This window comes from Streptomyces sp. NPDC058469 (assembly GCF_042721125.1).
Lineage (GTDB): Bacteria > Actinomycetota > Actinomycetes > Streptomycetales > Streptomycetaceae > Streptomyces.
Genome location: NZ_JBHXME010000095.1, coordinates 1 through 42,084 on the forward strand (window position 1 = coordinate 1; position 42,084 = coordinate 42,084).

Sequence of the window (42,084 nt, forward strand, 5' to 3'; positions counted from 1 at the left end):
CCGGTCTCCAACTCCCGCAGCAGGGACGGGACATCGTGCCGCCAGGCGGGTTCCACCAACCGCAGGAGCCCGCCGGTGCGCAGCGCCACCGCGACCATGCCGGCGCGGTCACCCGTGCCGAGCTTGCGGGCGATGCGGGCGAGGTGGCTCTTGACGGTCAGTGCGGACAGGCCCATGGAGACGCCGATCGCCTTGTTCGACTGGCCCTCCGCGACCAGGCGCAGGACCTCGACCTCACGGCCGGACAGTTCGCGGTAGCCACCCGGGTGGCTCGGGGAACCCGGGGGGCGGCGGTGCATACGGGCGGCGGCGGAGCCGATGGGGGCGACGCCGGGTCGGGTGGGGAGCCCGACGTTGGTGCGGGTGCCGGTGACGACGTAGCCCTTGACGCCGCCCGCGAGGGCGTTGCGCACGGCGCCGATGTCGTCGGCGGCGGACAGGGCCAGGCCGTTGGGCCAGCCTGCGGCTCTGGTCTCGGAGAGCAGGGTGAGACCGGAGCCGTCGGGAAGGTGGACGTCTGCCACACAGATGTCGCGGGGGTTGCCGATGCGGGGACGAGCCTCCGCGACGGACGAGGCCTCGATGACGTCGCGCACACCGAGCGCCCACAGGTGGCGGGTGACGGTGGAGCGTACGCGCGGGTCGGCCACGACCACCATGGCGGTCGGCTTGTTCGGGCGGTAGGCGACCAGGCTTGCGGGCTGCTCGAGGAGAACGGACACCAGGCCTCCTGGGGTGTGGGACGACTTTCAAGGTCACAGTCGTCTTCGGCACCAAACCCGCGGTCCTTTAGAGAAAGATCACGATTTAGTGAGTAGCAATCAGTGCAATTCGGACACGCTGTCGATCGTTCGGTGAACGAAACGGTTCGTTCGAGGGGTCACTCCTGATTGAAAGTGGCCGTATCGACAAAGACACCGCAAGTGGTCGGTGAGACCTCGGTGTGACCCGGGTAAGGCTCAGCGTGACTGCGGGCCCCGGCGTTGCGGGAGCGTGACGATGGACGCGTCGCCCGGACCCGCCGGCGGCAGGCCCGCGACCTGGGCCAACAGATCGCACCAGGAGGCCAGATGCGCCGCCGTGTCCGGGACACCGCCGAGCCCCTCGCGAGGTGTCCACGAGGCACGGATCTCGATCTGGGAGGCGGACGGCCGCTCGGAGAGTCCGCCGAAGTAGTGGGAGCCGGCCCGCGTGACGGTGCCGCTCGCCTCGCCGTACGTCAGTCCGCGCGCCTGGAGCGCGCCGGTCAGCCATGACCAGCACACGTCGGGCAGCAGAGGGTCCGCCGCCATCTCCGGTTCCAACTCGGCGCGCACCAGCGTCACCAGCCGGAACGTGCCGTGCCAGGCGTCGTGCCCGTCCGGGTCGTGCAGCAGTACCAGGCGGCCGTCGGCCAGGTCCTGTTCGCCGTCGACGACCGCGGCCTCCAGGGCGTACGCGAAGGGGGCGAGCCGCTGTGGCGCGGGCGTCGGATCGATCTCGATCTGCGGCCTCAGCCGGCTGTTCCGCAGGGCCTGGACCGCTGCCTGGAAAGCCGGCGGCGCCGCACCGCCCCCATCCCGGTCCCCCTCCTTGGAGTCGTCCATCCCGTCAGCGCCATCCGACAATCGTCCCTGAGCCGCAGCCATGCGGGAAGATTAAGGGGAACGGAGGCATCGTGCGGGACTAGACACCCGCTCTTCGGCCCAGCACACCGTGTAATCGCCTTCTGGCGCCGTGCGAGACTTGCCCCGTGAGTGCCAATCAGAGCCCCGCGGGCCAGCAGCCGACCGCCACTTACGACTCCGCCTTCATGAAGGCGTGCAGGCGTGAACCCGTGCCGCACACGCCCGTGTGGTTCATGCGGCAGGCCGGGCGCTCGCTGCCGGAGTACCACAAGGCGCGCGAGGGCATCGCGATGCTCGACTCCTGCACGCGGCCCGACCTGGTCGCCGAGATCACACTCCAGCCGGTGCGCAGGCACGGCGTGGACGCGGCGGTCTACTTCAGCGACATCGTCGTCCCACTCAAGGCCATCGGCATCGACCTCGACATCAAGCCCGGCGTCGGCCCGGTCGTCGAGAAGCCGATCCGCACCCGCGCCGACCTCGACCAGCTCCGCGACCTCACCCCCGATGACGTCTCCTACGTCACGGAGGCCATCGGCCTGCTGACCGCCGAGCTCGGCCCGACCCCCCTCATCGGCTTCGCCGGCGCACCGTTCACCCTCGCGAGCTACCTCATCGAGGGCGGCCCGTCCCGCACGTACGAGAACGCCAAGGCGATCATGTACGGCGACCCCGAGCTCTGGGCCGACCTCCTCGACCGCCTCGCCGACATCACGGCCGCCTTCCTCAAGGTCCAGATCGAGGCGGGCGCCAGCGCCGTCCAGGTCTTCGACTCCTGGGCCGGCGCCCTCGCCCCGGCCGACTACCGCCGCTCGGTCCTCCCCGCCTCCGCGAAGGTCTTCCGCGCGGTCGAGGGCTACGGCGTCCCGCGCATCCACTTCGGCGTCGGCACCGGCGAGCTGCTCGGCCTGATGGGCGAGGCCGGCGCGGATGTCGTCGGCGTCGACTGGCGCGTCCCGCTAGACGAGGCCGCCCGCCGCGTCGGCCCCGGCAAGGCGCTCCAGGGCAACCTCGACCCGACCGTCCTGTTCGCCTCCACGGAGGCCGTCGAGGCCAAGACCCGTGAGGTGCTCACGTCGGCGGAGGGCCTGGAGGGGCACATCTTCAACCTCGGGCACGGCGTGATGCCGTCCACCGACCCGGACTCGCTCACCCGGCTCGTCGAGTACGTCCACACGCAGACGGTCCGATAAGCGCGCTCACCACGTGTGCCGGGGCCTCGCCCGCCTGCCGAACAGCAGGCCGCGCGGTTCCGGCGGCGGGGGTGTGCCCGCCTTGAGCGGCCAGGCGAGCAGCATGCCCACGAGGAACCCGACGACATGCGCCTCGTACGCCACGGTGCCCGCGTCGGAGACGCCCTCGCCGGACGAGTAGAACGCCTGGAGCACGAACCAGAAGCCCAGCACCAGCCAGGCCGGCAGGCGCAGCGGCAGGAAGAACAGGAACGGCACCAGGACCCACACCCTGGCCTTCGCGTACAGCACCAGATAGGCGCCCAGGACTCCGGCGATCGCCCCGGAGGCGCCGATCAGCGGGTCGGCCGAGTTGTCGTTGAGCAGCGCGAAGCCGTAGCCCGCCGCGTAGCCGCAGACGACGTAGAAGAGCGTGTAGCGGATGTGGCCCATGCGGTCCTCGACGTTGTTGCCGAAGATCATCAGGAACAGCATGTTGCCCAGCAGGTGGATCCAGCTGCCGTGCAGGAACATCGCGGTGAAGACGCTCAGCGGGGCCGACTTGTCGTAGGACGGCGGGCCGGCCGCGCAGCTCGCGCCGCCGGGGCCGGCCTGGACGGCGCCGGTCGGGACGATCTGCGGCATCTGATGGTGGATCAACTCCCGCGGTACGGCCGCGTAGTGGTCCAGGAACGCCTGCAGATGGCACAGCTGCGAGAGGTCGCTGCCGCCTGCCACGGAACCCGCCATTCCGGGTGTGGACAGGAAGACGAGCACGTTCGCGGCGATGAGCGCATACGTCACCCAAGGGGTGCGGCGCACCGGGTTCACGTCATGGACGGGGATGACCACAAGGGATTAGTGCCCCCGATACGCGCGGCGAACCGGTGAACACCGCCGTCCGCCTGTGCGTATGACTCCTCAACCGCCCGCGGTGCGGGGAAGGCGTGTCGCGGGGACGACGTGAGGAACAGGCGATGAACGACCGTATTTCCCCTCAGATGACCGCCACGCCCGACGGCGAGGCCGAGATCTCCCTGGTGGTGCGCCTCCCCTGGGAGGACGTCGCCCGGCTCGGCCAGGAGGCGGGACGGCTGGCCGCGCAGATGCAGCGGCCGGTGACCCTGGACGAGGCGGTGAGCAACCGGCTGCGGTCCAACGCGCTGGGGGCCCACGCCAAGCCGGCGGGGGCTCAGCCCGCCGCGATGGTGCCGCCGAGCGCGTCGGTCTCGTCGCTGCCGGCCAGGCCGCCGGCCGAGCAGGCACGGCAGGCCATAGACCGCATCAACGGAACGGCATAGGCACCCTCAGCGCACGCCGGCCTGGACCTTGGCGGTCGCCTTTCTGGCCGCCACCAGGACCGGGTCCCACACCGGGGAGAACGGCGGGGCGTACCCCAGGTCCAGGGCCGTCATCTGTTCCACCGTCATACGGGCCGTGAGGGCGACCGCCGCGATGTCGACACGCTTCGCGGCGCCCTCCCGGCCGACGATCTGCACGCCCAGGAGACGGCCGGTACGGCGCTCGGCGAGCATCTTCACCGTCATGAGGGAGGCCTCCGGGTAGTAGCCCGCGCGGCTGGTCGACTCGATGGTGACCGCCTCGAACTGCAGGCCCGCCCGCCGGGCGTCCTTCTCGCGCAGCCCGGTTCGCGCGATCTCCAGGTCGCACACCTTGCTCACGGCAGTACCGACCACCCCCGGGAAGGTGGCGTAACCGCCGCCCGCATTGGTGCCGATGACCTGCCCGTGCTTGTTCGCATGGGTGCCCAGGGCGATGTGCCGCTCCTGTCCGGAGACCAGGTCGAGCACCTCGACGCAGTCGCCGCCGGCCCAGATGTTCTCGTGCCCGCGCACCCGCATCGCCAGGTCGGTGAGCAGCCCGTCGTGCTGCCCGACAGGCAGCCCGGCCGCCTTCGCGAGGGTCGTCTCCGGGCGTACGCCGATCCCCATCACCACGACGTCCGCCCGATACTCCGCGTCCTCGGTGACCACGGCCCGCACCCGCCCGTCGTCGCCGGTGAGCAGCTCGGTGACCCGGGCGTCGTTGACCATGGTGATGCCCAGGCCCTCCATCGCCTTGTGCACCAGCCGCCCCATGTCCGGGTCGAGCGTGGACATCGGCTCCTTGCCCCGGTTGACGACGGTGACGTCATATCCGCGGTTGACGAACGCCTCCGCCATCTCGACCCCGATGTACCCGGCCCCGACCACCACAGCGCGACGCCCACGCGTGCGTGCCAGCGAGTCGAGCAGCGCCTGCCCGTCGTCGAGCGTCTGCACCCCGTGCACCCCGGGCGCGTCCACCCCGGGCATGTCGGGGCGGATCGGCCGCGCCCCGGTCCCGATCACGAGCTTGTCGTACGACGTCCAGGACTCGTCCCCGGAATCGACGTCACGCGCGCGTACCCGCCCGCCCGCGATGTCGAGCTCCACGACCTCGGTGCGCATGCGCAGGTCGATGTCGCGCTCGCGGTGCTCCTCGGGGGTGCGGGCGATCAACTCCTCCGGAGCGGACACGTCGCCGCCCACCCAGTAGGGGATGCCGCACGCCGAGTACGAGGTGAAGTGGCCGCGCTCGAAGGCCACGATCTCCAGCTCGTCCGGCCCCTTGAGGCGGCGGGCCTGTGACGCCGCGGACATGCCCGCGGCGTCTCCGCCGATGACGACCAGTCGTTCCCGGGTACCCCTCGCACGGCTCATGCTCATGCGAACACGCTACGGGCGCCGATCATTTCAGTCCTGTCCGCCCTGCTCCTCCTCGCGCACCGGCCGGGCCGCCGGCAGCGGGCCCACCCCGGTGGCCGCCGGAACGGTCGCGGCCCTACGCGGTCGTACGAGACGGAGCCACACGACGAGCGCCAGCGCCGCCAGGGCCGCGAACGGCAGTACCGCGCCGAGCGTCAGGGCGATCCAGCGCAGCATCGTCACGAAGATGTGCCAGCCGCCCGCCATGGCGTCGACGAAGCCGGGGCTGTCGTCCTTCGCGGCGGCCTTGGCCACCGGGGTCTGCGACAGGGACAGGGTGATCGTGGCCAGGCTGGTGCGGTCCTTCAGGGAGGCCTGCTGGGCGAGCAGGGCCTCCAGGTCGGACTCGCGGGTGCTCAACTCGCCCTCCAGCTCCACCACGTCGCTGAGCTTGGTGGCCCGGTCCATCAGTTCACGCACGCGTGCCACGCTGGCCCGCTGCGAGGTGATGCGGCTCTCCACGTCCACGACCTGGTCGGTGACGTCCTGCGCCTTCGCGGTGCGGTCCAGAAGCTTGCCCGCGCCCTCCAGGTCGGCGAGGACCTCGTCGTACTTGTCGGTGGGCACGCGCAGGACGACCCGCGTGCGCTCGTGGCCCTGCCCGTCGCGGCTGGTCGACTCGTTGCCGACGAATCCGCCCGCGTTCTCGGTGGTGGTCCGGGCCTCGTCGAGGGCCTTCGGTACGTCCTTGACCCGCACGGAGAGGGAGGCGGTACGGATGATGCTGCTCGCGGTGAGCTTGGGCACGGCCTTGGTGTTCCTGGCGTTGCCGCTGCCCGCCGCGCCCTCCTGCTGGGCTCCTGGAGCGACGGCCTTGTCGGCGGCGCCTGCGCCGGAGTCGCCGGCACTCTTGTCGTTGGCGCCGCTGCCGCACCCGGCCAGCGCGAGCGCCGAGGCCAGCAACAGTCCGGCCAGGGCCTGGACGGGTCGTATGGAGTGGTGTGCGCGCATGTGGCGGACCCCCGGAGGTTCGTCGTGACGACTGACGCACCTTCGACGCCGGGACCGGCCGGGACGTTGGCGGGAAACGGTTCCGATGAGGTCACGGTCGGAACTCGCGTCGGACACCGGGCCGGACGACGGGCCGGAGTCGGACTGTCAGTGGGGTCTGAGAGGCTGGGGGTATGCGCGAAGTGGAGACTCGTACGGGCACAGGGCATGTCGTCGTCATCGGCGCCGGGATCGGCGGGCTGGCCGCCGCACACCGGCTGCTGGACAGAGGCGTGCGCGTGACCGTCGTCGAGGCGTCGGAGCGGGTCGGCGGCAAGCTGCTGCCCGGTGAGATCGCGGGCGCGCGCGTGGACCTCGGCGCCGAGTCGATGCTGGCCCGCCGCCCCGAGGCCGTCGCGCTGGCCCGCGAGGTGGGCCTCACCGACCGTCTTCAGGCGCCCGCCACGGCCACCGCGTCGATCTGGACCCGGGGTGCCCTGCGCCCCATGCCCAAGGGCCACGTCATGGGCGTCCCCGGCACCGCGTCCGCCCTCTCCGGAGTCCTCTCGGACGAGGGCCTGCACCGCATCGAGCGCGACGCCGACCTGCCCCGCACGGAGGTCGGCGACGACGTCGCGGTCGGGGAGTACGTGGCGGCGCGCCTGGGCCGCGAGGTCGTCGACCGCCTCGTCGAGCCCCTCCTGGGCGGGGTCTACGCGGGCGACGCGTACCGCATCTCGATGCGCTCCGCCGTCCCGCAGTTGTTCCAGGCCGCGAAGGCCCACGACTCCCTCACCGAAGCCGTCCGGGACATCCAGGAGCGCGCCGCCGCCGCACAGCAGACCGGCCCGGTCTTCATGGGCATCCAGGGCGGAGTGGGCCAACTGCCGCTCGCCGTCGCGGAGTCGGTGCGCGCGCGGGGCGCCGAGATCCTCACCGGGACACCGGTGACGGAACTGCGCCGGAGCGGTGCATCGGGCTGGCGGGTCGTCGCCGGAGACCGCGTGCTCGACGCCGACGGGGTGATCGTCGCCGTACCCGCGCCGGTCGCCGCCGAGCTGCTGCGGCCCGAAGCACCGGGCGCCGCGGCCGAGTTGGGCGCCGTCGAGTACGCCTCGATGGCCCTGATCACCCTCGCCTACCGCCGCGCCGACATCGACCTCCCCCAGGGCAGCGGCTTCCTGGTGCCGCCCGTCGACGGCCGCACCATCAAGGCGTCCACCTTCGCCTCCCAGAAGTGGGGCTGGATCGCCGACGAGAACCCGGACGTGCTGGTCCTGCGCACCTCGGTGGGACGGTACGGCGAGACGACGGTCCTGGAGCGCGACGACGCCGGCCTCGTCGACGTCTCCCGGCACGACCTGCGCGAGGCCACCGGCCTCGACGCCACGCCCCTCGCCACCCGCGTCACCCGCTGGACCGACGGCCTGCCGCAGTACCCGGTCGGCCACCACGCGCGCGTGGCCCGCGTCCGCGAACACGTCGGCAAGCTGCCCGGCCTCGCCGTCTGCGGCGCCGCGTACGACGGTGTCGGCATCCCGGCCACCATCGCGAGCGCGTACGCGGCCGTCGACCGGCTGACCGGTGACCCGGTGCCGAGCGCGTCCGGCGGAGCGGGAGAATAGCCCCATGAGCGACGACGCCCCCACCACCGAGCCCGGCCGTATCCCGAACAAGGGCAAGCTGGCCAAGGACCTCAACGAGGTCATCCGCTACACGCTGTGGTCCGTCTTCAAGCTGAAGGACGTGCTGCCCGAGGACCGTGCCGGATACGCCGACGAGGTCCAGGAGCTGTTCGACCAGCTCGCCGCGAAGGACGTGACGGTCCGCGGCACGTACGACGTGTCGGGCCTGCGTGCCGACGCCGACCTCATGGTCTGGTGGCACGCCGAGACCGCCGACCAGCTGCAGGAGGCGTACAACCTCTTCCGCCGCACGAAGCTCGGCCGCGCCCTGGAGCCGGTCTGGTCGAACATGGCGCTGCACCGCCCCGCCGAGTTCAACCGCTCGCACGTCCCGGCCTTCCTGGCCGACGAGACGCCGCGCAACTACATCAGCGTGTACCCGTTCGTGCGCTCCTACGACTGGTACCTGCTGCCCGACGAGGACCGCCGCCGCATGCTCGCCGACCACGGCAAGATGGCCCGCGGCTTCCCGGACGTGCGCGCCAACACGGTCGCCTCGTTCTCGCTCGGCGACTACGAATGGCTCCTCGCCTTCGAGGCCGACGAGCTGTACCGCATCGTCGACCTCATGCGCCACCTGCGCGCCTCCGAGACCCGCATGCACGTCCGCGAGGAGGTCCCCTTCTACACGGGCCGCCGCAAGGACATCGGCGACTTGGTAGCGGGCCTGGCCTAGTTGCCCTGCCTTTTAGCTTTTAGGGGCGCGGGGAACTGCGCGACCAGCCCCCACCGGGCCGCGGTTTACGAACTACCCGGTCGCGCAGCCTTCGGCTCAGCATGCGGCGCACAAGCCGCCCGCCGCTCCGGCAACCGCCCTTCCAGCAGATACGCGTCCAGGTACCCGTTGACGCACTTGTTGGCCCCACCCGCGATCCCGTGCGTCCCCGCATCCCGCTCGGTCACCAACACCGAGTCGGACAACCGCCGTTGCAGTTCCAGCGCCCCGTCGTACGGCGTAGCCGCATCCCGCTCGGCCGCCATGATCAGCACCGGCGGCAGCTCACCGGGACCGGTCCGCACATCGAGGGGCTGCTGCCGCGGCTCGGGCCAGTACGCGCAGGGCAGGTTCATCCACACGTTGTCCCACGTCTCGAACGGCGCCACGCGCGCGAGCCGGGTGTTGTCCCGGTCCCAGGTCTGCCAATCGGTCGGCCAGGGCGCGTCGTTGCACTCGACGGCCGTGTAGACCGCGTTGCCGTTCTCCGCCTCGGCGGCCGCCTCCGGGGTCGGCCCGGCCTGCTGGATCAGCTGCTTCGGGTCGCCCTTCAGGTACGACGACAGCGCGGCGGCGCTGTGCGGCCAGTAGTCGTCGTAGTACCCCGCCGACAGGATCGCGCCCTGCAACTGCGCCGGTCCCACCTTGCCGCCCGCGGGCTTCTCGGCGAGCCGCGCCTCCGCCTTGCGGTAGCTGCCGAGCACCTTCTCCGCCGTGTCCCCGAGGCCGTAGACGTCGTCGTGCTTGGCGATCCACTCCCGGAAGTCCGTCCAGCGGCCCTCGAACGCGGCCGACTGGTCGAGGTTGTTGCGGTACCAGATCTGCTCGGGGTCCGGGTTCACCGCCGAGTCGAACACCATCCGCCGTACGTGCGAGGGGAACAGCGTCGCGTACAGCGCCCCGAAGTAGGTCCCGTAGGACGCGCCCATGAACGTCAGCCGGTCCTCGCCGAGCGCGGCGCGCAGGACGTCCAGGTCGCGGGCGTTGTTCAGGGAGTTGTAGAAGCGGAGCTTGCTGCCGGAGCGCTTGGCGCAGCCGCGCGCGTAGGCCTTGGCCTCGGCGACGCGTTCCTTCTTGTACGACTCCGAGGGGTACGTCGGCGACTGTGAGGGCGCTTTGAAGAAGTGCTTGGGGTCCTCGCAGGACAGCGGTGCCGAGCGGTCGACGCCGCGCGGGGCGTAGCCGACGAGGTCGTAGGCCGACGCGATGCGCTTCCACTCGGGGAGCATGCCGATCAGCGGGAAGTAGAGGCCGGAGGCGCCGGGGCCGCCCGGGTTGTAGACCAGGGAGCCCTGGCGGGGGACTCTGCGCTTGCTGTTCTGCGGGTCCTTGTGGGTGGCGCGGGCGCGGCTGACGGTCAGTTTGATCTGCTTGCCGTCGGGGTGCGCGTAGTCGAGCGGGACGGAGACCGTGCCGCACTCCATCGTGCCGGGCATGTCCTGCGCGTCGGGGCACTTCCCGAAGGTGATGCCCGCCGCCCGGGCGTGCGCGGCGGCGAGCGCGGTGCCGGTCAGCTCGGCGGCCCGGGTGCCGGGAACGCCCGGAGTACCGGTGGCCGGGGCGGCGGCGAGGGTGGTCAGGAGCAAGGACCCGGCGGCCGAGTACAGGGCGGCGGCTCGCATGGTGGGGTATCCCTTCGGAGCACGGCAGCAACAAAAGGGATGTTTCGTTCGGTTGTTGGCGAAGGCAAGCACCATCGGGCGGTGTCGGCCCCAATGACCCCTGTGCGCCCCCGGGAGCGCCTTCACGCTGTGGTCAGGGGCGCCACTCGTCGAACTGCTCGCGGTACTGCTCGCGATGCGCGAAGGCCGCCCGCAGATCCGGCTCGCCGACCGCGCGGATGCCGCGTACGGCGACGGACGTCAGATACGTACGGTCGTCCCCGCCGCCCGCGTGCCGGGCCAGCGTGCCCAGCAGCCGCTGACCGGCCGGGGAGGCCCAGCGGGAGTACGGGTGCACCTCGACCCGCGCGATGGCCAGACAGCTCAGCGTGAGGGCCAGCGGCAGCGCGAACCAGAGCGCGACCAGCCCCCGCGGCATCTCGGCCCCCGGCGTCAGCAGCGCGGTCGCGCCCAGCGCGAGCACGACGAGCGCGGCGCCCCGCACCTGCCGTACCCCGGACGCAACCGTCGTACTGCTCCCGTCCGGTACGGCGAGACCCGCGTCGACGAGCCGGTCCGCGACGTCGCGGACCGCGTCCGTGGCCGCCGCGGTGGCCCGCACCGGGCCGATCCGGGACTGCCCCTCGGGGCCGATCGCGCCTATCACCGACCGCTCGATGGCGTCCCGGCCACGCGGGTCGACGACGGTCGCCCAGCCGGTGTGTGCGAGCAGCAGCCGGTGCTGGCGCGCCATGGAGACCAGCGTCAGATCGGCGACCCGCGCGGGACCGCCGGACAGGAACGCCGCCTCGTAGAGCGTCAGATCGTGTCCTGTGCCCGCGTCGTCGGCGTCGACGGCCGCCGCTCTGACGGCGGCCAGGCACAGCCGCGTGCACGCCGTGCCGGCGACGGCCCAGGCCAGGAGCAGGAGAAGGACCCAGAACATGCCAAGTTTCTATGCCAAAGGCCCAGTGCGACGCCATGCCTTGTTCGCAATCCGGACAGAGCGTTGTCGGTATGTGACGTTCCGATTGTCCGGAAACGAACTACGAACGAACCACGTCCGCGACAGTTCTACGGCTGGGCCGACGCCAGTGGGCTGGAGGCGGCCGGCGGGAGTGTGTAGGTCGGGGAGACCGACGGGGTCAGCGGGACGACCTGGCCGGGGTCGGACACGGAGGAACTGGTGGGCGCGGGCGAGCTCGACGCCGCCATGTCCCTCGCCAGCGTCGCGAAGTCGACGTACCCGGTGGCCTCCAGGACCTTGATGTGGTCCAGGACGGTCGTGTTCGCGTCGTCGGCGAGGGCGCGGACCAGGGAGTTCTGAGTCGTGGCGCGGACCTGCGCGACCACCGTGAACACCCTGCCGTGCGCGAGGCGCAGGATGTTGGCGAACTTGCGGTCGAAGTCCACGCCCTGCGCCGCGTTGAGCGTGGCGAGCCACTGTTGTTGCTGCGCGTTGGGCTGGTTGGGCAGCGGCACCCCGAGCCGGGCGGCGACATCACGCACCCGCTCGTCCAGGAACGTGTGGCCGTCGATGAGGTGCTGCCCCGCCGTCCGTACGGCCGCGGTCGTGCCCTTCTCCTCGGCCTGCAGGCCGGCCGGCAGTTCCCACAGCCCGGCCAGCCGGACCTTGGTGACGAAGTCCCGGTCCAGGGCGGACAACGGCCCGTACTGCGTCGTCACGGTCTGGTCGCTGAGCACGCCGGCGCCGGTCGTCCCGGACCGGTCGGCGTAGGACCAGACCGGGAAGACCAGCGCGGCCAGGGTCGCGGTCAGGCCCATGACGATGACGCCGGTGCCACTGAATATGCCTCGGCCCTTTACGGGGGGTCGCGGTCGCATGGGGTGCCTCCTGTTACGGCACCGCACGTGAGTGCGCTTCTCGTGCGGGACCACAACATTACTGTGGAGTCACTGTCACCTTCCAAGGCCCCACGTCAGCCCCGCTTCGCCCCCCCTCAGCGGCGCAGCAGCACCCGCCGGGTGGCGCGGGCGAGCCGGACCGTGGGCCGCGTCGAACGCGGGGCCGGTCCCGAGCGCTCCAGCCACCACTCCCGCAACGCCCGCCGCACCTCGGCGTCCTCGGGCCCGCCCGAGAGCAGCACCTGCCCGGCGAAGTCCAGCGCGTCACGCCGGTAACCGCCGGTCATCGGGTGCGAGTGCGCGTACGCGAGGAAGGCCGGCCGGTACGTGTCCCCGAGAATCTCCGGCAGTTCGGGGGCCACCTTCGCCACCACATCGGCCCGCTTCACCCCGAGCGCCCGCGCCTGCACACCGAGCCGCACCCGGTCGAACCCGTCGGGGACGGGAGTGCCGGCGACCAGGGCGGAGAGCAGGGCGGTCTGCGCGAGGGCGAGGCGTTGGCGGGCGGAGTCGGAGATCTGCGGTGCGGCCGGGGGAGTGGGGGAGGTGGGCGGAGCGGCGGCGGTGGCCTGGGGCGCGGGTGCCGCCTTCGGCAGCCCTGCGGCCCGTATGGCCTTCGCCTTCGGCGAGGGCCCGCTGCTCGTGGCCTGCCGCGCCCACCCCTTGGTCAGCGCTCCCCGAATAGCCCCCAACTCCCGCTCCAGCTCGGCCGGTTCGGGGAAGTTGTCGTCGCGCTCCAGCAGCACTCCCGGCGGGGAGACGCGGGACGCCAGGTCGGTCAGGATGGCGAGGACGGGGGCCGGGACGGGGTGGGCGTGGGTGTCGTGCCAGACGCCGTCGCGTTCGACGCCGCCCGCGACATGGACGTACGCGATGGCCTCGACCGGGAGTTCGGCGAGCGCCTTGGCCGGGTCCTCGCCGCGGTTGACGTGGTTGGTGTGCAGGTTGGCGACGTCGATGAGGAGCCGTACGCCGGTGCGGTCGGCCAGGTCGTAGAGGAACTGTCCCTCGGTCATCTCCTCGCCCGGCCAGGCCAGCAGCGCGGCGATGTTCTCGACGGCGAGCGGCACGGGCAGTGCGTCCTGGGCGATGCGGATGTTCTCGCAGAGCACGTCGAGGGCGTCCCGGGTGCGCGGTACGGGCAGCAGGTGGCCGGCTTCGAGGAGCGGGGAGGCGGTCAGGGGGCCGCCCGCGCGGACGAACGCGATGTGCTCCGTGACCAGCGGCGAGCCCAGCGCCCCGGCCCGCTCGGCGAGCGCCGTCAGCCTGCCCTCGTCCGGCCGGTCGGCGCCGCCGAGGCCCAGGGAGACGCCGTGCGGGATCACGGTCACGCCGCGCTCGCGCAGCCGTAGCAGGGATTCGGGGAGGTGGCCGGGGCAGACGTTCTCGGCCACGGCCTCGACCCAGTCGATGCCCGGCATGCGCTCCACGGCGTCCGCGATCTCCGGCCGCCAGCCGATGCCCGTTCCCAGTCGCTCCATCGTCCGTCCCCGTCCTCCTGGCGAGCCATGAACCCCATGAACTCCACAAGTCCGCTGTTCGGTGTGACGGGGGTATCGCCCACGGGCCGGGCCCCGAACCTCGGCCGCGTCACTTTCAGAGCAACATTTGAGGTTCGGGGCCGGTACCCGGACGGCCGGGACAGGCCTAACCCAGCACGCCGTTCGAGTCGACCGGATCCGGTCGGCCGGTGTTGACCGTGCCCGGCGCCGCCGGGGACGGCCGCGAGGTGGCGCCGATGTTCGCGCTCGCCTCGGCGGCCGGCGCCGAGGGCGCCACCTGGCCGGGCACCGGTGCCACGGGGCCGGTCGGGCTGGCGGTCGAGGCGTTGGCGATCTCGTTGGCGATGGCGTCGAAGTCGACCCGACCGGTCTTCTCCAGCATCGTGATGTGGTCGAGCACGGTCTGGTTGGCGTCCGACGCAAGCTGCCGCACGAGTGTGTTCCGCGTGGTGTTCCGTACGGCGCCGATGGCCGGGAAGATCTTGCCGTGCGCGGCGCGCAGCAGGTTGGCGAACTTGTACTCGTACTCGGCGCCGGTCGCCGCGCTCAACTCCTGCAGCCAGCCCTGCTGTTGCTCGTTCGGCACGTTCGGCAGCGCGACACCGAGCCGGGCCGCGATGATCCGCACCCGCTTGTCGAGGTCGGTGTGGCCGACGATGAGGTGGTCACCGGCCTCCTTGATCGCCTGGTTGGGCGCCCGCTCGATCGCCTGCTGGCCGGCCGGCAGCTCCCACAGCCCGGCCAGCCGCACCCGCACGATCAGATCCCGGTCGGCGGCCGTCAGCGGCCCCCACTCGGTGTTCACGGTGCTCGCCGCCACGTTCGCCTGCCCGGTGCCCCCACGGTCGGCGTACGACCACACGGGAAAGGCGAGTGCGCCGGTGGTGGCGACGATGGCCGCGATGAACACAGCCGTACCGTTGATACGACGCAAGGGAGCCTCCCGGGGAAACCAACTGGTCGTTGGAGAAGTTGACGCGTGGCCAGTGCCAGGAGGTACGAGCGGGGCGCTCGTCTTGTTCAAAGGGAGGGCGGCTTCGCCCAAAGGGCAGGCAAAGGAAGCGAGTTCAGCGCATCCTCGTGGGCCAGCGCTCCGGCGTCCGGCCCAGCAGCCGTAGCGCCTCGTCGAGCGGGCCGGCCTCCGGCGGTACGTCGAGCGGTGGGGCGAAGGCGAATCCCGGTCCGCGTCCGGCCGGGTCGGTGGGCACCAGTCGGGCCACGACCAGGGCGATGTCCAGGACGTCGTCCGACAGGCCCGGTGCTGTGCCGAGGGTGGCGGCGACGTCCCAGGCGTGGACGACGTAGTCGATGAAGTGGAAACCGATCGCCGTCCGCCCGGGAAAGCTCGCGCCCAGCTCCGGCAGGGTGAACTCCCGCTCGGTGGCGCCGGGTTCGGCGAACGCGGCGAGGACGGCCGTGGCCGCCGCGCGGTGCGTCCGGGCCGGCTCGCTCATGTCCTCCGGCTCCCGCCAGTACGCCCTGTCGTGGCCCGCGCCGCGTGCGGCGGCAGCGAACCCGTGATGCTGCGCGGCCATGTGCGCCACGAGCCGCCGCAGGTTCCATCCCGCGCAGGGGGTGTCCCGCTCCCAGTCCTCCTCCTGCGCCAACTCCACTACGCGCAAAGCCTCGTACACGGCGATCCGGTCGAGCTCGACGATGTCCGTTCCGGTGGCAGTCATGGGGCCTGAGCCTAAAACTGTGCGAACGATCGTGCTACTTGTTTTCGGCCGAAGTGGCGAGGGGGAAGTGCTCTGCATATGGGAAGGGCACTGTATGCGGGGAGGGGAAATGCCTTGTATGTCAGGGGACTTGAGGAGCCGTCGACGGATCCGTGGCCGCGCAGCGCAGTCGTGCCGCTATGCCGATACGGGCCCGGCGGTACGCGATCTCCTCGTCGTGCAGTACGGAGACCGCGTTGGACATCTCCATCAACGCGACGATCTCGAAGGCGAGTTGGGGTATGTCGGTGTCGGCCCGCAACTCGCCCGTGTCCCGGGCGTCGGCGGCCGTCCGCTCCACGAGGGCCGTCCAGTCGCGCTGTGCGCCGACCACCGCGTCGTGCACCGGCCCGGACCGGGCGTCGAACTCGGCGATGACCTCGTAGAAGAAGCAGCCACCGGGGAAGACCCGCCCCCGTGAGTACTCCAGCCACAACTCGCACAGGCGCCACAACCGGCCTACTCCGGCCGGGACTTCGGCGGCGGGCCTGATGACTTTCTCCGTGTAGATGCGGGCGGCCTCGCGCACGGTGGCCAGTTGCAGCTCCTGCTTGGAGCCGAAGAGCGCGAACACCCCGCTCTTGCTGAGGTGCAGCTCGGTGGCCAACCGGCCCACGGACAGCGCCTCCAGGCCCTCGACGGAGGCGATGTCGACGGTGCGGCGCAGGACGAGTTGCCGGGTGCGGTTGCCCCGCTCGACCCGGCCGTCGAGTCGTGTCATCGCCGCATCCTCGTCACTCCGCCGGATCTCATGGTGGTCCACCCTAAGCAACACGGGGGAAACGACCCCTTCCTAGGATGCGGCGGGTGCACCTGATCGTCCTGGACGCCCCCACCGAGTGGAGCCGGTTCGCCGAGGGTTCCGTCGAGCGCCGCATGCTGCTCGCGCTCGGCGACCACCTCGGTACGCCGCTGCGGCCTAAGCCCCTCATGCTGCCCGACGGCAGCCGGGTCGAGGTCGAGGGGCTCGACGCAGGCTGCCGCGTGCTCGTCCAACTGGTCAGCAACCAGGGAGCGTACAAGCCCGCCTACCGCAACAAGGTCATGGCGGACATGTTCAAACTGCTCTGGCTGCGGGACTCCGTACCGACCGCCGAGCGCGCGGTACTGCTGGTCACCGAGCTGATCGTGCAGGCGCTCGGCGGCTGGGTGGCACGGGCCGCGGCCGACCTCGGGATCGAGATCCACGTCTTCGACGGCAGCACGGTCACCCCCCTGCGACCTCCCGCGAAGCCAGACGTAAAACGCCCGTAACAGTCAACTGCGCTGTCCCGAAACACAATCTTCCTACGGTCGGAGGCACCTAAGCGGATTTCCGCGTGGCAGTCAGTCGCACTCGCTACGCACGCTCTCCGACTTCCAGGATCGGGCACTTGTGCCCGCGACATGGATGGGAGCGTGAAGGTGACTGGTACGCCAGCACTCGAACTGCGGTCGGTACGACGGGTCTACGGCTTCGGGTCCGCCGCGACCACGGCCCTCGACGACGTCCACCTGACGGTGCCGTCGGGCCGTTTCGTCAGTCTCATCGGCCCCAGCGGCTGCGGAAAATCGACGCTGCTGCGTCTCGTCGCGGGGCTCGAACAGCCGGACCTCGGCGCGGTGTCGGTGCACGGGGTGACACCGGCACAGGCGTGCGCGGCCAAGATGATCGGACTCGTGCCGCAGAGCCCCGCGCTGCTGCCGTGGCTGTCCGTCCTGCGTAACGTCACACTGCCGCAGAAGATCAACCGGGGTGCGGGGAAGCGCCGCGAACGCATCGCCGACTTCGCCGAACGGCAGACGGCGGTTCCCGACATGAGGGAACTCCTCGTCAAGGCCGGTCTCGGCGACGCCCTGCACAAACTCCCGGCCCAGTTGTCCGGCGGCATGCGCCAACGCGCCGCGATCGTGCGGGCGTTCGGTCTGCGACCCGACGTGCTCGTCATGGACGAACCCTTCTCGGCGCTCGACGAGTTCACCCGCGAAAGCCTTCAAGACCAACTCCTTGACCTGTGGGAGGAGTTGAGGACGACCGTCCTGTTCGTCACCCACTCCGTGTCCGAGGCCGTACGGCTCTCCGACACCGTCGTCGTCATGGCGCCGAACCCCGGCCGCATCGTCGAGAGCATCGACATCGACCTGCCCCGGCCGCGCGGTGAACGGCTCTTCGGGGAACGGCGGTTCCACGAATACGAGGACCTGGTGAGAGAGCGGCTGCGCCGCGCCTGGCACAGCGAAGCCGCGTGAGTGGGGGCGTGAGGGACATGACCGTAGCCGACGAACGCACCACCGCTCCCGCGGCGAAGACACCGCCGCCCGCCGAACCGTCCCGCTTCAGCCTGAAGCACCCGAGGTCGCGGATCGCGTGGATCCGGCCCGCCGTATGGCTGCCGCTTGTCGTGATGCTGGCGCTCCTCGCCGGCCTCTGGCACTGGGGAGCCGGGCAACTTCCGTATCTGCTGCCGCCGTTGTCCGATGTCGGCAGCTCCCTGTCCGGCGATCTCGGGTACTACGTCCACAACGCCCTTGTCACCCTCGGCGAGGCTACGGCCGGGCTGGGGATGGGGTTCGTCGGCGCGTTCGTCCTCGCGGTGCTGACCAGTGAACTTCCGCTGGTGCGGCGGGCGGTGATGCCGATCGCTGTCGTCCTCAACGTCACTCCGCTGGTGGCGATCGCACCGGCCCTGGTAGTGGCTTTCGGCTTCGGGCCAATGCCCAAGCTGATCATCACCGGGCTGATCTGTTTCTTTCCGATTCTCATCAACACCGCTACGGGGCTGCGGTCTGTGCCGCAGCAGGTGTTGCAGGTGTACCGGACGATGGACGCGAGCCGGGTCGAGTTGCTGTGGCACGTGCGCGTTCCCAACGCGCTGCCGTACCTCTTTGCCGCGCTGCGGATCGTCTTTCCGCTGTCGATCATCGGGGCGGTGGTGGCGGAGATGTCGGCGTCGGGGTCCACCGGAGGTCTCGGTACCGCGATCAGTGTGGCCTCGTCCATGAATCAACTCCCGGTTGTTTACGCCTCGATCCTCGTGCTTGCGGTGATGGGTGTGCTGCTGTTGCTCGCCGTCACGGTTGTTGAGCGGCGTGTGCTGCATTGGCACGACAGCGCGCAGGAGTAGCTGCGCCGGCTCGGCCGTTTGAACCTGCGGGCCCGGTGGGGGCTGGTCGCGCAGTTCCCCGCGCCCCTTACGGGGCGCCTGTCTGGGCCCCATTTCAATCAACCTCCCGGCGTTATCGCCAGTTTGGAGTCACCCATGCGTCATTCTCATCGCCTCGTCAGATCTGGACTCGCGCCTCTGGCCGCCGCCGCGTTGGCTGTTGGGGTTGCGGGATGTGGATCCGGTTCCGATGGCAGTTCCTCCGCCGGCTCGGCCGGGTCCGCGATCTCCGCCAAGCGGTGTGCTGAGAACAAGGCGGCCGGGAAGATCACGTATCTGTCCGGGTACCAGTTCCAGTCGTCGGTCTCGATCCTTGAGTACATCGCCGCCGCCAAGTTGGGGTATTTCAAGGACCTTTGCCTCACCGTCGACCTCAAGCCCGGTTCCGGTGACACCGCGCAGAACACCAAGCTGCTCGCAGGTGGACAGGCGACCGTGTCCGCGATCTCCGAGCAGGATCTGATCCAGGCGCAGGCCAACGGCATTGACATCAAGGGGATTTCCTCGTACTCGAATGCCGGGCTCGACATTCTGATGACCAACAAGGACATCACCGATCTGACCCAGCTCGACGGGAAGGTCGTCGGGCACAAGGGGTATGTCCCCGCCACCGTCGAGGCGATGCTGGTCAAGGCCGGCGTGAAGTGGGACTCGCTCAAGCTGGTCAAGGAGGGGTACGACCCCTCCGTGCTGCCGCGCAAGCAGGGCGGTCTCGAAGCGCTCACCGGGTTCGTCTCCAACGAGCCCAACCAGCTCAAGGCGGCCGGCAAGGACGTCACCGTGTGGAAGCCGGTCGACTACAAGATCCCGAGCTCGATCGGCGCGATGGCGGTCAACCCGGCGTTCGCCAAGGCGCATCCGCACGCCGTCGAGGACGTGTTGCGGGCCGCACTGCACGCGTACGAGTACTGCTCCTCCAGCGAGGCGCACATCACCGAATGCGTCGGCTACGCGGCCAAGTTGTCCGGCCCGACCTACGACAAGAAGCTGAACGCGACGATCTGGAAGACCGAGACGCAGGTCGTCAAGGAGAACCCGACGCCCGGACAGCCGATGGGCGGTATCGACACCGACAACGTCGGCCAACTCGTCGACATGCTGCACCAGTTCAAGATCGTGCCGAGCAGTGTGACCGCCGCCAAGGCCACGGGGTGGTTCGACACGTCCTTCGTCAAGGGCATCTACAGCGGCGACAAGCTCGTCTGGCCCGCGCCGTAAAGCCGTGGAGAAGCTGCCCAAAGAGCCGTGGAGCCATGGCCGTTGAGCCGTGGGAAAGCCCGTGAAAGAGCCGCAGAAAGGCCCGTGACGTGCCCGCGAAAGAATACGGAATCTTCCTTCCCATCGGGAACGGCGGCTGGATGCTGTCCACCACCGCGCCGCATCCCGAGGCGACCTACGCGTACAACAAGCGTGCCGCCGTGCACGCGGAGAGCATCGGGCTCGACTTCGTGATGTCGATGGCCAAGTGGCGTGGTTTCGGCGGGAGTACGGACCACTGGGGCCGCTCGCTGGAGTCGATGACGATGATGGCGGCGCTCGCCGAGGCGACCAGCCGGGTCAAGATCTGGGCGACCCTGCACGCCAACATCCACAACCCCGCCGTCGCGGCGAAGATGCTCACCACCCTCCAGGACATCTCCGGCGGCCGGGCCGGCATGAACATCGTGAACGGCTCGTACGCGGGGGAGTTCGAGCAATTCGGGGACTGGGACCCGGAGTTGAGCCACGAGGACCGTTACCGGATGACGGAGCTGTGGACGGAGGCGGTCACCCGGCTGTGGACCGAGGACTCGGTCACCCTGCGCACCCCGTACTTCGACCTCGTGGACTGTGAGTCCCGTCCGCATCCGGAGACGCGGCCGACCGTCATCAGCGCGGGGCGGTCCGAGGACGCGCGCCGCTTCCAGGCCCGGTATGCCGACGGTGCCTTTCTCGCCGCCGACAGCCTCGACGACATGCGGTCGCTCTCCGCGGACGTGCATGCGCGGGCGAAGGCCAACGGCCGTGTCTGCAAGACGTATTCGATGCTCACCGTCGTCCAGGACGACACCGACGAACTGGCCGTCAAGAAGGTCAAGGAATGGGGCGTCGGCGTCGACCGCGAGGCGCTCGCCCATATGCGCCACACCTGGGGCGTCCCCGCGGACCAGGCCCGCGCGTGGGCCGACGGAGCCGACGGGGAGGCGGCCTTCCAGACGCCGTACGTCGCCGGCAGTGCCCGTACGGTCACCGAGCACATCGAGTACATCGTGCGGGAGGCCGACCTCGACGGACTCATGCTGATCTTCCCGGAGTACGACGAGGACATGCTGCTGTTCGGCGAGACCGTGCTGCCCGCGCTGCGCGACCGCGACGAGGTGGCGGCCTGATGTCCGACCTGCGGGACAGACAACTCGCCCAGCTGGCCGGGCTGTTCGGCAGGCCCGCTCTCGTCGTGGTCGACGTGCAACGCGACTTCGCCGATCCGGACCGGCTGGAGGCGTACGGCCTGACGGACGCGGCGCTGGCGACCCTGGCCCGGACGGTCACCCGTATCGCCGACCTCGTCGATGCCGCACGCGCCGCCGAAGTGCCCGTCGTCTGGGTCGAGTTGGGCAGCGACCCGGCGCGGCCCTGGCGGTCGAGCAACTGGCTGCGCGAGGGCGACTACGACGCGCCCATGAGCCCGGACGAGCCGTGCCGGATCGGCACACCCGGCGCCGAGTGGTATCAAATGCGGCCTGCCGACGGGGAGTTGCGGGTGGTCAAGCGCGGTTACAGCGGCTTCCTCGGCACCGATCTCGACGCGCGGCTGCGCGCGGCCGGCTACGGCTGGCTCACCGTCGTGGGCCTCACGAGCGAGTGCTGTGTGTACGCGACCGCGCAGGACGCCGTCCAACTCGACTGGCCCGTCGTCGTACCGCAGGACACGACGACCGCCTACGACCACCACGTCAATGCCGCCGCCCTGTTCCAACTGGGCCTGAACGTGGCCCTGCTGAGCGACGCCGACGAAGTGGCCGAGCTGTGGAAGAAGGCCGCGCGATGACCGGAATGCACATCGGCTACGACCTCTCCTTCACCCACACCGAGGGCGCCTGGGCCCGCCAGGGCTCCTGGATCGGGCGGGACTTCCCGGACGTCCGCATGTTCATGGAACTGGCGCAGACCGCCGAACGCGCGGGCGTGGGCCTGCTGTTCTTCGGCGACGGCAGCGGCATCCCCAGCACCTGGCGGGGCAGCATCGCCCCGGCCGTGGAGTGGGGCATCCAGTGGCCGCGCCACGACATGGCGCCGGTGATCGCCGCGATGTCCACGGTGACGGAGAAGGTCGGCTTCGGACTGACGTACTCCTCGACCTTCATGCATCCCTTCTACGTCGCCCGGCTGTTGAACTCGCTCGACCATGTGACCGGCGGCCGGATCGCCTTCAACGTGGTCGCCTCCACGCGCGGCGCCGACGCGGCGAACTACGGGTTCACCGAACTGATGGACCACGACCTGCGTTACGAGCGGATGGAGGAATTCGTCGACGTCTGCCGGGCGTTGTGGGACTCCGTCGCGCCGGACGCCATAGTCCGCGACCGGAGCACCGGCCGGTTCGCCGACCCCGAGAAGGTCCACCCCATCGACCACGACGGGCGCTTCTTCACCGTCAAGGGTCCGCTCGCGTCGGTACCCGGCCCGCAGTACCACCCGCTCATCATCCAGGCGGGCAACTCCCCGCGTGGCATTGCCGCTTCGGCCCGCTTCGCCGACCTCGTCTTCGGCTTCGGCGGCAACCTCGCCGGCCAGCAGCGCCACCGCAAACTGCTCGACGAGGCGCTCCTCGCCGAGGGGCGGGACCCGGAACACGTGGGCATCCTCTGGGCGACCCAGGTGATCGTCGGCCGCACCAAGGCCGAGGCGCTGGCGCGTTGCGAGGCGGTGCACGAGTTCTGGAACGAGGAGGCCGTCGCCACCTATCTTTCGCACAACGCCGGTTACGACTTCTCGACGCTCCCCAACTCCTTCCAATTGGGAGAGTTGCGCGACGAGTTGGCGGCGGCCAACGCGAGTCCCGCGGGAATCGTCGGCTCGCTCGTCGCGGAGTTCGGCGCGGACCACACCATGAGCCGTAGCGAGTTCTTCGCGTACGGACGGGGGCGGGCGACGGGCCTGGACCACAGTGTCGTCGGCGACCCGGCCGCCGTGGCCGACGCGTTGGAGGAGAACTTCGCCGCGACCGGGTCGCGCGGCGGCTTCATGTTCTCCAGCCCGCTGGCCATGCCCTCCGGCTTCGCCGGGATCAGCGAACTGCTGCTGCCCGAACTGCGCCGCCGGGGTGCGCTCGCACCGGCGTACCAAGGGCCAACTCTCCGCGAGAACCTGGCAGTTTGAGATGCCCCTGGTGAGTGCGGGCGGGGATGGGGGTGCGGGCGTGCGGCGCGAGTGGTTCGCGCTCGGCAGCCTCTGTACAGGGTTCTTCATGCTCCTGCTGGACAGCACGATCACCTCGGTCGCGCTGCCGTCCCTGATCACCGGACTGCACGCCGGCGAGACCGCCGCGATGTGGGTCAACAGCGGCTATCTCATCGCCTATGCGGTGCCGTTGGTCGTCGCGGGGCGACTGGGGGACCGGTACGGTCATCGGCGCGTCCACCTGGTCGGGCTGGCGGCCTTCACGCTCGGGTCGCTGCTGTGCGCAACTGCCGCCTCCATCACGGCACTTGTCGCATGGCGGGGGGTGCAGGGCATCGGCGCCGCGCTGATGACACCGCAGTGCCTGACCCTCATCAAGGCGCTGTTCCGGCCGCCGCGTCTCGCCGTCGCGCTCGGGGTCTGGGGTGCGGTCGGCGGAGCGGCGGTGGCTGTCGGGCCGTTGCTCGGCGGTTTCCTTGTCGCCGCCGGGGGATGGCCCGCGGTGTTCTGGGTCAACGTTCCGGTCGGTGTCGCCGCGATGGTGGCCGTGGCCGTGTTCGTACCGGTGCTGCCGCGACAGGAGGCGCGCATCCCGGTGTGGGCGATCTGCGCGAACGCGAGCGGTGTCGGCGCGCTGGTGATCGGCATCCAGGGGACGGACGCAGCGCGTGGTGAAGTGCTGGGCGTGCCGCGGTGGTTGCTCGTCGTTGTGGGTGTGGTGGTGGTCGCGGGTGTGGTGTGGTTTCAGCGCCGGGACGGTCAACGCGCCCTCGTGCCGGTCGAGTTGTTGCGCAGCCGGGGGTTCGTCGTCGCGGCCTGGGCCGGTGCCGCCGCGGCCTTCTGCTCCGGGTCGGCGATGATCCCGCTGATGCTGTACCTCCAGCGGGAGCGCGGACTCGATGCCGGCGCGGCGGCGCTCACCCTCGTACCGATGGGCCTGGTCTGCCTGTTGGGGGCGCCGGTGTCGGCCCGGCTCAACAACGGGATCGGGTCCCGCGCGGTCGCCGTCATCGGCTCCGGCGCCCTCGTCCTGTCCATCGGGACGTCGGCGGTACTCGTCGCGACGGACGCCCCGATCGCCGCGCTGACCGCGACCTTCGCGGTGTACGGGGTCGCCAACTCCTTTGTCTGGTCGCCCCTTTCCATCGCGGCGGTGACCTCGGTCGGCCCGGACGAGGTCGGGGCGGCGTCCGGAACCTTCAACGCCATGAAGCAACTCGGCGCGGTGCTGGGCAGCGCGGTGTGCGCGGTTCTGCTGGCCGGGCACGGCTACGCGGTCACGCTCGGCGGACTCGCGGCGGTCGGACTCCTCTGCCTCCTCGCGTGCGCACTCCTGCGAACCGAGCCTCCCGGCAACGGACCCCTCGCGGTGTCCGCCGTGCCACAACTACCCACAGGAGTCGCGTGATGAAGCCTGACGAGGCCTCATGAGGCCCGATGCGGACGGGGGTTGCACGATGACGGCAATGGAAGGCCTGGAGAATCTGGACGGCATCACCTCGGATCCCGGGGAGATGACGAGGGCGTTCTCGGGGTTTCCGTCGGGGGTCGCGGCCCTCTCCGCGCGCGTCCACGGCGACCCGACCGTCATGATCGTCTCGTCGTTCGCGGTCGGCGTCTCCCACAACCCGCCCATGGTCTCCTTCGCCGCGCAACACACCTCGACGACCTGGCCGGTCCTGTCCCGCGCGCAGGCCATCGGCGTCTCCGTCCTGGGCGAGGGCCACAGCGACAAGGCCCGCCAACTCGGCTCCCGCAGCAAGGCGGCCCGCTTCGCCGACCTGCGCACGGTGGAGGCGGAATCCGGCGCGATCTTCCTCGACGGCGCCCCGGTGTGGCTGGAGTGCACGGTCGAGCACAGCTATCCGGCCGGCGACCACGACATCATCGTGCTGCGCGTACTCGCGATGCGGTCCGACGACGAGCGGAGCCCGTTGGTGTGGCATCGGCGGACGTTGAAGATGCTGGGCAGTTGAGGGTCCGCGGCGGTCACGGGAACGCAGGTCGGCCGACGCGCTCCTGAGGCGGGCCGAATGCAACACGTGGCCCACGGGCGGGAGTTGGTGTCCGTCCTCCGGGAGCGCTGTGAGCCGGGGGAGTGCGTCGGGGCCCGGATGTCGCGGTCGTCGGCTGTGAGGATGCGGACGGCTTCACCCCTGCCGCCCCGGAGCGGAACCCCTCCTACCGTCAACTCGGCCCGATCGGCGGGGACTTCGTCCCGGAAGGGCTCGTGGTCGGTGGCCTGCTGCGGCTCTGCCGGAGGCGCTCGGGAAGCGGCCTGCGGTAGTCGGGGAGAAGGTGCTGGGCGAGGAAGGCGGACGTCAGGAAGACACGGACGGCACGCTCGCGGCGAGGGCTGATCCAGCCGATCCGGTGGAGCCGGCAGACCCGCTCGCCGGCGAGATACCGGGTCAGGTCCCTGCCGAACGCCCGTAAGGGGGCGGGGAACCAGCGCTCGGCGAAGAACTCCATCATCGCGCTCGCCACGCGATGGCCGGACTCCGTCTCCTCGTACGGCCGGGAGTCGAACTTCAGGGCGAACTCGGTCATCGCCTCCCAGTCCTCGGGGAACGCCTCGTCGGCCAGCGGGCCGGACTCGCGTTCCAGGAGGCGGAAGAGGGTCCGCGCCCAGCGATGCCAGGCGGTCTTCATGTTCTCGCTCGTACCGGGCAGGCCCAGCGAGGTCTGCAGACGGTCGGCGAACGTCGCCAGCAGGACCAGGGGATAGACGAAGTCGTCGATGTCGTCGAAGTTGCCGGGCAGGTCCGGCGTCCTGCGGGCAATGGCCAGGTGGATGCGGTTGAGTCGTCCGGCGGCCTGGCGGCCCGCCGCGCTGGACAGGCCGTCAACCATCCAGGCCATCAGAAACTCGTTGCCGTCCTCGAAACGCCGCCGCGGCCGCGTCTCCAGCTTCGCGGTGTGGGCCAGGGTGGCGGATCCGAAGCCCGGCTGCATCATGCGCATGGTGCCCGGATAGACCATCATCGCCAGGGCGAACTCCGGGACGCGGTGACCGACGTAGAGCGAGATCATGCGCTCCCAGTCGGTGTCCGGGTCCATCCGGGCCAGTTCGCGGTCGACCCACTTGTACCCACGGCGCACTGTCGGTTCCCCCTTGCAGACCTTCAGAAGGGGGACGCTGCGGCATGGGCTGCCGATGCCATGATCCGTCGTGAGCTGCGTCACCCTGGCCGTGGGTCACGGATCTCCACCCGCGGGTGGAGCCTCTGAATCAGCCCGTGGGTGGTGGTGATCCACTGCGGACAAGGAGCAGCCTTGTGCCATGGGCTCACTTCATTCCGCACTCGTCGCTCTCACGGGCATCTGTGTCGCGATCTTCGTCGTGGCCTGGATCGCGGGCGCCGTCTACTTCGGCGTGAAGAGCGAGGCCGGGTTGGGCGGCTGGGCGCACGGCCTGCGCCGCACCCTGCCCCGGCGGGTCCTCCTGATCGTGGGCGCGTACGCGTTGTCCATACTGATCAGGCACTCTCCGGATTCCTTCTGGCACCACCTCCAGTACTGGCAGCCCGAGCTCGCCCTCCTGGGCGCCCTGCTCGCCGTCGCCTCCACCGCTCTGCTGCTGTGGGCCCGCTGGGTTCTGGGTGTCATGTGGGCCAGCATCCCGATGGTCCATGAACACCATGAACTGCGCACCGAGGGCCCCTACCGAATAGTGCGGCACCCCATCTACACCGGCCTCCTCGGCCTGGTCCTCGGCTCGACGCTGGCCAGCGGCTTCGGCATCTGGATCGTGTTCCTGGCCGTCGCCGTCCCCTGGCTGCTGCGCCGGGTCCGCATAGAGGACGGCATGATGGCCGGCCAGTTCGGTGCGTCCTACGAGGCCTACCGCGCCCGCGTCCCGGCGTTGGTCCCGTGGACCCGACCTGCTCGGGCCGGCGCCCGCGGTGCCGACAGTCGGTAGTGGTAGTGCGGGCCGAGCCACTACACCCTGGCGCACTGGCACGACTCCTGCCTGACCGCGCTCGGTGGCGGCACGGCTTTGGTCCTTCCTCCCCTCGGCCCGTACGCACCGCGCGGCGCATCGCCCCCCGGCCGGAGAGCCGGCGCCGGATTCGCGGCGGGCCACCAGTCGCATGTGTCCTCTCCGTCTACCACTCTTGCGACCGGTCGTCGTGCAGAAAGATCGTCGCCCTGCGGCTCGCGGAGCACGAGGGTCGGTGTCCCCCTGGCGCAGGACCTGCTCGGGGTGTGGCGCGGTGGGGTCGCACCGCGCCCGTCGTGCGGTGACGGTCGGCGTCAATCTCCGCCCCGAGAGCGAGAGTTGCTCGGGGCACCTGTCGGGTTGCTGTCATCCCGGTGCCACTGTTGCCCGCGTCCACAGCTCCTCACTAACGTGCTCATGGAGATTTCAAAGGGAAATCTGATGGAGGGTCTGCCATGCCCCTGCCAGAACGCCCGGCCGCGCCGATACCGGCCGCCACGGCGACCGCCCCCGCACCGCTCTGCCCGCCGGCGAGGCACGACCGCTCCGGCTGACGGCTGACCCGCCACCGCTGATGCCTACGCGGGAACAGGTGTCCCGGCTCGCGGCGCCCAGTCCCGGCCCACCGGCAGATCCACCGGTCTCCATCCGCCTCGCACCCCACCTGGGGGCCCACCATCAGGGCACTCCAGCTCACGTACGACACCTCGCAGGAACAGCGCCCGGCCACGTCGCGTCGCCACGCGACGGCGCTTGCCCATTCCTCACCCCTCAGTCACCACCCCCCACCCTCCTCCGGGCATGTCTTCGCCCGGAGCAGAAGGAGAGTTCCGTGAACCCCACGCACAGCGAGCGTCTGGACTACCTCGTGGTCGGTGCCGGTCCCGCCGGGCTCCAACTCGGGCAGTTACTCCAGGCCGCCGGGCACGGATACCGGATCCTGGAGAGCGGCCACGCTCCCGGCACGTTCTTCGGCACCTTCCCCCGCCACCGCAAGCTGATCTCGATCAACAAGGTGTACAACGGCACCGACGATCCCGAACTGAACCTCCGGATGGACTGGAACTCCCTGCTGTCCCCGGACCCGCACCTGCTCTTCGGCCGCTACAGCAAGCGTTATTTCCCGCACGCCGACGATCTGGTGCGCTATCTCGCCGACTTCGCCGAGGCGTTCAAACTGGACATCGCCTACGACACCCGGGCGGAGCGGATCCGGCGTGACGACGACGGCTTCACCGTCACCGATCAGCACGGCCACGAACACCGCGCCCGCCGGCTGATCATGGCCACCGGACTGACCCGGCCCAACATCCCTGACATTCCCGGCATCGAGACCGCCGAGGACTACTCCGTCGTCTCCGTGGACCCCGAGGACTTCACCGACCGGCGCGTCCTGATCATCGGCAAGGGCAACTCCGCCCTGGAGACCGCCGACAACCTTGTCGAGACCGCCGCGGTCATCCATGTCGCCGGCCCGCACTCCGTCCGCATGGCCTGGAACAGCCACTACGTCGGCCATCTCCGCGCGGTCAACAACAACTTCCTCGACACCTACCAACTCAAGTCGCAGAACGCCCTGTTGGACGGCAACGTACTGTCCGTCGAGAAAGACCACGACGGCATGTACCGCGTCCGCTTCAGCTTCTCCCGGGCCGACGAGGTCGTGAAGGAGCTGCGCTACGACCGGGTGATCGTCTGCACCGGATTCCGCTTCGACGCCTCGGTGTTCGACCCGGAGTGCCGCCCCGCCCTGGTCATCGACGACCGCTTCGCCGCCCTCTCCCCGGCGTACGAGTCGGTGAACGTGCCCGGCCTCTACTTCGCCGGAACGCTCATGCAGCAGCGCGACTTCAAGAAGTCCACCGGCGGCTTCATCCACGGCTTCCGATACGCCGTACGCGCCCTGAGCCGCATCCTCGACGAACGCCATCACGAACAGCCTTGGCCCCACAGGCAGTTGGAGAGCGATCCGGCCGCGCTGGCGGACGCCGTGGTGGCCCGGGTCAACCGCAGCTCGGCACTGTGGCAGCAGTTCGGCGTCCTCGGGGACCTGATCGTCACGGCACCCGGAGAACCGGCCCGCTACCACGAGGAGATGCCGGTCGCGTACGCCAACGAGGGCCAACTCGCCCAGAACACCGATTACTTCACCGTCACCCTGGAGTACGGGCCCGACCACGACAAGGTCGACCCCTTCGACATCACCGTGCGCCGCACTGCCCAGAACTCGGTCGACGACGCCTTCGACGCCGCGTACCTCCACCCGGTGATCCGTCACCACGGCGGCGGCGAACTCCTCGGCACCCACCACATGGCCGAGAACCTGGAGAACCACTGGGACCACCCGGAGGTCCACCACGCCCCGCTGGCCGCGTTCTTCGCCCGCGAGCTGGACCGTCGGCCGACTCCGGCGGGGCGGTGAGCGGCGTGCAGTACACCGTCCGCGACTTCGAGACCGCGGCGCGCGCCGAACTGGACCCCGTGTACGCCGACTTCATCGCAGGCGGGGCACGCGACGAGATCACCGTACGGGCCAACGAGGCGGCGTTCGGGCGGCTGCAGCTGCTGCCCCGGGTACTGCGGGGAAGCGCCGTACGGGAGTTGGACATCAGCCTGCTCGGCAGCCGGGCGAGCCTGCCGGTCCTGCTCTCCCCGACCGCCTTCCACAAACTCGTCGATCCAGAGGGGGAGTTGGCTACCGCTCGGGCCGCGGCCGCAGCCGGCGTGATCATGATCGTGGCCATGGCGTCCACGGTGGCGGTGGGCGAGATCGCCGACGCGGCCCGCGCGGCCGGCGACGACGTACCCCTGTGGTTTCAGCTCTACATCCAGCCCGACCTGGAGATCACCGAGGCGCTGGTACGGCGGGCCACCGACGCCGGGTGCACCGCGCTGGTGGTCACCGTGGACTCCCCGGTGCTGGGCGCGGGCGAACGCAACCGGCGCAACGGCTTCCACGACCTGCCGCCCGGTCTGCGCTGCGAGAACCTGGTGGACCTGCGCGACGGCGAACGCGGCCACGTACGCCAGATCGCCATGTCCCCGGAGCTGAACTGGGAGCACGTCGACTGGCTGCGCCGCACCACCGCGCTGCCCATCCTGCTCAAGGGCGTGCTGCATCCCGAGGACGCCCGGCTCGCGGTCCGGCACGGTGTCGACGGGCTGTTGCTGTCGAACCACGGCGGTCGCCAACTCGACACCGTCCCCGCCACGTTGGAGCTGCTGCCCGAGATCCTCGCCGCCGTCGAGGGCCGTATCCCGGTCGTGCTGGACGGAGGCGTACGGCGCGGTACCGACGCGGTCAAGGCGCTGGCGCTCGGCGCGTCCGCGGTGGGCATCGGACGGCCGGTGATGTGGGCGCTGGCCGAGGGCGGGGAGAAGGGCGTACGGCGTCTCCTCGAACTGCTGCGGGAGGAACTCGACGACACCCTGGCCCTGTGCGGGGCGTCCGGACTCGCCGACCTGACGCCCGATCTGGTCCGGGTGCCCGCGTGGGGTCCCGTGCCGGGTCCCGGCGTGACGCCGGGGACGGACCGACGATTCGGCGGGGTGGTCGCGTGAGCCCCACCGGTTGGCTCGTCACGGGCGTGGCCGTGGTGCTGGTGGCCGGTCTGCCGTACTGGCTGCCCAGGGCGGTGATCGCGCTGCGGGTACGTATCTTCGCCCGGGTGGGCGGCGAGGACGGCATCCGGGCACCGGGCCGGGAGGTGCCGGCCGAGGAGTTCAAGAGGGTGTACGGGCATCCGGCGGCCAACGGCCGCAGCCGGGGCGCCGCGCTGTCCGACCTGTTCTGGTACTGGCTGTCGCCGGGCCCGGAGGTGCACCAGGAGCACCTGGAGCCCGGACCGCGCTACGACGACGTGGCCCGGACCACCCGGCAGATCCTGGCCGGGCTGTCCAGTGAGCGGTGGACGGAGCTGGTCGGCCGCTGCACCCGCCGGGTGCTCGACGAACTCGACGGCCACGCGCGCGTGCACCGGGTCAGACTGCGTGACCTGATGATGCCCGTCTGGGCCGAGGTCTACTACGAGGTGGTCTTCCACGCACCCTGCCCGCGTGACGTCCGGGACCTGATCACCGGCAACGCGGACGACGTGGTCGGCGCCCTGAAGTGCACCGGCCTGCGGCACATGGACCGCCGGGCCCGCCTCACCGCCCACCTACGTGACCGGCTCGCGCACGATCCGCCGCCCGGGCCGCTGCCGGCCACGCTCACCCCGCGAGAGCAGGCGTACTACCTGCAGGGCACGTTCTTCAACACCGCGGTCGTGCAGATGTCGGAGGCGATGGCCCATCTGCTGCTGGCCCTCGCCACGCACGGGCCGGTCCAGGACCGTCTGGCGGCCGGAGAGAAGGACCCGGACTTCCTGGACCGGGTGATCAACGAGACGCTGCGGCACTTCCCGCTCTTCGGCGTGGCCCACCGGATCACCTCGGGGGACATCCCCAGGGACGGGCGCGACCCCATCCCGGCCGGTTCGGTCCTGCTGTTCAACTACCCCGAGTACCAGGGGTCCGGAGACGACCCGTTCGACCCGGACCGGTGGATGAACCAGGACACCAGGCCGTCCGCCTTCATCCCGTTCGGAGTGACCGCCAACCGACCCTGCCCGGCACGCGGTTTCGCCGTCCTCACCATGCGGGTCGCCGCCGAAGAGGTACTGCGCTGCTTCCGGCTGGAGTCCTCGGTGGAGCACACCCGGTCGCTGCCCAGCCGCGGTCCCTGCCTGCTCCTCCCGCGCACCGAGGCGCCGGTCCGCAGGCGGACCCGGCTCGCGGTGATGCGCCTCGCCGACAGCTGGGAGGGCGTCTGGCGCAGCCTCGTCCAACTCGCCCTCGGCAGCTACATGGTGTGGGACGCCCGGCGCCAGGGGCTGTGCCGGAACTACTTCGCCGCCTCGTCCGGCGGCTCCGCCACCTCTGTCCCAGCCGGCCGTTGAGAGGAACGAGACCATGACTCCCGTGGAGCTCGCTCCCGCCTTCTTCCTGGCCGTCGTCGTGATTCTGCTGACGTGCCGCCTGGTCGTCCTGCTGGCCGGCCGCTTCGGCCAGCCGCCCGTGGTCGGCGAGATGATCGCCGGGGTACTGCTCGGCCCCTCCCTGTTCGGGCTGGTCGCCCCCGGGGCCTCCGCCCACGTCTTCCCGCCCGAGCTGAAGCCGGTGCTGTACGTGGCCGGCCAGATCGGTCTGGTGGCCCTGATGTTCGGCGCCGGTTACGAGTTCCGGGCGCACGCCGGGCGCGGCCTGGCCGGCACCGCGGTCGCCGTCTCCTCGGCCGGGGTGGGGATCCCGCTGGTCCTGGGCGTGGGGCTGACCCTCGTGGCCCACGGCCATGTCGGCATCTTCGTCGACGGGGTCTCGGTCTGGGTGACGGCGGCGTTCGTGGGCGTCGCCCTGGCGATCACGGCTTTCCCGATGCTGGCCCGGATCATCACCGAACGCGGGCTGGCCGGATCGCGGTTCGGGTCGCTCGCCCTGGCCTCCGGGGCCACGGACGACGCCGTCGCCTGGATCATGCTGGCGGGGGTGCTGAGCGTGGCCTCCGGAAAGGTGAGGCCCATCCTGGAGGCCGTCGGCGGCAGCCTGCTGTTCGTGGCCGTACTGCTCCTGCTGGGGCGCCGCCTGCTGGCCTGGATCGTGAACCGCCCGGGCCTCGGCGACGACACCCGCCTCCTCTTCACGCTCGCCGTGCTGTTCTGCGCCGCCTGGTTCACCGACATCAGCGGCCTGTACTCCGTGTTCGGGGCGTTCTGCGTGGGGATGGCCATGCCGCGCGGCGAGGGCTCCGAACGGCTGGTGCGGACCACCCAGTCCGTGACCCAAGTGGTGTTCGTGCCGATGTTCTTCACCTACTCCGGCCTGAACACCCGGTTCGACGTCTTCTCCGACCCGTCCGTGCTGGTGTTCGGGGCGGCCGCGGTCGTCCTGGCGGTGGCCGGCAAGTTCGGCGGCTGCTGGGCCGCCGCCCGGCTGCGCGGCGAACCCGGCCCGGTGGCCGTCCGGGTCGGCGCCCTGATGAACGCCCGCGGTCTGATGCAGCTGATCGCGCTCAACATCGGCCTGTCGGCCGGCATCGTCAGCGAGGAGCTGTTCACAGCGCTCGTCCTCGTCGCCCTGGTCACCACGGTCATGACGGTTCCGGTACTGAGCCTGCTGGACCGCCGCGACACCAGGTCCCTGGCGGCCGAGGAGACACATGAGGGCGAGGAGGCGGCGGCGACATCGAGTTGAACGGGTCGGCTTCACGCCCGCGTGACGCGCGGCCTCAGCCGACCGCCGGGCCTCCCTCGCCGGACAGCTCGCCGACGCGGTGGTGGCCCTCGACCGCGACCGTGAGCCCGGGTGCGATCTCCGTGAAGCCGGCGTCGCGGACCAACGGCCGTTCGGTGCTGGTGAGTTCGGCCCACCGGGCGGGGGCGGCGGTGCGGACGGAGAGGGGGAAGCCTGCTTGGCGCCAGGCGGTTCGTTCGTCGTCGGACAGTTCCCACCAGGCGAGTTGGGCGCCGTGGCCGGTCTGGGCCATGGTCTTGCCGGCGGACATGTCGAGGTCGGGGTTCAGCCAGAGCACCGGCGCCGTGGGGTCCGCGTCGGTGGGCGGTTCGGGGTCGTCGAGGTCGGTGCCGGACACCTGGAGCCGGGCCAGGTCCTTGGGCCAGCCGTCGAGGGGGACCGGCGGGAAGACCCGTACCTCCGCGGACTTGCCGGTCACCGTGATGCCCGGCAGTGCCTCGGCCCGCCGCCACTCGGCCCCGCGCGCACGCCGGACCACCTTCCGGATGCGCGCGTCCTGCCAGTCCCGCATGACCTGCGCCCACTCCCCGTCACCGACGGCCCGCTCGTCGCTCAGGATCGTCAAGACGGCCCGGGCAGCCGTCTCCAGCGCGTCGGTACGGGCCGGGGGAGCGTCCCGCTCGATCCTCACCACGAGGGGCAGCACGAACTGCGGAGCCTCGTCGCGCGTGGTGGGCTCGTTGAGGAAGGGGTCGGCGTTGTCGCCGGGAACGGTGGAATCACTGGTCACACCCTCCAGTCTGCCAGGCAAAGGAGCGGCCCTTGGAAACACGGCCAAGGGGACCCACCTAAGGGGCGCGGGGAACTGCGGCGCGGCTGAGCAGTTGTCTTCGTCGACCACGACCCGCGCCGCCTCGCGGGGGCACCCGACGCGACGTACACAGTCATGGACGGAACCCTCAACCTCCTTACGGACACGGCCACTTCACCGTCCGGCCCGCAGGTGTCGCTGGACGTCCAGGGCCCACCGACAGGCCAACTCCCCCACGAGGCGGCCCAGTTGCTCACCTCATCCACGCGACCCGCGCGGGCGCACCTCGTCTGTCTGCTGGTCGCGCCGACCACCGCGGCGGCGCTCGGTGCGGCGGCCACCCTCGTCGTCACGCTGATCAGCGACCCGGCGAGTGCCGATCACCGCACCCGGGTGCCGCTCCCCGCCGCCGCTGCGGCCGGTCTGCTCGCGACCCTGGCCTGCGCCCTGCTCGGCACGGCGGTCGGCGCGCTCACCAACTGGCCGCTGCTGCGCTCACCCGGCCGGGCGGTGCCCGCGATGCTGCCGGCGGCGCTGCCGGCCGTGGTGGTGACCGGTTCCCCGGCGCAGGCGGCGGTGAGCGGCCTGGTCACCGGCTCGCAGTCCGGCACGGTTCCGGTGCCGTTGCTGCCGCTGGCCGGGGCCGCCCTGGTCACGGCGGCCGCGACCGCCGTGACCTGCGCCCTCACCTCCCGCCGCTCACCCTGAACAGGCGGTGCGCTGCGCCTCCTGCCACTCGCACACGGGGCACAGCGTGATCCCCTTGTACGACTCCGGGTACTCGGTCGGCTCCCGGCACAGCACACACTCCGCGTACGCCGGCGCCGGCTCTTCGTCGCTCATGCGACCAGCGTAAGAGGAGTGCGCGACCTTCAGCGGTGCCGGCCCGTCGCCCCGATCAGCTCGGAGACCTTCACGAACCGGTACCCCTTCTTCCGCAGCTCGGGCACGATCATGCGCACGGCACGCTCGGTCGCCGGGGCGGCGCTGCGCGTGCAGTGCATGACGACGACAGAGCCGGGCTTCACACCCTCCAGCACCTGCTGGGCCACGGCGTCCGAGTCCGTCGCGAACGCGTCGCCGCTCACCACGTCCCACTGCACCGCCGTGACACCGACCGCGCTCAGCGTCTTCAGCGCCTGCCGGTCGTAACACCCGCCGGGGAAGCGGAAGTACGGCATCGCGTTCGGCACGCCCGCCTTCTTGAAGGCCGTGTACGCCCGCTCCACATCCGCCTTCATCCGGTCCGGGGAGACGGTCGGCAGGCCGTAGCAGTCGCCGGTGAAGGCGTAGTGGCTGTAGGAGTGGTTGGCGATCTCGAACTGCGGGTCCCGGCCGATGGCACGGGCCTCGGCCGGATACTCGTCGGCCCACCGGCCCGTCATGAACACGGTCGCCGGCACCTTCAGCGTGCGCAGCGTGGCGATCAGCTGCGGATTGTCGAAGTGCTCGCCGGCCGCCGCGCGCGGTCCCTGATCGGCGGTCATGTCGGCGTCGAAGGTCAGCGCGACGGTCTTGCCGTCTACCCGCGGACCGTTCTTGAAGACGGGGGTCAGACCGGCGGGGCCGGGCGCGAGAGTGGGCGGCCGCGAGACGGCGGCGGTGGGCGCGCTGGGCGCCGGACGGCTGGCGTGGGGCGCCGAGGGGGCCCCGCAGGCGGTGAGCGCGGCGCCGAGTGCACAGGCGGCGGCGACTCGTCGTACTCGAATGGTCACCGTAGGAACATAAGAGGATAAACCGAATTAGTCGGTCATCGACACGGAATGCAGGGTCAGTCCGAACTCAGCAGCCGCTCCCGGCACGCCTCCACGTCGAAGCCCGCCTTCGGGTACTGCGGATCCAGTGCCGTCAGGTGTTCCAGGAACAGGCGGCTGATGGCCCAGTTGCGGTACCACTTGCGGTCGGCCGGGATCAGGTACCAAGGGGCTTCCGGAGCGGAGCAGCGGTCGAGGGCGATCTCGTACGCCTGCTGGTACGCGGGCCACAGGGCGCGTTCCTCGATGTCGCCGGGGTTGAACTTCCAGTGTTTGTCCGGGTTGTCGAGGCGTTCGAGCAGGCGGCGGCGTTGCTGGTCGTAGGAGATGTGCAGGAAGCACTTGATGAGGGTCACGCCGTCGTCGGTGAGGGACTTCTCGAAGCGGTTGATCTGGGTGTAGCGGTCGTTGATCTCGCGGTGCGGGGCGAGTTCGCGGACGCGGGCGATGAGGACGTCCTCGTAGTGGGAGCGGTCGAAGATGCCGATCTCGCCGGAGTGGGGGAGGGCGCGTTTGATGCGCCAGAGGAAGTCGTGTTTGCGCTCCTCGGGCGTGGGTGCCTTGAAGGCGCTGATCCGGCAGCCGGAGGGGTTGAACAGGCCGATGACGTGCTTGACCGTGCCGCCCTTGCCGCTGGTGTCCATGCCCTGGAGGATCAGGAGCAGGCGGCGCCCGTCGCCTGCCGTGCTCGCCGCCCACAGGCGTTCCTGCAGGTCAGCGAGGCGCTCGCCCATCCGGGCGGTGTCTTTGAGGCCGGCGGCCTTGTCGGCGGGGCCCCCGGGGGTGGCCGTGGCGTCGTAGGAGGAGAGGTCGACCGGCTGGCCGGCGGGGACGCGCAGCAGCTCGCCGAGGGCGGGCGCCTTGCTCTTCTCGCGGCTCTCGCTCTTCTTCCGGCCCCGGCCTTCGTCCGGCTTCCCGTCCCCGTTCTTCTTCCGGTTCTCGCGCTTCGTGCCCTTCTTGGCCATGGGGCGTCCCTTCCGGTCGGTCCCTCGATCCTGCTGCGCGGGGGCGTGGCCCGCCAGTCAGCGTGCGGGACCGCCGGTCATGTCACTTCTCCACGGCCGGTGGGGGAGGAGGAGCGGCCTGTGGCTGCTGTGGTTGGGCGCGTTCCAGGAAGCGCAGCAGTTCGACCGGGAAGGGAAGGACCAGCGTCGAGTTCTTCTCGGCCGCGACCGCCACCACCGTTTGCAGCAGGCGGAGTTGGAGTGCGGCGGGCTGCTCGGACATCTGCTCGGCGGCTTCGGCGAGTTTCTTGGAGGCCTGCAACTCGGCGTCCGCGTTGATGATCCGGGCCCGGCGTTCGCGGTCGGCCTCGGCCTGGCGGGCCATCGAGCGCTTCATCGTCTCGGGGAGGGAGACGTCCTTGATCTCGACCCGGTCGATCTGTACGCCCCAGCCGACGGCAGGGCTGTCGATCATCAACTCCAGCCCCTGGTTGAGCTTTTCGCGGCTGGAGAGCAGATCGTCGAGGTCACTCTTGCCGATGATCGAGCGCAGGGACGTCTGGGCCATCTGGGAGACGGCGAAGCGGTAGTCCTCGACCGTGACGATCGCGTCGGCCGCGTTGACGACCTTGAAATAGACGACGGCGTCGACGCGCACGGTCACGTTGTCGCGGGTGATGCCCTCCTGTGCGGGGATCGGCATCGTCACGATCTGCATGTTGACCTTGCGGAGCCGGTCCACGAACGGGACGACCATGGTGAAGCCGGGTGCCCGCACCTCGCCGGCCACCCGCCCGAGGCGGAACACCACCCCGCGCTCGTACTGCTTGACCACCCGCGCCGCCGCGGCGACGTACACCACGCACGCGGAACCGGTCGCCGCGCCCGCCACCAGTAGTTCCTGGAGCATCCTGACCCCCTCGTCGAGAGGCCGTTGTGTCTACTCCTGCAAGGGTATGCCCGGTGCTGCTCCGGGGCCATGATCACCCCGGAGCAGGCACCGGCGCCGCTACTTCACGGCCGTGGCCTTGAGCGCGGTGACCTTCACCGGCTCGGTGCCGGCCGCGCTGTGCCGCTCGGCCCAGTTCTCCAGGGCCGTACGGCAGGCGTGGTCGAGGTGGTGCAGGCCGGAGAGGTGCAGTTCGACCGGCCGGTCCTGGGGGAGCGCCTCCAGGCTGTCGAGGATCTTCGGCAGCCGGAGGAAGGTCGCATTGCCCGACAGATACGCCTGCACGGGGCCCGCGCCCTTGTCGACGACCTCCAGCTTGATGTGCGAGGCCTCCCACGCCGTCTTCGCGACGGCCAGCGCGAGGCCGATGAGCACGCCCTCGAACATGCTGACCACGACGATCGACAGGGCCGTGACGACCAGGATCAGCGCCTCGCCCCGGTGCTCGCGCCACAGCGACACGATCTCCCGGACCGGGATCAGCTTGGCGCCGGCGTGCACCAGGATGCCCGCCAGGGCCGGGATCGGGATGTACGCGAGGACGTTCGGCAGCAGCGCCGCGAACAGCAGCAGCCATACGCCGTGCAGCACCCGGGACGCCTTCGTCCGCGCGCCCGCCTGCACGTTCGCCGCACTGCGCACGATCACCGCGGTCATCGGCAGCGCGCCGAGCATCCCGCACAGCGCGTTGCCCGCGCCCTGCGCCACCAACTCCTTGTCGTACTGGGTGCGTTGACCGGAGTGCAGCCGGTCCACCGCCGCCGCGCTGAACAGCGACTCGGCCGACGCGATCAACGTGAACGCGACGATCGTGCCCAGCACGCCGACCTGCGCCAGCTCACCGAACGCGCTCAGCGGCGGCGGCTGGAGCGAACCGAACAGCCCCTGCACCTCGACGGTCGCCACCGGCAGCCCGAGGGCGAGCGCGGCGAGCGTCGCGAGTCCTACGGCGGCCAGCGGACCCGGCACCGTACGCACCTTGGCCGGCAGGCGCTTCCACAGCACCAGGACGGCGATGGTGGCGGCGCCGAGCGCGAGCGAGGCCAGCGCTTCCGTGTTCCCGACGGCGTCGACGAGCACGCCGGGCAGCTCGACTATCTTGTCGAGACCCGAGGCCGGGGCCTTGGCGCCGGCCACCGAGTACAACTGCCCGGCGATCAGCACCAGTCCGATGCCGGCCAGCATGCCCTCGACCACCGAGACCGAGATGGCCCGGAAGTATCGCCCCAACTTCAGGACGCCCATGAGGATTTGGAGCACACCGGTCGTGAGCACGATGACTCCGAGGGCGGGCAGCCCGTACTCCCGCACCGCCTCGAAGACCAGCACGGTCAGACCGGCGGCGGGCCCGGACACCTGGAGGCTGCTGCCCCGCATGAATCCGGTGACGAGCCCGCCCACGATGCCGGTGACCAGGCCGAGTTCGGCCGGCACACCGGAGGCGACGGCCACACCCACGCAGAGCGGGAGCGCGACCAGGAACACGACGAGCGAGGCCGCGAAGTCCTGCCGTAGATAAGGGAACTTGGTCTTGTCGTTGTTCTTCTTCAGGCCGTTCATCTTCAGGTCCATGGCGCGACTCACAGGGCCTCGAACTGGTCGGTGTCCGCGCTGTGTTCGAGCACGGCACCGGTGTGCACCTCGTAGTACCAGCCGTGCACCCGCAGCCGTCCGTCCGCCAACCGCCGCTCCACACAAGGGTAGGAGCGCAGTCGCAGCAACTGGGCGAGCACGTGGTTCTGCACGGCCCCGGCGACCGTCGGGTCGGCGGTGTCGCTCGGGGCGGGTTCGTCGGCGGCGTGCGCGAGCCAGTCGCGTACGGCCGGGACGGCGGCGAGGTCGTCGCCGCGCACCAGCGCGCCGACGGCACCGCAGTGGGAGTGGCCGCAGACGACGACGTCCTGGACGCCGAGCACCTCCACGGCGTACTCGATGGTGGCCTCTTCGCTGGTGGGGCTGCCGGAGGCGTACGGCGGGACGATGTTGCCCGCGGTGCGCAGCTCGAAGAGCTGGCCGGGGCGGGCGCCCGTGATCAGGGCCGGGACGACCCTGGAGTCGGAGCAGGTGATGAACAGCACCTGCGGGGACTGGCCTTCGGCGAGTTTGGCGAACTCCTCAGGGCGTTGTCCGAACGTACGGGCGTTGTCGATGAGGGGCTGCATGAAGTACTCCTCCTGGCGCGCCCTCGGGGCGCGTCGGGCTTGCATGACAGTGTGCGTGGGGGAATTGACTGCCTGCTCAGCTCTCAGCAGCGGAAGACCTGAAGTGCCGCCGGAGTGTGTGCTGTCGAGGATCTCGATGTGCGGTGCCGCGCCGTGCCGGGCGCCATCGAGGTGCGTACGGCCGCCGGGTCCTGTGTCAGGAGCGGGCGCTCGGGCGTCTCGGGCCCGCAGTCGGCGGTGCGGTAACGGTCGCGCAGGCGCAGCGGGACGCTGGGGGTCCCGGAGGCGCCGCAGTCGCGGAACGTGATGGTCTCGGCGCGCAGGGCCTTGCCGCTGAGCTTGAGCCCGGGCAGTGCCTTGGCCTCCGCATGACGCGCTGTGTGCGCGGGTGCGAAGGATTCCGTGGGTGTGAAGAACTGGAGGGCGAGCAGGGCGGAAGTGAGGAGCGTCACGACGGTCCGAGCCGTCCTACCTCGGAACATGCGCCCCCCTCCGGCCAGTTCGTGTTCCTAGTACAGACCAAGGCCTGGTCAACGGCTGGTCAAGTAACACGGTAACCCGGTGAAGTAGTTTGCAGGGTTAACGCAGCGTTTCCGATGCAAGAGAGCGTGAAAAGCGCGCTTGGGCTGGCGTGAACTAGGCGGTTTTGACGAGGCCCTTGGCGTCCCGGGCCAGCGCGGTGAGACGGGAGATCGCGCGGAAGTACTTCTTGCGGTAGCCGCCGTTCAGCATCTCCTCGCTGAACAGCTGGTCGAAGGGCGACCCCGAGGCCAGGACGGGCACTTCACGGTCGTAGAGCCGGTCCGCGAGGACGACGAGCCGCAGCGCGGTCGACTGGTCGGGTATCGGCTGGACGTCGGTGAGGCAGACGGCCTTGAGGTCGTCGGTGAGGGCGCCGTAGCGGCTGGGGTGGACCTTGGCGAGGTGGTCGAGGAGGTGCGGGAAGTCGTCGAGGGAGGCGCCCGGGGTGGCGTACGCCGCCTTCGTCACCTGCTCGTCGGAGAACGGCGCCGGGGCCTCCGGCAGGCCGCGGTGGCGGTAGTCGTCGCCGTCGATGCGCAGCGAGCGGAAGTGCGCGGACAGGCCCTGGATCTCGCGCAGGAAGTCGACGGACGCGAACCGGCCCTCGCCGAGCTTGCCCGGCAGGGTGTTGGAGGTGGCGGCGAGCGCCACGCCCGCGTCGACCAGCTTGCCGAGCAGGGTCGACACGAGGACGGTGTCGCCCGGGTCGTCCAGCTCGAACTCGTCTATGCACAGCAGGCGGTGGCCGGAGAGCGTCTGGACCGTCTTCTGGAAGCCGAGCGCGCCCACCAGGTTCGTCAGCTCGACGAAGGTGCCGAAGGCCTTGAGCGCGGGCTCGGCCGGGGTCGCGTGCCAGAGGGAGGCCAGCAGGTGGGTCTTGCCGACGCCGTAGCCGCCGTCGAGGTAGACGCCACGGGGCCCGGCCGGGGTCTTGGCCGCCTTGCCCTTGCCGAAGCCCAGGAAGCCGCGCCTGGCGGTGCTCGCGGCGTGTGCCCCGCCGAGTCCGGCGGCGAAGGTCTCCAGGACGCCGACCGCCTCGGTCTGGCTGGGCTGGTTCGGGTCCGGGATGTACGTGGCGAAGCGCACCGAGTCGAAGCGCGGCGGCGGCACCATCTCGGCGACCAGCCGGTCCGCGGGGACGTACGGCTCACGGGCGCACAGGGACAGCGGGGCCGCGTCTGCTATCGGGCTGATCCCGGAGGCGGCAGTGGAGGACGACACGGTTCACCACTCTAAGGGCCGTGCCACACTGCACGACATGCGACGCCTGTTCCCTGTGACCGACGAAACAGCAGCCCAGGCCTCGAACGGGGCTCCCGATGCGCGTGGGGCGGACCGGGAGTGGGGGCTTGTGGAGCTGGCGGAGGCGTACGCCTACCCCGCCGGGAACGCCCCCTGGCTGCGCGCCAACATGGTGTCCACGCTCGACGGGGCCGGTCAGCACGAGGGCCGCTCGCAGCCCATCTCCGGCCCCGCCGACATGCGGATCTTCGGCACGCTGAGGGCGCTGTCGGACGTGGTGGTCGTCGGTGCGGAAACGGTACGCCAGGAGGGCTATCGACCCGCACGCGCGCGTGCGGAGTTCGCGGCCGCACGCACGCGTGCCGGACAGGGCCCCGCCCCCGCGATCGCGGGCGTGACCGCGCGCCACGCCCAGGAGGACTCGCTTCCGCTGGTGGCCACGCCCCAGGTGGCGGCGCGG

At 70.6% G+C, this 42,084-nt stretch carries 41 protein-coding genes and 1 pseudogene; 20 read left to right on the top strand and 22 right to left on the bottom strand.

Translation table 11 applies throughout. From position 1 onward, the window contains the following. Positions 1-71: 71 nt before the first annotated feature. Together ACFWP5_RS32640 and ACFWP5_RS32645 are read right to left on the bottom strand one after the other, a co-directional pair. Positions 72-722: pseudogene (locus ACFWP5_RS32640) on the bottom strand (LuxR C-terminal-related transcriptional regulator); the annotation flags it as partial. 237 nt (positions 723-959) lie between these two features. Then, positions 960-1,586, bottom strand: coding sequence for a DUF3000 domain-containing protein (locus tag ACFWP5_RS32645; RefSeq protein WP_384164700.1), 627 nt, complete (start codon positions 1,584-1,586; stop codon positions 960-962). Positions 1,587-1,732: 146 nt separating this feature from the next. On the opposite strand from ACFWP5_RS32645, the gene hemE reads away from it, so the two are divergent. After that, positions 1,733-2,800 carry a uroporphyrinogen decarboxylase gene (gene hemE, locus ACFWP5_RS32650; RefSeq protein ID WP_384164703.1) on the top strand — a complete coding sequence of 356 codons (1,068 nt, stop codon included), beginning with the start codon at positions 1,733-1,735 and terminating at the stop codon, positions 2,798-2,800. Between the two features lie 6 nt (positions 2,801-2,806). Here hemE and ACFWP5_RS32655 read toward each other — a convergent pair whose 3' ends face one another. Continuing rightward, positions 2,807-3,631 (bottom strand): rhomboid family intramembrane serine protease, encoded by an 825-nt coding sequence (locus ACFWP5_RS32655; protein ID WP_384164706.1) that lies wholly within the window; start codon positions 3,629-3,631, stop codon positions 2,807-2,809. A 125-nt stretch (positions 3,632-3,756) separates the two neighbouring features. Between ACFWP5_RS32655 and ACFWP5_RS32660 the strand changes: the two genes are divergently transcribed. Continuing rightward, entirely contained in the window at positions 3,757-4,080 is a 324-nt protein-coding gene (locus ACFWP5_RS32660; protein WP_384164709.1) for a hypothetical protein, read from the top strand. A gap of 6 nt (positions 4,081-4,086) precedes the next feature. On the opposite strand, the gene ACFWP5_RS32665 is transcribed toward ACFWP5_RS32660, so the two are convergent. Beyond that, positions 4,087-5,487 carry an FAD-dependent oxidoreductase gene (locus tag ACFWP5_RS32665; protein ID WP_384164712.1) on the bottom strand — a complete coding sequence of 467 codons (1,401 nt, stop codon included), beginning with the start codon at positions 5,485-5,487 and terminating at the stop codon, positions 4,087-4,089. A gap of 27 nt (positions 5,488-5,514) precedes the next feature. Next, positions 5,515-6,477, bottom strand: coding sequence for a DUF4349 domain-containing protein (locus ACFWP5_RS32670; protein ID WP_384164715.1), 963 nt, complete (start codon positions 6,475-6,477; stop codon positions 5,515-5,517). Positions 6,478-6,650: 173 nt separating this feature from the next. Here ACFWP5_RS32670 and hemG point away from each other — a divergent pair, with 173 nt between their 5' ends. Both hemG and hemQ read left to right on the top strand, forming a co-directional pair. Continuing rightward, on the top strand, positions 6,651-8,081 hold the full coding sequence (hemG, locus tag ACFWP5_RS32675) for a protoporphyrinogen oxidase (RefSeq protein WP_384164718.1): 1,431 nt from the start codon (positions 6,651-6,653) through the stop codon (positions 8,079-8,081). A 4-nt stretch (positions 8,082-8,085) separates the two neighbouring features. Further along, entirely contained in the window at positions 8,086-8,817 is a 732-nt protein-coding gene (gene hemQ / locus ACFWP5_RS32680) for a hydrogen peroxide-dependent heme synthase (RefSeq protein ID WP_384164721.1), read from the top strand. A gap of 65 nt (positions 8,818-8,882) precedes the next feature. Here hemQ and ACFWP5_RS32685 read toward each other — a convergent pair whose 3' ends face one another. From ACFWP5_RS32685 to ACFWP5_RS32715, 7 genes are all read right to left on the bottom strand, one after another. After that, positions 8,883-10,478 (bottom strand): alpha/beta hydrolase, encoded by a 1,596-nt coding sequence (locus ACFWP5_RS32685; RefSeq protein WP_384164724.1) that lies wholly within the window; start codon positions 10,476-10,478, stop codon positions 8,883-8,885. Between the two features lie 133 nt (positions 10,479-10,611). After that, entirely contained in the window at positions 10,612-11,403 is a 792-nt protein-coding gene (locus ACFWP5_RS32690) for a TIGR04222 domain-containing membrane protein (protein ID WP_384164727.1), read from the bottom strand. Between the two features lie 128 nt (positions 11,404-11,531). Further along, the gene (locus ACFWP5_RS32695; RefSeq protein WP_384164730.1) at positions 11,532-12,302 is read right to left on the bottom strand and encodes a DUF4142 domain-containing protein; all 771 of its coding nucleotides are present in this window, start codon (positions 12,300-12,302) and stop codon (positions 11,532-11,534) included. 116 nt (positions 12,303-12,418) lie between these two features. Then, positions 12,419-13,804, bottom strand: coding sequence for a DUF692 domain-containing protein (locus tag ACFWP5_RS32700; protein ID WP_384164733.1), 1,386 nt, complete (start codon positions 13,802-13,804; stop codon positions 12,419-12,421). 166 nt (positions 13,805-13,970) lie between these two features. Continuing rightward, entirely contained in the window at positions 13,971-14,759 is a 789-nt protein-coding gene (locus tag ACFWP5_RS32705) for a DUF4142 domain-containing protein (protein WP_384164736.1), read from the bottom strand. 133 nt (positions 14,760-14,892) lie between these two features. Next, positions 14,893-15,504, bottom strand: coding sequence for a TIGR03086 family metal-binding protein (locus ACFWP5_RS32710; RefSeq protein ID WP_384164738.1), 612 nt, complete (start codon positions 15,502-15,504; stop codon positions 14,893-14,895). 121 nt (positions 15,505-15,625) lie between these two features. After that, positions 15,626-16,264, bottom strand: coding sequence for a TetR/AcrR family transcriptional regulator (locus ACFWP5_RS32715; RefSeq protein WP_384164741.1), 639 nt, complete (start codon positions 16,262-16,264; stop codon positions 15,626-15,628). 77 nt (positions 16,265-16,341) lie between these two features. Between ACFWP5_RS32715 and ACFWP5_RS32720 the strand changes: the two genes are divergently transcribed. From ACFWP5_RS32720 to ACFWP5_RS32760, 9 genes are all read left to right on the top strand, one after another. Beyond that, on the top strand, positions 16,342-16,797 hold the full coding sequence (locus tag ACFWP5_RS32720) for a hypothetical protein (protein WP_384164744.1): 456 nt from the start codon (positions 16,342-16,344) through the stop codon (positions 16,795-16,797). Between the two features lie 150 nt (positions 16,798-16,947). Then, on the top strand, positions 16,948-17,772 hold the full coding sequence (locus ACFWP5_RS32725; protein ID WP_384164747.1) for an ABC transporter ATP-binding protein: 825 nt from the start codon (positions 16,948-16,950) through the stop codon (positions 17,770-17,772). A 17-nt stretch (positions 17,773-17,789) separates the two neighbouring features. Further along, complete coding sequence (locus tag ACFWP5_RS32730; protein WP_384164750.1) at positions 17,790-18,647, top strand: ABC transporter permease; 858 nt, start codon at positions 17,790-17,792, stop codon at positions 18,645-18,647. 135 nt (positions 18,648-18,782) lie between these two features. Beyond that, positions 18,783-19,904, top strand: a complete 1,122-nt coding sequence (locus tag ACFWP5_RS32735) for an ABC transporter substrate-binding protein (protein ID WP_384164753.1) — start codon at positions 18,783-18,785, stop codon at positions 19,902-19,904. A gap of 89 nt (positions 19,905-19,993) precedes the next feature. After that, positions 19,994-21,055, top strand: a complete 1,062-nt coding sequence (locus ACFWP5_RS32740; protein ID WP_384164756.1) for an LLM class flavin-dependent oxidoreductase — start codon at positions 19,994-19,996, stop codon at positions 21,053-21,055. After that, positions 21,055-21,714, top strand: coding sequence for a cysteine hydrolase family protein (locus ACFWP5_RS32745; protein WP_384164759.1), 660 nt, complete (start codon positions 21,055-21,057; stop codon positions 21,712-21,714). The genes ACFWP5_RS32740 and ACFWP5_RS32745 overlap by 1 nt, the downstream gene beginning before the upstream one ends. Further along, positions 21,711-23,045 carry an NtaA/DmoA family FMN-dependent monooxygenase gene (locus ACFWP5_RS32750; protein ID WP_384164762.1) on the top strand — a complete coding sequence of 445 codons (1,335 nt, stop codon included), beginning with the start codon at positions 21,711-21,713 and terminating at the stop codon, positions 23,043-23,045. Before ACFWP5_RS32745 ends, ACFWP5_RS32750 begins: the two co-directional genes overlap by 4 nt. 1 nt (position 23,046) lies before the next feature. After that, the gene (locus ACFWP5_RS32755; RefSeq protein ID WP_384164765.1) at positions 23,047-24,474 is read left to right on the top strand and encodes an MFS transporter; all 1,428 of its coding nucleotides are present in this window, start codon (positions 23,047-23,049) and stop codon (positions 24,472-24,474) included. A 49-nt stretch (positions 24,475-24,523) separates the two neighbouring features. After that, on the top strand, positions 24,524-25,042 hold the full coding sequence (locus tag ACFWP5_RS32760; RefSeq protein ID WP_384164768.1) for a flavin reductase family protein: 519 nt from the start codon (positions 24,524-24,526) through the stop codon (positions 25,040-25,042). Positions 25,043-25,253: 211 nt separating this feature from the next. Here the strand turns inward: ACFWP5_RS32760 and ACFWP5_RS32765 are convergent, their stop codons facing one another. Continuing rightward, positions 25,254-26,168 carry a DUF2236 domain-containing protein gene (locus ACFWP5_RS32765; RefSeq protein ID WP_384164771.1) on the bottom strand — a complete coding sequence of 305 codons (915 nt, stop codon included), beginning with the start codon at positions 26,166-26,168 and terminating at the stop codon, positions 25,254-25,256. 181 nt (positions 26,169-26,349) lie between these two features. On the opposite strand from ACFWP5_RS32765, the gene ACFWP5_RS32770 reads away from it, so the two are divergent. From ACFWP5_RS32770 to ACFWP5_RS32790, 5 genes are all read left to right on the top strand, one after another. Beyond that, the gene (locus ACFWP5_RS32770) at positions 26,350-26,988 is read left to right on the top strand and encodes a methyltransferase family protein (RefSeq protein WP_384164773.1); all 639 of its coding nucleotides are present in this window, start codon (positions 26,350-26,352) and stop codon (positions 26,986-26,988) included. An 853-nt stretch (positions 26,989-27,841) separates the two neighbouring features. Next, the gene (locus tag ACFWP5_RS32775; protein ID WP_384164776.1) at positions 27,842-29,431 is read left to right on the top strand and encodes an NAD(P)-binding domain-containing protein; all 1,590 of its coding nucleotides are present in this window, start codon (positions 27,842-27,844) and stop codon (positions 29,429-29,431) included. Positions 29,432-29,436: 5 nt separating this feature from the next. Further along, a complete protein-coding gene (locus ACFWP5_RS32780) occupies positions 29,437-30,570 on the top strand; it encodes an alpha-hydroxy acid oxidase (RefSeq protein WP_384164779.1) in 1,134 nt (377 codons plus the stop codon). Continuing rightward, the gene (locus ACFWP5_RS32785; protein ID WP_384164782.1) at positions 30,567-31,949 is read left to right on the top strand and encodes a cytochrome P450; all 1,383 of its coding nucleotides are present in this window, start codon (positions 30,567-30,569) and stop codon (positions 31,947-31,949) included. Before ACFWP5_RS32780 ends, ACFWP5_RS32785 begins: the two co-directional genes overlap by 4 nt. Before the next feature lie 13 nt (positions 31,950-31,962). After that, the gene (locus ACFWP5_RS32790; RefSeq protein WP_384164785.1) at positions 31,963-33,240 is read left to right on the top strand and encodes a cation:proton antiporter; all 1,278 of its coding nucleotides are present in this window, start codon (positions 31,963-31,965) and stop codon (positions 33,238-33,240) included. Positions 33,241-33,274: 34 nt separating this feature from the next. Here ACFWP5_RS32790 and ACFWP5_RS32795 read toward each other — a convergent pair whose 3' ends face one another. Further along, complete coding sequence (locus tag ACFWP5_RS32795) at positions 33,275-34,030, bottom strand: peptidyl-tRNA hydrolase (protein ID WP_384164788.1); 756 nt, start codon at positions 34,028-34,030, stop codon at positions 33,275-33,277. Between the two features lie 156 nt (positions 34,031-34,186). Between ACFWP5_RS32795 and ACFWP5_RS32800 the strand changes: the two genes are divergently transcribed. Continuing rightward, positions 34,187-34,759 carry an ABC transporter gene (locus ACFWP5_RS32800; protein ID WP_384164791.1) on the top strand — a complete coding sequence of 191 codons (573 nt, stop codon included), beginning with the start codon at positions 34,187-34,189 and terminating at the stop codon, positions 34,757-34,759. Here ACFWP5_RS32800 and ACFWP5_RS32805 read toward each other — a convergent pair. The 8 genes from ACFWP5_RS32805 to zapE all read right to left on the bottom strand — a co-directional run bounded on the left by ACFWP5_RS32805 (position 34,751) and on the right by zapE (position 41,603). Beyond that, positions 34,751-34,894 (bottom strand): hypothetical protein, encoded by a 144-nt coding sequence (locus ACFWP5_RS32805; protein WP_199827441.1) that lies wholly within the window; start codon positions 34,892-34,894, stop codon positions 34,751-34,753. The two genes, ACFWP5_RS32800 and ACFWP5_RS32805, sit on opposite strands and share 9 nt — an antisense overlap. A gap of 29 nt (positions 34,895-34,923) precedes the next feature. Next, positions 34,924-35,766 carry a polysaccharide deacetylase family protein gene (locus tag ACFWP5_RS32810; RefSeq protein ID WP_384164795.1) on the bottom strand — a complete coding sequence of 281 codons (843 nt, stop codon included), beginning with the start codon at positions 35,764-35,766 and terminating at the stop codon, positions 34,924-34,926. Between the two features lie 56 nt (positions 35,767-35,822). Further along, positions 35,823-36,770, bottom strand: a complete 948-nt coding sequence (locus tag ACFWP5_RS32815) for a PPK2 family polyphosphate kinase (protein ID WP_384164797.1) — start codon at positions 36,768-36,770, stop codon at positions 35,823-35,825. 82 nt (positions 36,771-36,852) lie between these two features. Further along, positions 36,853-37,659, bottom strand: coding sequence for a slipin family protein (locus tag ACFWP5_RS32820; protein WP_384164800.1), 807 nt, complete (start codon positions 37,657-37,659; stop codon positions 36,853-36,855). A gap of 99 nt (positions 37,660-37,758) precedes the next feature. Continuing rightward, positions 37,759-39,270, bottom strand: coding sequence for a SulP family inorganic anion transporter (locus ACFWP5_RS32825; protein WP_384164804.1), 1,512 nt, complete (start codon positions 39,268-39,270; stop codon positions 37,759-37,761). Between the two features lie 8 nt (positions 39,271-39,278). Next, a complete protein-coding gene (locus ACFWP5_RS32830) occupies positions 39,279-39,860 on the bottom strand; it encodes a carbonic anhydrase (RefSeq protein ID WP_384164807.1) in 582 nt (193 codons plus the stop codon). An 83-nt stretch (positions 39,861-39,943) separates the two neighbouring features. After that, complete coding sequence (locus ACFWP5_RS32835; RefSeq protein ID WP_384164810.1) at positions 39,944-40,342, bottom strand: hypothetical protein; 399 nt, start codon at positions 40,340-40,342, stop codon at positions 39,944-39,946. 154 nt (positions 40,343-40,496) lie between these two features. Further along, positions 40,497-41,603 (bottom strand): cell division protein ZapE, encoded by a 1,107-nt coding sequence (gene zapE, locus ACFWP5_RS32840; RefSeq protein ID WP_384164813.1) that lies wholly within the window; start codon positions 41,601-41,603, stop codon positions 40,497-40,499. 37 nt (positions 41,604-41,640) lie between these two features. On the opposite strand from zapE, the gene ACFWP5_RS32845 reads away from it, so the two are divergent. Beyond that, positions 41,641-42,084, top strand: a 444-nt coding sequence (locus tag ACFWP5_RS32845; RefSeq protein WP_384164816.1) for a dihydrofolate reductase family protein, incomplete at its 3' end; no start/stop codon positions are given.

Excerpts from the sequence above, each read along its gene's own strand:
- ACFWP5_RS32645 (WP_384164700.1), bottom strand. The coding sequence starts at position 1,586 with ATGGACGACTCCAAGGAGGGGGACCGGGATGGGGGCGGTGCGGCGCCG.
- ACFWP5_RS32660 (WP_384164709.1), top strand. The coding sequence starts at position 3,757 with ATGAACGACCGTATTTCCCCTCAGATGACCGCCACGCCCGACGGCGAG.
- ACFWP5_RS32665 (WP_384164712.1), bottom strand. The coding sequence starts at position 5,487 with ATGAGCATGAGCCGTGCGAGGGGTACCCGGGAACGACTGGTCGTCATC.
- ACFWP5_RS32670 (WP_384164715.1), bottom strand. The coding sequence starts at position 6,477 with ATGCGCGCACACCACTCCATACGACCCGTCCAGGCCCTGGCCGGACTG.
- hemG (WP_384164718.1), top strand. The coding sequence starts at position 6,651 with ATGCGCGAAGTGGAGACTCGTACGGGCACAGGGCATGTCGTCGTCATC.
- hemQ (WP_384164721.1), top strand. The coding sequence starts at position 8,086 with ATGAGCGACGACGCCCCCACCACCGAGCCCGGCCGTATCCCGAACAAG.
- ACFWP5_RS32685 (WP_384164724.1), bottom strand. The coding sequence starts at position 10,478 with ATGCGAGCCGCCGCCCTGTACTCGGCCGCCGGGTCCTTGCTCCTGACC.
- ACFWP5_RS32690 (WP_384164727.1), bottom strand. The coding sequence starts at position 11,403 with ATGTTCTGGGTCCTTCTCCTGCTCCTGGCCTGGGCCGTCGCCGGCACG.
- ACFWP5_RS32695 (WP_384164730.1), bottom strand. The coding sequence starts at position 12,302 with ATGCGACCGCGACCCCCCGTAAAGGGCCGAGGCATATTCAGTGGCACC.
- ACFWP5_RS32700 (WP_384164733.1), bottom strand. The coding sequence starts at position 13,804 with ATGGAGCGACTGGGAACGGGCATCGGCTGGCGGCCGGAGATCGCGGAC.
- ACFWP5_RS32710 (WP_384164738.1), bottom strand. The coding sequence starts at position 15,504 with ATGACTGCCACCGGAACGGACATCGTCGAGCTCGACCGGATCGCCGTG.
- ACFWP5_RS32715 (WP_384164741.1), bottom strand. The coding sequence starts at position 16,264 with ATGACACGACTCGACGGCCGGGTCGAGCGGGGCAACCGCACCCGGCAA.
- ACFWP5_RS32720 (WP_384164744.1), top strand. The coding sequence starts at position 16,342 with ATGCGGCGGGTGCACCTGATCGTCCTGGACGCCCCCACCGAGTGGAGC.
- ACFWP5_RS32730 (WP_384164750.1), top strand. The coding sequence starts at position 17,790 with ATGACCGTAGCCGACGAACGCACCACCGCTCCCGCGGCGAAGACACCG.
- ACFWP5_RS32735 (WP_384164753.1), top strand. The coding sequence starts at position 18,783 with ATGCGTCATTCTCATCGCCTCGTCAGATCTGGACTCGCGCCTCTGGCC.
- ACFWP5_RS32745 (WP_384164759.1), top strand. The coding sequence starts at position 21,055 with ATGTCCGACCTGCGGGACAGACAACTCGCCCAGCTGGCCGGGCTGTTC.
- ACFWP5_RS32750 (WP_384164762.1), top strand. The coding sequence starts at position 21,711 with ATGACCGGAATGCACATCGGCTACGACCTCTCCTTCACCCACACCGAG.
- ACFWP5_RS32755 (WP_384164765.1), top strand. The coding sequence starts at position 23,047 with ATGCCCCTGGTGAGTGCGGGCGGGGATGGGGGTGCGGGCGTGCGGCGC.
- ACFWP5_RS32760 (WP_384164768.1), top strand. The coding sequence starts at position 24,524 with ATGACGGCAATGGAAGGCCTGGAGAATCTGGACGGCATCACCTCGGAT.
- ACFWP5_RS32770 (WP_384164773.1), top strand. The coding sequence starts at position 26,350 with ATGGGCTCACTTCATTCCGCACTCGTCGCTCTCACGGGCATCTGTGTC.
- ACFWP5_RS32790 (WP_384164785.1), top strand. The coding sequence starts at position 31,963 with ATGACTCCCGTGGAGCTCGCTCCCGCCTTCTTCCTGGCCGTCGTCGTG.
- ACFWP5_RS32800 (WP_384164791.1), top strand. The coding sequence starts at position 34,187 with ATGGACGGAACCCTCAACCTCCTTACGGACACGGCCACTTCACCGTCC.
- ACFWP5_RS32805 (WP_199827441.1), bottom strand. The coding sequence starts at position 34,894 with ATGAGCGACGAAGAGCCGGCGCCGGCGTACGCGGAGTGTGTGCTGTGC.
- ACFWP5_RS32815 (WP_384164797.1), bottom strand. The coding sequence starts at position 36,770 with ATGGCCAAGAAGGGCACGAAGCGCGAGAACCGGAAGAAGAACGGGGAC.
- ACFWP5_RS32820 (WP_384164800.1), bottom strand. The coding sequence starts at position 37,659 with ATGCTCCAGGAACTACTGGTGGCGGGCGCGGCGACCGGTTCCGCGTGC.
- ACFWP5_RS32825 (WP_384164804.1), bottom strand. The coding sequence starts at position 39,270 with ATGGACCTGAAGATGAACGGCCTGAAGAAGAACAACGACAAGACCAAG.
- ACFWP5_RS32830 (WP_384164807.1), bottom strand. The coding sequence starts at position 39,860 with ATGCAGCCCCTCATCGACAACGCCCGTACGTTCGGACAACGCCCTGAG.
- ACFWP5_RS32835 (WP_384164810.1), bottom strand. The coding sequence starts at position 40,342 with ATGTTCCGAGGTAGGACGGCTCGGACCGTCGTGACGCTCCTCACTTCC.